Source organism: Nocardiopsis yanglingensis, assembly GCF_045809185.1.
Classification (GTDB): Bacteria; Pseudomonadota; Gammaproteobacteria; order Xanthomonadales; family Xanthomonadaceae; genus Stenotrophomonas; species Stenotrophomonas yanglingensis.
The window spans coordinates 150,423-206,558 of record NZ_JBJNRH010000006.1; the positions used below are offsets into that span (position 1 = coordinate 150,423).

A 56,136-nucleotide genomic window follows, 5' to 3' on the forward strand; every position below is an offset into this window, starting at 1 on the left:
TGGGCGGCGCGGGGGGCGCCCCCCCTGGGCCCCCGGTTGTCTGGGGGGGGGGCCCCCCCCCCCCCCGCCACTACCCATTTCCAAGGATCAGCCGTTGTCGCGCAGGAACCGCGCCATCGACGAGACGCCCGGCACGCGCGGTTCGAACTCGCCGGCAACGTCGATGAAGCCACGCATCACCGCGATCTCGCGCGGGCTGCGGTTGAGGCTGTCGCGTACTTCCGGATCGGCACCGGCGCGCAGCAGGCGCTGCACCAGCAGCGGCAGTCCATGCAGCGCGGCCAGATGCAGCGGGCCGAAGCCACGCGGATCGCGCACGTCCAGGCTGACGTCCTCATCCAGCAGGCGCTCCACCGCCGCCATCACCACCTGCTCGTCGCAGGCGGTACCCGGCTCGGCGCGGGCGCCCAGCAGCAGCAGCAGCGGCGTGACCGAACCGGCCGCGGCCTGGTCCGGTTCGGCACCGGCCAGCAGCAGGGTGTCGAGCAGGGCCAGCAGGCGCGAGCGGTCGCGGGCACTGAAACCGTACAGCGCGGCACAGTGCAGCGGGCCCAGCTGCTGCGCGTCACCGGCATGCACGTCGGCACCCGCAGTGAGCAGGCGCGCGACGATGTCCGGCAGGCCCAGCGCCGAGGCCAGCATCAGCACGGTCACCCCACCCGGCAGGCGATGTTCCAGCTTGGCGCCGGCGTCGAGCAGGGCCGAGACGATATCCACCTGGCGCATGCTGACCGCCGCCGACAGCGGCGTCGCGCCACTTGCCGCGGCGTGCTGCGGATCGGCGCCACGCGCCAGCAGCAGGTCGGTCACCGCCAGGTGACCACCGCCGGCTGCACGCAGCAGCGCGGTGCAGCCCTGTGCGTCGACCGCGTCGACGGCGAAGCCCAGGTCGATCAGGCGGCGCACCGCATCGACGTCACCGGCCATCGCGGCGGCCGGCAGATCGGCCTCGCGCAGCGTACGGCGCGGCAACGGCCATACCCGCCAGTCGAGCCAGTCGGCCAGATCACGGCGACCGATCGACAGCGCCACGCCCAGCGGCGTCTGGCCGTCGGCGGCACGTGCTTCCGGCGAGGCACCGTGCTGCACCAGCAGCTTCAGCGCGCCTTCGCGGGCCAATGCGGTGGCCAGGTGCAATGCGGTCATGCCATGGCTGTCGCGCGCTTCGCGATCGACACCGGCCTTGAGCAGGGCCTGCTGCAGGCGCAGCCAGCCCAGGCGCACCGCCAGCGACAACGGCGGATCACCGGCCGGCGATGCGGCGAACGGGTCGGCGCCACGTTCCAGCAGTTCCAGTGCCAGCTGTTCCAGGCCACGGGCGGCCTGGTCGTGCTGTGCGCAGGCCGCCAGGAAGCGCGCCAGGCCACCGCGGCCAGCCGGCGACAAGCCACGTTGCAGCATCACCTGCAATGCAGGCACCGCGTCGATGCCTCGCGACAACAGCGCGAACATCGGCGTGTCGGAACAGGCGTCACGCACGTAGGGATCGGCACCGTGGGCCAGCAGCCAATCGACCGCACGCGGCTCCAGCGCCAGTTCCGGATCGAGCAGCAGGCCACCCAGCTCTTCCGGCTGGCACAGCTTGGCCAGCGCGGCCATGCCTTCGGTGTTGCCGAAACCCAGCGCTTCGCGCAGCAGGGTCAACGGCGGACGGTCCGGCAGCAGGCTGCTGGCGCTGGCGGCTTCGCCGCGCTCGGCCAGGCCATCACTGACGGCGGCCGGCAACGGATAGGACGGGTCCAGCAGGGCCACGATCGCCCAGCGGCCGGCTTCGGCGGCGTAGTCCACCGCGCGGCGACCGACCGGATCAGCGGCATCGGCGGCGATGCCCAGTTCGACCAGGCGCTTGATCAGCAACGGCGAGACATCCTCGGCCATCGCTGCCAGCTGCACCGCGTTGCGGCCTTCGCCGTCCACTGCGACCAGGTCCGGCTTGTGCGGCAGCAGGTGTTCGATCACGGCGGCGCGACCGGCACGGGCTGCTTCCAGCCACGGCGTACGGCCCAGCGCATCGCGCGCTTCCAGATTGGCACCGGCGCCCAGCAGCACGCCGATGATCTCCACGTGGCCGGCAAGCGCCGCCTCATGCAGCGCACTGCGGCGCTGGCGATCGCGGGCGTCGGCGCGCGCCTTGTGCTTGAGCAGCAGCTGCACCCCGGCCGGATCGTCATCTTCGGTGGCAGCGGCGGCGAGCAGCACCGGCGTGCCCTCGGCCGGTTCGCTGCGCGCACCGCGTTCGAGCAGGAAGCGGGCCAGGCGCCAGTTACCGACCTGGCAGGCCACGGCCAGCGGCGACCAGCCTTCGCTGTTCAACGCATCGACTTCGGCGGCGGCATCGCGCAGCAGCGCGGCCACGCCCGGGTCGGAACTGCGCGCGGCATGGTGCAGCGGGGTGTTGCCATCGCTGTCGATGGCACGCGAGTCGGCGCCGTTGGCGAGCAGGGTCATCACCGCTTCGGGCCGGCCGTGCCAGCTGTCGCGGGTGGCGGCCAGCAGCGGGGTCATGCCCCGGTGCGGCGCATTCACATCAACGCCGCGGGCGATCAGTTCGCGCAGCAGGCGCAGGTCCGGCAGCACCGCAGCCAGCACCGCCAGGCTGCGCTGGTCGCGCCAGTTCGGGTCCGGCAGCGCATACGGATCGGCACCGGCCTGCAGCAGCTGCAGGCCCCGGTCGATGCGGCCATGGCGGGCGGCTTCATACAGTGCCGGGGTCAGTTCCTGCGGTGCCATCGCCTCCAGCGGCGCAGTTTCGGCCGCGGCGGCGAACATCGGTTCGTGCTCGTTGCTGGCCGTGGCCAACGGGCTGGAGCGCAACGACACCAGCGGCGCTGGCGCGACCCGCTGCAGCAGCAGATGCAGCAGCGGCGACAGCACCAGCACTGCCAGCGTGGCAGGCCAGCGTGCGCTCTCCGGCAGCAGGCCTGGCCAGGCCGGCAACACCACCAGTGCAGCCAGTGCGATCACCAGCGCGGCCACGCCGAGGCCACGCCAGGCGGTCAGGTCGCGCCCGGCCAGCGCCTGCCAATGCTGGGCCAGGCTGCCGTCAAGGCGTTCAACGTCGTTCCACAACGGCCAGGTACGCCAGGCCGCCAGCAGGCCGGCACTGACCAGCACGCTCAGGCCCAGCACAGCGGCCAGGCTGCCGCTGTCGCGCAGCGCCGCCAGCGGCCAGGCCAGCAGCAGCGCCAGCAGCAGCGGTGCGGCGGCCCATAGCGCCAGCAACGCGGGCAGGTCCTGGCGTGCGACCACCTTCAGCGGCAGCAGCGCGCGGCTGCGGCGCCACCACGACACACCCAGCGCGAACGCAGGCTGCGCCAGGGCGGCAAGGATCGCACCTGGAACGCCACCCACGGCAGCGCCCAGCGCCAGTACGGCACCCACGGCGAAGGCGATCGACAGCACGCGCGGACGGGAGACGTCAGTCATAGTGCCGCGGCATCAGGCTAGCCACCGACGGCGGCACCTGCAGGTAGAACCCGCGTTCGCTCATTTCGCTGCGGACCTTGTCCGGATCGGCCAGGGCCAGGCGGCGCTGGGCATCCAGGGCCACGTCCAGGACGAAGGTGAGCGTACCCAGCGAGGTGAGCAGCGGCGCGGGCAGCGCGCTGAAATCATCGCGTCGGGGAACGTAGACGTAGGTGTCTGGCTTGAGTTGGCTTTTATAGACGTAGGCGTGCATGTCCGCGGGACGATAACCCGGGAAGAGCCATGATTGTGTCGGAAAGCCGACACCGGGGAAAGCCGTCAGCCGACGATGGCGGCGCGATCGGCGGCGTTTCCCCTGCGGGGTTCAGCAATGTGGCGGCGGCGTTCAGCCACACGCACACCTGACGGCTGCGGGATCACTCGCCCCAGCGACGGAACACCAGGGACGTGTTGATGCCCCCGAATGCGAAGTTGTTGCTCATCACGTACTCGGCCTGGAGTTCGCGGCCCTGGCCGGTGATGAAGTCCAGCTGGCCGCAGCGCGGATCGACCTCCACCAGGTTCAGGGTCGGGGCAAACCAGCCGGCACGCATCATCTCGATGCTCACCCAGGCCTCGAACGCACCGCAGGCGCCCAGCATGTGGCCGACGTAGCTCTTCAGTGAGCTGATCGGCATCCGCGAGCCGAACACCTGCGCGGTAGCCTGGGTCTCGGCGATGTCGCCGTGATCGGTCGCGGTGCCGTGGGCGTTGACGTAGTCGATCTGCGCCGCGTCCAGTCCGGCATCCTCCAGCGCCAGGCGCATGGCCTGGGCCATGGTGTCGGCACTGGGCTGGGTGACGTGCTGGCCGTCGCTGTTGGTGCCGTACCCCACCACCTCGGCAAGGATGGTCGCGCCACGCGCCTGCGCGTGCTCCAGATCTTCCAGGATCAACGTGCACGCGCCCTCGCCCAGCACCAGGCCGTCGCGGCCGGCATCGAACGGGCGGGGCGTCGACTGCGGGGCGTCGTTCTGCACGCTGGTCGCGAACAGGGTATCGAACACGGCGGCCGCGGCCGCGTCCAGCTGCTCGGCACCGCCGGCCACCATCACCGTCTGCTTGCCGCTGCGGATCGCCTCATAGGCCGCGCCGACGCCCTGGCTGCCGGATGTACAGGCACTGGACGTGGTGTAGACGCGCCCGGACAGGCCGAAGAACACACCGATGTTGACCGGCGCGGTGTGGCTCATCATCTTCAGGTAGGTGGTGGCGCTGATGCCTTCGGTGGTGAACTCGTTGAGCATGCGGCCAAGTTCGCCGATGGCCTCATGGCTGCCGGAGGAGGAGCCATAGGCCACTCCGGTGCGGCCACTGCGGAGCACCGGATGGTCGTGCAGCCCCGCTTCGTGCAGCGCGATTTCGGTGGCACGCACCGACATGATCGCCACCTTGCCCATCGAGCGGGTGCTTTTGCGGTTGTAGGTTGGCGGCAGCTCGAACGGCTGCACCGGTGCGGCCAGTCTGGTGTTCAGCCCGGCATAGACATCCCACTCGGGCATCGCGCGCACGGCGTTGCGGCCGCTGCGCAACTGCGCGTGGATGGTCGGCCAGTCGTGGCCGAGCGGACTGATGGCGGCGGCACCGGTCACCACCACGCGATGGTCGATGCCCATCAGAGCATGCCTCCGTTGACCGAAATCACCTGCCGGGTGATGTAGCCGGCCGGCTCGGACAGCAGGAAGGCCACCGTCGCCGCCACTTCATCGGGACGGCCGACGCGGCCGGCCGGAATCAGTTTCAGGGCGTGCTCCACCACGTCCGCACTGAGCATCTCCGTCTCGATCAGGCCGGGAGCCACGCAGTTGACCGTGATCTGGCGGCTGGCCAGCTCCAGCGCGAGGGCCTTGGTGGCGCCGATGATGCCGGCCTTGGCCGCACTGTAGTTGACCTGGCCTCGATTGCCGGCAATGCCGGACACCGACGACAGGGTGACGATGCGGCCCGGCTTGCGCCGACGCACCATCGGCATGATCAACGGATGCAGCACGTTGTAGAAGCCATCCAGGTTGGTGTGGATGACCTGATCCCAATCCTCCGACGACAACGCCGGGAAAGCGCCATCGCGGGCGATGCCCGCATTGCAGACCACGCCGTAATACGCGCCATGCGCGTCCACGTCGGCCTCCAGCGCCGCGCGCGCGGCATCACGATCGGACACGTCGAAGGTGAGCACGCGCGCCTGCACGCCCAGCGCCTGGATCTCGGCCACCACGGCCTGAGCCTCCTCCACCCGGCTGCGGCAATGCACCGCCACGTCGAATCCATCATGGGCAATACGCAGCGCAATGGCGCGGCCGATTCCCCGGCTGGCGCCCGTCACCAGCACGCATCGATTCCCAGTCATGCCTGTCCACTCTCCAGATAGGCCTTCGCGTCGGCCGGTTCATACACCGACACGTTGGCAACCGCCCATTCTTCCTCGCCCGCCAGGATCCGGCAGGCGAACAACCCCAGCCCATTGTCGCCCAGCAGTTCACGACGCGCCTGCACGCGCAGCCGGGAGCCACTGGGGAAACCACTGCGCTGGCTGCTGTAGCGCCGGCTGCCAAGCAGGAACCCCAACTGCGGCACGCTGCCGGCCGCGCGCGCGCGGCAGCCTGCCCAGGCGGCAATTGCCTGTGCCATGTACTCAATGCCGATCCAGGCCGGCATTTCGCCTTCTTCGATGAACAAGCCCGTCGCGGGTACCACCAGTTCGGCCTCGATGCTGTCCTGGTCCCATCGCAGTATCCGCTGCAGCAGGCACATGTCCTGGCGATGCGGCACCACCTCCTCGATCGCGTAGAGAGGATTCATCGGCGTTCCAGTGCCAACACCGCATTGCTGCCGCCGAAGGCAAACGAGTTGCTCAGTATCCGTCGCAGCGGCCGTTCCAGGCGGGTGCCCGGCGCCACCAGTGACAGTGCCGGCAGCGCCTCATCCACGGCGCCATCCCACCAGTGCGGTGGCAGCCGCTGCAGCGGGTTCTCGGCCAGCATCATCCAGCACAATGCCGCCTCGATCGCGCCGGAGGCGCCGAGCGTATGCCCGGTGAGCGGCTTGGTCGAGCTGGCCGGTACGTCGGTACCGAGCACCTCCGAAACCGCCAGGCTTTCCATGGCATCGTTGTGGTCGGTGGCGGTGCCATGCAGGTTCACGTAATCGACATCAGCGGGCGACCAGCCAGCGCGCTTCAGTGCCTGCTGCAGCGCATCGATGGCGCCTTGGCCTTGCGGGTCGGGCGCGGACATGTGGTGGGCGTCGGACGATTCACCCCAGCCAGCAAGAACCACCGGACCGATCTCGCGGGTGAGCAGGAACAGCGCGGCTCCTTCCCCGATGTTGATGCCGGATCGATGTTGCGAGAACGGGTTGCAGCGCAGCGCGGACACCGACTCAAGCGCGCTGAAACCCGCCACGGTAAAGCGGCACAGGGAATCGGAGCCGCCGGCGATGACCGCATCGACAACCCCGGCGCGCAACAGGCGCGCAGCCGACGCCAGGGCCTTGGCACTGGATGAACATGCCGTGGACAGCGTCCATGCCGGGCCCTGCGCACCACTGCGAAGCCGTACGAACTGCGCGGCCGTTCCCATTTCCTGCTGCGCGTAATCGTAGTCCGCCGGCCAATGACCGCTGCTGGCGTGGGAGCACATGGCCCGCTCACCTTCGCCAATACCCGACGTGCTGGTCCCCATCACCACAGCCACGCGCTCAGCGCCATAGCGGGCGATGGCCGCGGCCACCGCAGGCGCGATCTGCGCCAGCGCAACCGCCAGCAGCGCGTTGTTGCGCCCACGCAGGGCCAGCGGGAGTTCGTCCAGCGATGGCAGCGGCGTGCACACCTCCCCCAGCGCCAGGGTCCGGCCCGGCAACAGGCTGTCGTTGTTGCTCAACCCACCCGGTACCTCGGCGAACATCGCCTCCGCCACCGCCGCGCGACCATCACCCAGCGCGCAGACAATGCCCAGATCGTTGAGGAAAACGGCGGTGTCCATCAATCCTGTCCAGCCATATCGATCGATTCGATGCGCAGCGCGTAGCCTTCTGCACGGTTGTCCAGCTGCAGGCTGCCGTCCTGCAGGCGCTGCAGCTGCAGCCACACCGTACCTTCGCGCGACAGCCTGCGCTGGTGGCCGTCATCACTGACCTGCCAGCCAGCCGGCAACACGGCGGCGATCGCGGCCGTCGGCCACAGCGCGAACTGCAGATCGTCCAGCACACGCTCCGCGCGAACCTGCGGCGGCAACCACGATGCACGTTGCTCGGTCAACTGCCGACCATCCCAGCGCAGACGAACGCCGGTCTGGCCCATGGCCTGCACCGCCAGCTGCACCTGCTGCGCATCGGCTTCCAGCAGGGCGTCGAGATCACGTTCGTGGCGCCCGAAGCGGAAATGCAGCTGCTGCTGCAGCGCCAGTGGCGTCGGCAGGCTGGACGGGGCCAACCGCAGCGGCGGCAGCTCGACCTGCGGCCTCGGCATGCGCCCGGCGCAGGCGGACAGCAGCGCGCACAGCAGCAGCGCTGCAATGCTGCGCACGATCAGCTGTGGCACGCGGCCTCCAGCACACGTGTGGGGCAGCCGCTGTCGATGGAATTGTTCATGTAACGCCCTTCCGGATACGGGTCGAGGGGGGTAGATGATGTTCCCGAAGTGGTCGCCGCGCCAGCGTCGGGCGGTGGCGCACGCACTCCGATTCAGGACGGCGGCAATGCATGCGGCGACGGCCGGAACAACGGCGAGATCAGCCAGACCAGGCCGATGCCGAACAGCAGCGTGAGGCCGAAGGCGCGCAGCGCCGGGGTCTGCGACAACCCCAGCAGGCCGAACGACAACCAGGTGCTGGCCGCGCCCACGCACACCGCCAGCCATGCGCTGGCATCGCCGCGGTGCTCGATCAGGAAGATGCCGTAGTCGATGCCCATGCCGAGCAGCAGCATCAGCGCCAGTACGTTGAACAGCTGCAGCGGCTGGCCGAACAGGCCCAGCAAACCCAGTGTCAGCGCACCGGCAATGAGCGTCGGCGCGAATACTCGCCAGGCCTGGCGGCGGTAGCGCAGCCACAGCGCGCCGAACACCAGCACGATACCGACCAGCAGCAGCCCACCCATCAGCTTGCGGTAGTGACCCAGCAGCTGCGAGAAATCGGCGGTGCGGTCGACCCAGCGAACGCCGGGCAGGCCTTCGGCCGCGCCCTGCAGGGTGGCCAACGCATCGGCACGCGACAGATCATCGACCATCACCACGCTGATCATCTGCCCGCCCACATCGCCCACCCACAGGTGGCGGAACGGCTGCGAGGCCGGCGAGGCCAGGAAGGCTTCGGCGGTGAGCGGCGCGTTCGCGAACTGCGGTCGCTGCAGCGGTTCACCGACCGCCTCCGACACGGCAGACAGCACACCCGGTTCCACCTTCGCGGTCAGTGCGGCATCGGCCTGCTGGCGCGACGGCGACGGCAGCCAATCGCTGATCGCACGGTAGCCACCAATGCGTTTGTCGTTGGCCAATACACGCAGGCGCTCGGTCAGTGCTTCCTCACGCTGCAGCAGCTGCGCGGCATCCGCACCCTGCACCAGGTAGAACTGCGCCGGGCTGGGCATGCCCAGCAGCTGGCTGAGGCGGATCTGCTGTGCCATCAATGCCGGCGGCGAGGACTGCAGGCTGCGCAGGTCGTCGTTGCTCTGCAGGCGGGCGATGCCGATCGCAGACAGCGCCAGCGTGATCACCACGAACAGCGTCACCGGACGGCGACCATGCAGACGCGGGAAGCGCTCCAGCGTGCTGCCCAGCCACTGCGAAAAACGGGTCTGGCGGATCTCACCACCATCCAGCCACGGGAACCAGAAGATCACCGTCAGGAACGCGGCCGCCAGGCCGACCACCGAGAACAGCGCCATCTGGCGCAGGCCCGGGAACGGCGTCAGGCCAAGCGCCAGGTAGGCCAGCGCACTGGTCAGCAGCGCCAGCCACAGGCCAGGCAGCAGGTGCCTCAGCAGCTTCCAGCGGCGATCAGCCGGTTCGGCCTGGCGCGATGCAAACCAGTGAATGCCATAGTCCTCGGCCACGCCCACCAGCGATGCGCCGAACACCAGGGTCAACACGTGCACGTTGCCGAACACCAGCACGGTCACCGCCAGCGCCACGCCACAGCCGATCAGCAGCGACGTGGCCACCAGCAGGATCGGCCGCAGCGAGCGGAACGCGAGCCACACCAGCAGCAGCACCGCCGCCAGCGAGCCCCAGCCGATGGTATTGATCTCCCGGTTGGCCTGCACCGCCGCAGCCTCGGCATGCAGCGGCACGCCCGCATGCAGGATCTCCAGATCCGGAGCGGCCGCCTTCGCCGCCTGCCCGGCACGTTCCAGCAATCCATCCAGATGGCGCTCGCCATCAAGCTTGAACGCCGAACCCGGCGTATCGAACTGCAATGCAGCCCAGTGCCTGCCTTCGGCGTCGAGCAGGCCATCATCGCCCAGCCGCAGGCCCGAGCCCTGCGCCTGCTGCTGCCACCATTGCGGCCACAGCGACAGCGGATCCTGCCGCCATTCGGTCAGACGTGGGGCGCCCATCGGGCCGTACAGCGCGGCCAGCGCCTGCTCGGCCAACGCGCCCGGTTCGCCGCCCTGCAGCTGCTCGCGCTGGGCCGGGGTCAGCAGGCGGTCGCGGTACGGCGCGTAGAACGCGCGCGCCTCATCGAACCAACCTTCGATCGAGCCGCTGGGCACCAGCAACGTGTGATCGGCGTCCTTGGCCATGGCCGCAGCAAACGCGGCCTGCGCACGCTTGGCGGCAGCGCCGTCCTTGCTGCCAAGCAGCACCACTACCTGCCGCGAGCTGCCATCGGCGATGCGCCGGGTGACGTCGCTCAACAGACGGTCGTGCGCGTCCTGCGGCAGCAGTGCAAGGATGTCGGTGTCGATCCGCGATTGCTGGCTCCACAGGTGCCACTGCTGCACGCCCAGCGCCAGCAGCAGCACCAGCCAGGCGATGCCCAGCCAATGCCACCAGCGGCGCAACCGGTCCGGTGCATTCAACGCCACGTCCTCACTCAAAGCGGCGCGCCTCGTCTGCGCTGAGCGCGGCCGGAGCCTCGCTGAGCGCGTTGAACTGGATCAGCGTGCGGTCCTTGCTGGCCTCGACAATCTCGACCTGGCGCACGTAACGATCGCCCTGCAGGGTCAGCGACTGGAACGCCTTGGCCAGCATCGCTGACTTCGGCGTCAGCTGCAGCCGCCAGCCCTGTCCTTCGCGGCTGACTGTCACGCTGAACGGGCCGGACAGCGCCTGCACGTCGCCACTCATCAGCGCGAACATGATCGCGTTCACCGAGCGCATCGCCGGCTGCTGCCGCGCATCGAGCTCGACGCGGGTGCTGCCGTCACGCTGGCGGCTCAGGATGCGGTCGGCAGTGACAACCACCTCGGAGGGAAACGGCTTCAGCGTGGTCCAGATCACGCCATGCTGGCGCGCGACCACGAACCGGCCCTGCGAGCGCAATGGGTTCTTGAAGCCGCTGACCTGCTTTTCCTGCGTGAACTGGCCACGCAGTACGTCCGGCCGCGCCACCGCCTGGGTGATCGCGTCGATGGCCGGATCGGCGGCCTGCACCAGCGGTGCGGCCAGCAACAACACCGCGCACAGCAGCGCACGCGCGAAACGGTTGGCTCGGTTCATGGTGCAGGTACTCCCAGGCGTTCCCACAGTACCGGCGGGCACTGGTACAGCATTTCCCTGCTGGCCGCGTCCACCGCCACCTGGATGGTCATTGCGCGGGTCAACACCTGGCCGCTCTGCGCATCGAGGATTTCATAGTCGATCTTCAGCCGGTTCTCCCATTCCACGAGGCGCGCGACCACGCGCAGCGGCTGGTTGAACAGCAGCGGGCGCACATACTTCACCCGTGCATCGACCACCGGCCAGAGGTAACCCGATTCGAGCATCTGCGGGTAGTCGTAGTTGTAACGACCCAGCAGTGCACAACGCGCGATCTCGAAGTACTTGAAGTAATGACCATGCCAGACCACGTTCATCGGGTCGCAGTCATGGAAGGCCGGGGCCAGCGCAACTTCGGCCACCCGTTCGATTGCTTCATTCACCGGCATACAGCTCCCAACGTTGCGCGCGGATCTCCACCAGCAGGTCCCGCAGTTCGCGATCCAGCGCGCGGTCTTCTTCGACCAGGGCGATGCGCTGCCCCAGGTCGGCGTACATATCGGCCAGACTGCCATGCAGCTGCGCGTTCAGGCCAACCCGTTCGCGCAGCGCCAGTCCCTGGCGGGCAGCAATCAGCATCGCGGCCACCACCTGCTCGGTCAGTTCGATCACGCGCAGGCAGTCGCGCGCGGCGATGGTGCCCATGCTGACCTTGTCCTGGTTATGGCATTCGGTGGACCGCGAGAACACGCTGGCCGGCATGGTCTGCTTAAGTGCCTCGGCAGTCCACGCCGAAACGCTGATCTGCAGTGCCTTCAGGCCATGGTTGATGGCCGCACGCGGGCCGGTGGCGGCCGACAGGTTGGCCGGCAGTCCATGGCTGTAGCGCGCATCGACCACCAGCGCCAGCTGGCGGTCGAGCAGGTCGGCAACGTTGGCTACCGTGTTCTTCAGGGTATCCATCGCCAGCGCGATGTGGCCTCCGTAGAAGTGGCCGCCGTGCAGGATGCGCTCGCCATCGGCATCGATCAGCGGATTGTCGTTGGCGCTGTTCAGTTCGGTTTCGATCAGCTGGCGCAGGAACGGCAGGCTGTCTTCCAGCACGCCGATCACATGCGGTGCACAGCGCAGCGAATAACGGTCCTGCAGGCGCTGTTCATTGCGCGGCGGGCGCTCGCTGTGCAGGTCGCTGCGCAGGCGCGCGGCAATGCGCATCTGGCCCGGGTGCGGTTTGGCCGCGAACAGGTCTTCGTCGAAGTGGTGCGCGTTGCCGTCGCTGGCCAGCACATTGAAGGCGGTCAAGCGCGTGGCCATGCGTGCCAGGTAGTCGGCGCGCTGCCAGGCCAGGCAGGCCAGGCCGGTCATCACCGCAGTGCCGTTCATGATTGCCAGGCCTTCCTTCGGCCGCAGCTTCAGTGGCGCCATGCCGATCTTCGCCAGCACTTCGGCCGCCGGCTGCACGCGGCCGTCGTGCAACACCTCGCGCTCGCCACACAGCACCGCCGCCACGTAGGACAACGGGGTCAAGTCACCGCTGGCACCGACGGAACCTTCGGCCGGAATCAGTGGCAGTACATCGTGCTGCAGCAGCGTAGCCAGACCTTCCAGCAGCGGTACGCTGACACCGGACATGCCACGCACCAGCGACGCCAGGCGCGCAGCCAGCACCGCACGGGTCTCGACCGGGTCGAGGTAACGGCCGAGGCCGCAGCCGTGGTAGGTGTACAGATGATGCGGCAGTTCCGCCACCAGCGCCGGCGGAATGTTCACCGTGCATGAGTCGCCGTAGCCGGTGGTCACACCGTAGATCACGCCGTCCTCGCGCAGCAGGCGGTCAAGGAAGTCGGCACCGCGCTGGATGTGCGCACGGAACGCCGGTGCCTCGCTCAGCGCAGCTTCGCAACGGCGCCGGGCCAGGGCAACCACGTCTTCGATGGTCAAGGGTGCATCGCCAAAGCGGCACACGGGTACGGCGTCAGTCGTCATGCGGAGCCTGATCCCAGAAGGGGAAGAAATTGAACCAGTCCAGCGGCGACTGGATGACCTGCTGTTCCAGCCAGCCCGCATAGCGCTGCACCTGATCGGACAATGCCGCATCACGCGACCCGCGTGGCAGCACGATGCGATCGGCGAACGGCTCGAACACGACCCGATAGCCCTCGCCCTCATGCAGGCAGGCCATGGTGTAGACCGGGCAGCCCAGTGCGGCGGCCAGTACATACCCGCCGATGGGGAACGGCGCACGCTGCCCGAGGAAATCGGCGCTGATGCTGCGCCCGCCGCCGACCGGCGTGCGATCGCCGACAATGGCCACGAATCCGCCGGCGGCGACCTTGTCAGCCAGCATCATCGCCGTGGCAGGCCCCATTTCGGTGACCTGCACAAGCTCCACCGCTGCCAACGGATCCAGCCGACGCAGCAGGCGGTTGAAACGCTGCGCGTGCGCGGTATGCACCAGCACCGTGATGCACAGGCCGGGAACCCGCTCGGCCAGGACCTGGCACAGTTCCAGGCAGCCGATGTGCGCGGTGAGGATCAGCCCGCCTTCGCGCTGCGCGATCCTCTCCAGCACCGGGGTGCGATGCAGGTGGATGCGTTCGGGCGGATAGCGCCCGCCGATGCCGAGGATCTTGTCCAGCATCGTGTCGGCAAACGCAAAGAAGTGGCGCAGGCTGTCGCGCCGGGTCGGCGCGCGACCCAACACGCCGCTGTGGGCCTGCAGGCGCTGCAGATACTGCATCGAGGCCTCACGGCCAACGCGGTTGCCCAGCCAGTGGCAGGCCACCACCGGCCACACGCACATGCGGAACGGCCAACGCCCGAACCAGCGGTGTACCCAGTACAGGACCAGCACGCCGGCCACCGAGGTGGATTCACCGATATCGGCCCAGTGCGGGGCACCCTGCGGGGTCGCCATTTCAGCGCTGCCCCCGCAGGCGGCGGCGCAGCAGGCGCGGTGCGCGCCAGAGCATGCCGAAGAAAAGGCGGGCGTGCATGCGGGTGATGCGCACGTTGTCGCGCCACATATCAAAGTGCGACACGCCATCGGAAGGATAGGTCACGCGCGTGGACAGGTGCTCGACCGGCACCTGCCGCCAGTACAGGCGCACGATCACCTCGGTATCGAAATCCATGCGCCGGCCGATGGTCTCTTCGCCGATCAGGCGCAGAACCGGTGGCAGCGGGTACACGCGGAAACCGCACATGGTGTCGCGCAGGTGCAGCGACAGCGTATTGATCCAGACCCAGATGTGGGTGGCGTAGCGGCCATACAGGCGTGCCTTCGGTACGCTGGCATCGTAGGCCGGGATACCACAGATCACCGCATCCGGATGGGCACGCGATGCCTCGATGAAACGTGGCAGGTCGCCGGTATCGTGCTGGCCGTCGGCATCGATCTGCAGCATGTGGCTGTAGCCACGCGCGTGGGCCTCGGCGAAGCCGGCCAGCATCGCCCCGCCCTTGCCCTGGTTGATGTCCAGGCGCAGCAGGTCGACGCCCGGGCGCTGTGCCAGCGAACGCAGCACGGCCGCACACGCGTCATGTGAGCCGTCGTCCACCAGCAGGCATGGAAGGCCGGAAGCCAGCACGCCGTCGACCACCGCCGCGATCGCATGTTCGTGGTCGTAGACAGGAATCACCACCAATGGCGCGAACGCGGCACTGGCACTGGAGGGATCAATCCGCATCGGCAAACACCACCTTTCCGCTGGAGTGCATCCCGTGGCTGGAGGTATAGCGGAAACCCAGCACGCCACGCGCGGCATCCCAGTCCAGCTGCAGGGTCAGCACGTCCCCCGGCCGCGCGACGTGCTGGAACTTCACCGCGTCCATGCGCAGGAAACCCGCCGGCATCGCGAACGCCTGGCGGCCGAAACGCACCGCCCAGTCCAGCTGGGCCACGCCGGGCAGGATCGCCGCCTGCGGGAAGTGGCCCTGGAACGGCCGCAGCGCCGGGTCGAGGGTCATGCGCAATGTCGCGCTGGACGTATCGCGGTGATCCCACAGCGGTACCGGCATCAGCGGCTGGAACAGTGCCGCCAGCGCCGACTGGGTGACCTTGCCCTGCGCATTGAATGGCAGCGACGGGACCAGTCGCCAGCGACGTGGACGGGTCACTGCGTCGTGGCTGTGGGCCAGCCGCGCGCCCAGGCGCTGGCCGAGTGCACGACGCGCCGCGTCACCACCGTCCAGCAACGCGGGATCTGCCGGCACCACCACCGCTGCAAGCTGCTCGCGTTGGCCCGGCAGCACCAGCACGCGTGCATCCTCCACTTCGGTGTCTTCGCGCAGCGCGCGTTCCAGTGCATCCAGCGAGACGCGCCGCTCTTCAATCTTGACGATGCGGTCGGTTCGGCCCAGCAGGCGGAAACACCCGTCGGCCAGCGCCTCGACGCGGTCCTGGGTGCGCCACCAGCCGGCGTTCTCCAGGTGTGGCGACGCCACGGCCAGGCATCCCTCCTCGATCCGCCACTGCACGCCCGGCAGCGGCTGCCACGGCGGCAGGTCGGTTTCCCAGCGACGCCAGGCGATGCCGCCGGTCTCGCTGCTGCCGTACACCTCGGTGGGAGCCACACCCAGCCACTTCCGCACCTGCCGCGCCGCTTCTTCAGGCAGCGGGCCACCGGAGGAGAACACTGCGCGCAGGCGGCCGTGCAGGCTGAACCAATCCAGCTGTTCGGGCAGGCGCTTGAGGTGGGCCGGGGTGGCCACCAGCACCGTATCGGTACCGGACAGCGCCGCCACCAGATCTTCATGGAAGAACCGGCGCGGATGAATCAGGCGACCGGCGGCCAGCGGCCACAGCACGCGGAACAGCAGCCCGTAGATGTGCTGGTGCGAAACCGTGCCATGCACCTCCACCCCTTCCAGCTGCGCTCCGAACGCAGCCTGCAGCGCGTCGACTTCGCGCGCCAGCTGGTCCAGGCGCTTGCTGATCGCGCTGGGTTGGCCAGTGCTGCCAGAGGTGAACACGCACAGCTCGCAGGCGCGCTCGTCCAGCATCCGCAACGCGCCGTCCGCCACTGCATCCACCGCCATCAGCGGGCGGTAGTCGGCGGAGACATCGCCAGCAAAACCACTCACCTGCGACTGCAGGGCCTGCAGCGTTGCCGGCAGGTTGTCGGCAGCCAGGAACACCCGCTTGCCGGCATGCCATGCACCGTACAACGCTGCGGCGAAGGCCACGGCATCGTCGAAGTACAGGGCCCAGTCGCGCCCCTCGGCAGCGGCAAAGGCCGAGCGCCACGCCAGCACGCGCCGGCGGAACCTGGCGTGATCGAGCAGCACACCGTCACAGACGCCGACCGGGCGTTGCGGCCGCGCATCCAGCAGCAGCCGATCCAGGGAAATCCACTCAGCCATGCGTGTGCACCGCCCTGACCCGTTGCCGCACCAGCCACTCACCCGCAAACAGGATTCCCATCAACACGTACGCCAGCAAACCGTTGTAGAGCATCCAGACCCGGTCCGACGCATACAGCGCCGTCAGCAGGGCCAGGCTGCCGTTGAAGACGAAGAAGCCGCACCACACCTGGGTGACGCGACGGGTATAAGGCACCGCCGATGCAGGCAGGTCCGGCTCCTGCAACCGAGCCAGGCGCTCGACCACGGGAGGACCGAATCGAAGGCTGCCGGCAAACACGACCAGCATTACGGCATTGACCAGCGCCGGGTACAGCTTCAATGGCAGCGCCTGGTTGAGTACCGTCGCCAGCACCGCGAGCAGGCCGGCGCCCGCTGCCGCGCCCCACCACACCGGTTGCCGCGTGCCCAGTGCCCGCAGCAGGGCCAGCGCGAACAGCAGCAACGACGACCAGCGCGGCTCGAAACGGCCCATCGCCAGATAGACCAGCAGCGGATAGGCCAACGAGATCGCAGCCACCGCCACCGTGCGTGCGCGTGCCATGGGAACGGCGCCCGCGCTGCGGTCAGGCGGCCGCCTGGTCCGGCAGCAGGCCATGCGTCACATCGACGATGTCCTGCACCGTACGCACGGCCTTGAATGCTTCCGGCTGCAGGTTGCGACCCAGCAGCGGCTTGAGTTGAACGATCAGATCGACCGCATCGATGCTGTCGATGTCCAGATCGTCGTACAGGCGGGCCTGGGGCGTGACCCGGGCCGGTTCGATCTCGAAGCTGTCGGTGAGGATGGAAACGATGCGATCGAACAGTTCATTCTTGGTCATGGCAGTTCCTGGCACCGGTTACGACCGATGGGCGGCGACGAACTCGCCAAGCGCGCGCACGCTGGAAAAATGGCGGCGGGTCTCTTCCGAGTCGGATGACAGGCTCACACCGTACTTCTTCTGCAGCGCCAGGCCCAGTTCCAGCGCATCGATCGAATCCAGGCCAAGGCCCTCGACGAACAGCGGCGCAACCGGATCGATATCTTCCGGCGTGATGTCCTCCAGTGAAAGCGAGGAAATGATCAATACCTTGATCTCGTGCTCAAGTGCTTGCACGGGTGGGGTCTCCAGACAGGTCGAAGTAACGGGAAAGGTGCTCGGTGACGCGACGTGCCGCCAGGGCATTCCCTCCTGGCGAGTCGTCTTCGACCAGAAATGGCGAGATCGGGATATCTTCGCCGATCTGCAGCCGAACGTGAAAGCAACGCGAGGGAATACGATACCATTTCTGCCCTTTGGCCAGGGCGGGCGGCGTACAGGTGATCCGCACCGGCGTGATGTCCAGACCGCCGCGGACGGCGATGTTGGCGGCGCCGCGCTGCAGCCGCAGTGGCTGCCCGGGCACGCTGCGGGTACCCTCCGGAAAGATGACCAGGCTGCCACCCGCACGGACCGCCTTCACGCAGTCATCGACCAGGCCAGGCCCATCGTCGTTGGCAATGTAGCCGGCGGCCCGCACCGCACCGCGCATGAACGGGTTGCTGGCCACCGCCCGCTTGACCACGCACTCCGCGTTGGGCAGCAGTGACACAAGGCAGACCACATCGATGAGCGTTGGATGGTTGGCCAGCACCAGCAGACCGTCGCGCTGCAGGCGTTCGCGCCCTTCGATCTCGCAGGTCATCACACCCAGGCTGCGCATCAGCCGCAGCTGGCCGGCGAAGGCGAGCTGGACCAGACGGCGGGCACGGCGGCGGCGCGCGAGTGGGTCGCGCATCAACAGCAGCAGCGGCATTACCACCGTCCCCAGCACCAGCCCGCCCAGGCCAAAAGCAAGAAAGCACAGCGCCGTGCCGAACACACGCCACGCGTGATCGAGGCGGCGCGGGCCCTCAGCCACGGCAGCCCCAGGACCAGCGTTGTCCCTGCGTTACGTGCTCAAGCGCCGGCATTCCCGACAACAGGAAGCGATGCAGGTCCAGTGCGTGCGGCAGATGGCCCGGCACGCCCTCGGCGGCACTCGCCGGCTCCCAGCGCAATGACAGGGTCGGGCAGCCTTCGCGAGGCCGGGTGAGACGCCAGCACCATGCGAAGAACACGTCGGGTTCGTCGGCGAACGGCGCGTATATGCCCGGCAGGGGCGATTCGTACACCACCACACGCACCTCACGGGCGCCGTCGGCCAGCAGGCCGACCGCTTCCAGGCAGGCGGCTTCCGCCGTGGCCTGGCTCGCGGCCAACGCCAGGTAGTTGCCCCGGTGACCGCGGGCAATCGAATACAACGCTGCAATGGCGTTGTGCACCGACAGCCCGAAGGTCGTGGGCGACAGGGGTTCTCCGCTTGCCAGCGATGCCAGCAGATCCATCGAGCGCGTCACGTCGCCATGGCGGCTGGCGAAAACCAGCGGCACCTGGCTGTCGGCACCCTTCGCGTCCTCGCACCAGCATGCGGCCTGGATCGCCATCCGGCCCAGCCGTTCGATACGCCGGCGTTGCATCGCCGGGACTTCGGTGAGCGCTGGCGCGCCCTCGCCCACGGGCAGGAACGGTGCATCGGCCCAGCGCAGCCATTGGCTGCGCTCGGTCAGGCCAGGCGCCCAGGCGGCCCAGTCGACGACGGAGAATTCAATCATCTAGCGGTGGTGTTTCACTGGGGGAACGATAGGCACGGGCCACTCAAGGCGACGCGCGGCTCCCCCTTCCTGCAGCCGTGCGTCCGTCCAGGACGTTGCCGGCTACCCCCTTGGCTGCCGGAAAGGAGCGCACGCTACCACGTCCAACGCAGGGAATGCAGTCTTCACAAACAACAACGCGGGAGCTGCCAGCCGCAGGTCCCGCGCAGGATTCTCAGTGGTAGCCCGCGTCAGCGTGCACTTTGCCGCGGAATACCCGGTAGGACCACGCTGTATAGCCGAGGATGACTGGCAGCAATATGACCAGCCCAACCAGCGTGAAGCCCAGCGAAGACGCCGGCGCGGCGGCCTGCCACAGCGTCATCGACGGTGGCAGCAGATAAGGCCACATGCCCAGCACCAGGCCGAGGAAGCCGAGCACGAACAGGGCCAGGCTGAGCAGGAACGGCGGCAGGTCACGGCGCGGGTGCGTGGCACTGCGCCACAACGCGGCAGCCACCGCCAGGGTCAGCAACGGCACCGGCGAGAGCCACCAGAAGTTGCCGTCGCTGAACCAGCGTTCCATCAGGCGCGAATCGAGGAACGGCAACCAGCTGCTGACCAGGCCCATCGCCGCGATCACCGCCACCACCAGTGGCCGGGTCATCTGCCGCGCCAGCGCCTGCACGCGCCCTTCGGTCTTCAGGATCAGCCAGGTGCTGCCGAGCAGCGCGTAACCAGCCACCAGCGCAGCACCGGTCAGCATCGCGAACGGGCTGAACCAGGCAAACGCGCCGCCCTGGTAGACACCGTCCACCAGCGGGATGCCCTGCACCAGGGTGCCGAGGATCACGCCCTGGGCGAAAGTGGCCAGCAGCGAACCGAGGCCGAACGCCACGCTCCACAGCCGGCGCGAACGATGCGCCTTGAAGCGGAATTCGAAGGCCACGCCGCGGAACACCAGCGCCACCACCAGCAGCAGCACCGGCAGGTACAGCGCCGACAGCAGCACCGCATACGCCTTGGGGAAGGCCGCCAGAAGGCCGGCGCCGCCCAGCACCAGCCAGGTCTCGTTGCCATCCCAGATCGGCGCGGCAGTGTTCATCATCAGGTCCAGCTGTTCCTCGTCCTCGGCGAACGGGGCAAGGATGCCGATGCCGAGCACGAAGCCGTCCAGCACCACGTACATCAGCACGCCGAAGCCGATCACCGCGAACCACGCCACCGGCAACCAGGTCATCAGGTCCATGTCAGCGCTCCTCCAGCGGTTCGTCGGCGGCCGACAGCGGGCGTGCCGGGGTGTGGCTGCCATGGTCCAGCGATGGTCCCTCGGCATACGGCTGCGGCCCATGGCGCAGGATCTTCACCAGGTACCAGATGCCCCAACCGAACACGAAGGCGTAGCCGACCACGTAGACACCCAGCGACAGCGCGGTCATCCACGCGCTCTGCGGCCCCACCGCATCAGCGGTGCGCAGCACGCCATACACCACCCACGGCTGGCGCCCCATCTCGGTGACGAACCAGCCCGACAGCAGCGCGATGAAGCCGCTCGGCAGCATCCAGTTCCAGCCGCGCAGCAGCCACGGCGAGTCCAGCAGCTTCTTCCGCCAGAGCTGGAAGGCCGAGACCCAGGCCAGCAACAGCATCAACGTCCCCAGCCCGACCATGATGCGGAAGGCGAAGAACACCGGCGTCACCGGCGGCCGCTCGCTGGCGGGTACCGAGGTGAGCGGATCGAAGGTGCCGTCCAGTGAATGGGTGAGGATCACGCTGCCCAGCTTCGGGATGGCAACTTCGAAGTCGTTGCGCTCTTCCTTCTCGTTCGGCAGCGCGAACACCACCAGCGGCACGCCCTCGCCTTCCCTGGTTTCATGCCAGTGCGCCTCCATCGCCGCGATCTTCATCGGCTGATGCTTGAGCGTGTTCAGGCCATGCATGTCGCCGACGAAGATCTGTACCGGCACGGTCAATGCGGCGAACGCCACCGCCGCGATCAGCATGCGCCGACCGGCTTCCACGTGCGTGCCCTTGCGCAGGTACCACGCGCCCACACCACCGATCACGAAACAGGTGGTGATGAACGAACCCAGCGCCATGTGGGCCAGGCGATAGGGGAACGACGGATTGAACACCACCTGCCACCAGTCCACCGGATGCACGATGCCATTGACCATCTCGTAGCCGGCCGGCGTATGCAGCCAGCTGTTGGACGACAGGATCCAGAACGTGGAGAACAGCGTGCCCAGCGCCACCATGCAGGTGGACAGGAAATGCAGGCGCGGCGAGACCCGGCCCCAGCCGAACATCATCACGCCAAGGAAGCTGGCTTCGAGGAAGAACGCGGTCAGCACCTCATAGGTCAGCAGCGGGCCGATCACCGTGCCGGCGACCTCGCTCAGCCGCGGCCAGTTGGTGCCGAACTGGAAGGCCATGACGATGCCGCTGACCACGCCCATGCCGAACGACACCGCGAAGATCTTCTGCCAGAAGAAATACAGCTCGCGCCAGACGGGCAACTTCGTGCGCAGCCACCGCCATTCGATGAAGGCCAGCCAGCTGGCCGTACCGATGGTGAAGGCGGGGAACAGCACGTGGAAACTGATGACGAATCCGAACTGGATCCGGGACAACAACAACGCGTCCAAGGGACGCCTCCTGCCGGCTACGGGTGGGATACCGGACCACTTTAGGAGGATTTCGTTAAGGTGGGATGCGACCGGGTGACGCGCTGCTTCACTTTGTCGCAGGTGGAGCTGGATGACAGGATGAATGGGCTACAGGGGCTTCAGCAAGGTCAAGGGCGGCTCCTTGGCGATTCGCAGGGCCCTGGGTACCAGTGCAGTCAAGCAGGCCGCCATCACCAGCACGACAGCGATCGATATCGAGAACCACAGTGAACCTGTGATGCCATCCTGTGGCGGCCCTATCCACTGCAACGACGACGCGCCGAGCAGGGCGCCCAGTGTGGTGAACAGTGAAACTTCGAACATGATTTCGGCAAAGATCACGGAGCCGCGAGCACCCAGTGTCCGTCGAATCCCAATGGAGTGCCGGCGCCGATCAAGCCAGGCGCCTACGACTCCGGAAACTCCGGCCATCAGCACACCGAGAACAACGGCCGTCATGACCGCGAGCACGGTCGTAGCGAAGCGATCAGCTTTGACGTAGGCGTCGCGATATCCCGCCAGCGTCTCGACACCGGTCGGATTCACGATCCGATAGGGCCGCTGCAGCGCATCGACAATGCGATCAAGCGATGAACGATCAACCTCCGACGTCCACTTCGCCAGATAATAGCGACTGGCGCCCATGGGAAGGCCCGGAAGCAGCGCCCACTGCGAGTCCCGCTCATTGCCTCCTGGTACCGGTCCTGCAACAGACGCAAATACGCCCACGATGACCCGGCTGCTGCCGGGGCCGAAATACAGGTGGCGACCAACAGCACTCTCCGTTCCGAACAGACGGGCAGCCAGCGCTTCACTGATCAGCACTACCGGAGCACCTTCAGCCATGTCGTCCTCTGTGGCATCCCGTCCCAGGACGATTCCCGCGCCCAGCATCGCCAGCAAGCCAGAGCTGGCAGTTGCCACGGGAATGCGATCACATCCAGCAACCTCTGTCGTGCCCGCGTTCATCGAATACGCCATGGCTGACTCACTGGTGCACACGCCGTATCGATGGGCTCTTCCCCCGAACGGAACAGAGTCGCTCACAACCGTATCCTGAACACCAGGCAGCTGGATCGCAGACAGGTCCGACCGCAGCACTGCAGCATCCGCGCCTTCATCAACATCCGTGACCCTGACCACACCAATCGATACTGCCTCCCGGATGCTCCCGGTGCTCAATCTGGCAAAGCTATCCAGCGCAGATTGCAGTGCGAACGCACATGCCAGGCTTGCAAGCGCTGCCTGCACTGCAAGCAGTGCGGCGCTTCCCAAGTGTCGTCGGGTCTCCCTCATCGATTCGAACATTTCAGGCAGCTCCCTTTGCGAAGGCACTCGACAGTGAGCTGACCCTGCAGATTTCAAACGATGGGACCAATGAGCAGAGCAACGTCGTGACGACTCCCAGGGCAGCCGCCATCAGCATTGCCCCAGCATGCATCGCTGTTATCGCGCTGGGCAGAACGTCTCCCCCAGCAACCACCCGGATTCCCAGCGCATAGGTGACGACAGCGAGTGCACTGCTTGCGACCCCCGCCGCGATGGATTCCCACATGAGCTGGACGAACACGTCTCGGCGTCGCGCTCCCAGCGCACGTCGTATCGCAAGCTCCCGCCTACGGCGCCCCAGACTGAAGCTCAGCAGTGCCGCCGCATTGACGACGCACACACCGAGAAGGATCAGTGACAGCCGAAGCTGCATCCTGGCCCGCTCCGGAACCAATCCCAGCCTGTCCAGCCAATCCATCAACGGCCAGAGTGCCACCTGCTGCGTATCTGGTTCGATCCGAAGGCCCTTTGCCTGCGCATAGGCGTTCAGACTCGCGCGGTAAGCGGCGACATCATCTGCGGTGGGCAGCCACGCCCACAGTTGAAGCCATGATACGTTGCCCCCTGCAAGATCCGTGTCCTGGTCACCCCCCCAGATCGCCGTCCCGTCCACAACAGTCAACTTGTCCGCGATTGCGGTTTCAACTGGCAGGTAGATCTCGTCAGGCTCCACAAACGGCCGGCGTGTGAGATCTCCCTGAAACATCGGCACCGGATGCCAATCCTCTGCGACACCCGCAACGGTATAGGTGCGTCTGCCCAGTTCCAACGGATGACCAATGCAATCCTGTGCACACTCACGCTGGGCGAGCGCACGCGACAGCACCACCATTCGACTCGCAGCATGTCCCTCCTCGGCAGTCCATGCCCGCCCTTGAACAACGGCAATGCCAAGGACACTGAAGACTTCGGACGTGGCGAACCTGGCGCGCAGTCTTGCGCTGGACTCTCCCGGCCGGGAGAGCGTCACCGCCCCCCCTGCCATTGCTGCCTGTTTCCACGTCCGGCCTTGATTCAGAAGCGCCTTCGCGTCTGGCCAGGTCAGTGCCTGACCAGGATCCGGAGAGCCACTGCGCAGTGCATCTGGACGCGCGTCAAGGTACGGGCGGAACAATGCCGAGCTCCGGCCTGGCGCGGGATCGGACGATGCCTGGAGAACAATGGAGAGCATCACAGTTGTGATCCCTACCCCTGCACCCAGCATGAGAGCGATTGCCAGATGAGTGCCGATTCTCTGCCTGAATCGAATCAACGCCATCTTGATGTAGTAACCGTGCACGTACCCTCCTTGGCCTTTGCAGCGCTCTCAACTTCAACTCGACGGAACTCCTCGTAGAAGAAGTTGCTCTCTTTCTCTCAGCTCACCTACTCCAGCCATGTATGGGCTGCAGGCGCAGAAGGTCAGGCTTTCGTCCTCCTGGTACACCAGAATCTCCCCCATCCTGCTGTCGAACAGTTCCCGGCATGCGTATACGAGAGCGGGAAAAACCCCAAAATCCGCCTTGGGTCGCCCCTTTGGGAAACTCAGGGTGAACGCGTCCCCGTGATAGCTACATATGATTGGGGTGCCTTGCGGTTGTTCGACGAAGAATGGATGCCACTGCTGCTCCCCTTCTACGACATCAGAATCACCATTCCACCGGAAGTAGGACCAGACTGACTTCTGTACGAACTTGTCCAGATGCGACATATCAGGCATTCGATGACCGAACCCAAAAGCGAACTGTGGCGTTCTGATGTCTGGGATACGCTCGGAAATAAGCTTCCACTGCACATTCAAGGGGAGAAGCGATCTACTCACTCCGCGAGGACCAATTCCGTGTGCCAGTGCGTGCGCTCGCGACAAAACCGAACCCAAAGCCGTGTATGCCCAGTTCTGATGCAGACGGAATGTACGAAGACGCTTGCCAATCTCGGTGCAGGAGAGATCGAATACTCTGTTGATGACGTAGGCAGAACACATGCTCGGAATCGATTTTTCCAGTACGGGTTCAATGATCTCAGCCTCCTGAACGCGCCAATTTCGAGTCAGCTCGTCCAGATGGATCACACTCACACCCCGAACATCCCCGAGCACGGCTGCGACGACGTCTTCCGGATCGGAGTGGATAACAATGGTTGGAATCTTCATGCCGCGCTCTCCAGCATTTCCCCTGGCACTCTTTGGCTGTACTCGGCCCTGATCTCCTCCTGAATTTCATCCACGAGCGCCATCAGCTGCAACGAGGCGGGTGACTCCAGTACGAATAGCGTCGATATCCTCCGTTCGATGAAGAATCCACCTGCTACGTGCATCAGTCGTCGCTTCATTCTCCTCCCGGCTTCCTCTCCAATCCCAGCACCGATACCAACCAACCTCCCGAGAAGCTGGTGGATGGCGTAGTAAACAAAAACCGCGTGAGCCAGTGAATGGTTCGGAATGAAGTTGCCTGACCATGGTGAAACCGGGCGAACTCTGATTGCACCTGACATGAACTTCCCATGCACCTCTTCATAGGCGGAGAGGTACGAGTGGACGGACTCATGCAGAATGGCCTCTGCGCAGATATCCACGGTCATTTCCGGCCTGTGAACATTGAGGATTCGGATACAACCTGCATGAATCGGTCGATACTCGGATCCAAGATTCAGAGGTGAAGCCTGATCACCCGACTCGATCGACTTCCTCACGAGCACACGCCTTGTGAATGTTCGAATCAGGAGACCCAGATGTGGAGTGGCTTCGTCTACAAGCCTTATGGCCGCTTCCAGCTTCTCTTGGATTACGACAAGCTCTTCCGATGAGATGCTCAGGAATGGATTGCAGAACGTTCCGCTCTCTGGCTCGTTTCGACGTGCCAGCCCACTATCCACGTCCAGAGCGATCACACCACCCACCTTTGCGCGCTCGACCTTCTCAAATCCGGATTCATGCCACCTGATCACCCACTCGCCAAGGGGGCTTTCGACTCCTCTCCCTTGGTGAAACTTGCCAATTTCGTCATGGATGGGAGCAACTAGACACTCCGCCATTGCGGCGAGATGAAGCGCTTCGATGGTCGTGACAGGCCTTCCATCTGTATCTTCATGGGAGACTCCATCTGGATCATCCATGAATCCGGAAACCCACGGGGAGCCAAGCAATCTTCTTCTCGCTGCGGGATCCAGCTGCTTGAATGTTCTTTCAAAATTCTCAACATGCTCTTGATTCTCAAGCCGCTCATCTCTGAATTTTGAAAGAGCCTCACCCAAACGGCGCGGAGTTATTTCAAACCATGCATCCAGCAACACCGAGCAAACGTCAACCGTTCTGCATGGATCTTCAATTGCTCTCCTGAGATCCTCTATGGAAGTTCTCATCAACCTCTCCTTGGTGGCGGACGACCACCCCCATGGGCGGCCGTCCGCGTTCTTAGACGTTGAACTTCTGGGCGTCAGGAACTACGTGCGCAAACTGGAGCTCTTTACCTGACGAGTAGTGACCGCAGTGGGTACCACCGCTTGAGTAGTTGGTACATTGAGCACCTGCGATCTCGCCATCGCCGGTTCCTTCTTGCAACTCCGCCCCACTGACGAGAGTGATGTCCAGCACAGAGGCGTTCTGGATCTGCATGAGATCATTGGACGCACTTTCCTGCGACGCAGATGCGATTCCGGATAGACCAAGCATTGCAATGAGTGCCGGAGGAAGAATCACGGACTTGCAGATCTTCGACATTTTTCAGCTCCTTTGAAGTTGATACTGCTGAATATGGCCGTGAGCTTGCGCGGCTCCTGGCCAGCGTCAGCGATTGCTGACGATTTAGACTTTTCCAGCAGAGTCATCGACATCAATAGCAGCAGATTCCTTTGCAACTATCCTCAGTACAGGGACTTTCACGTAGCGTCTGGAGATGACGCAATCCGCCGAGTGCGGGGGATTCTCCGAATCAGTGACATTGGAAATGGCGGAGGAAAATTCACGCCGGATGCGACTGACAATCGATTAATTCCAGAAGTACCATCCCGCTGCCGCCACCAACGCACCCAACAACAGCACCTGCACCACCACATAGCCCACACCACTGTCGCGCGACTCAGCGGCAATGCGCTTCTGCAGCGCCTCGCTCACATCCGGTGTTTCTTCCTGCTGCGCCTGCTTACGCAACGCCTGCGCCAGTGCTCGCTCTTCCGCATCACGAGGGTCGGTCGATTGGGTCACAGCAGTTCTCCGGCGGCGGCATGCCGCGTCAGTTCCTGCTTCAGGACGTGGCGCGCGCGGTGCAGGTGGCTCTTGATGGTACCGCGCGCCAGCCCCGTCACCTGCTCGATCTCAGCCAGATCGAAATCCTCCAGGTAGTGCAGACCGACGATCAGGCGCTGCGGTGCACTCAGTCGCTCCAGCGCCGCGCCAAGCTGGCGCCCGGCCTGCAGCGCCTCGCTCAACTCGGCGGGGCCGGGGCCCTCATCGCCGATTCCCAGTTCCTCCGGCACCTCCACCGCTACCATCCATTGCGCCTCCAGCCGCCGCCGGCGCAGGTGCTGCAGCGCCGTGGTGTAAGCGACCCGGGATACCCAGGTACGCAGCGAGGATTCAAAACGAAAGCGGTGCAGCTGGCGGAACACGGCAAGGAAGGTTTCCTGCAGCAGGTCGGCGACCTGGTCGCGGTCGCCCACCATGCGCCCGATCACATGTGCGCAGGTGCGCTGGTGGGTCTCGACCAGTTGCGAAAAGGCCGCCTGCGAGCCGTCGATGATGGCCCGCACCAGGACCTGGTCCGCATCCAGCGGTGCGGCGGGTGCCGCCGTCGCCGCTGCTTCGTGGCGACGACGGCCCCGCAATGCCGACAGTGCTTCGCCGAGCAGGCTCATGCGCGGGGCGCTCCCTGTGCCCGTGGCATATCCTGGCTCAGCCCTTGCGTGCGACGGGACGGGTGAAGTGCCAGGCCAGCAGCTGGCCCAGGCCGGCGCTGCCAACCAGCGCGGCGGCGGCACCGAAGGTCAGGTCACGCGCACCGATGGCTTCCAGCAGGGCCATGGCCAGCGCCAGGCAGACCAGGCTGATGCCCCAGCGCAGCGCACCCTGGCGGCGGCGCTCTTCTTCCAGCACGGCCAGCGAGCGGATCACTTCCTCCGGCACGTGCGGGGCCACCAGCTTGCTGCGAGCGCGGGCATCGGCAATGGCGTGGATCGCGTAGGCGATGCAGATGAAGAGGGTGATCGGGATCAGTTCCTGCATGGTCGGGCTCCTGTTCGGTGGATGATGCGGGTTCAGGAGAATGGATGCGCGAGGCCGGCCACCGGTTGCACCACTTTGCCAATCCCGCTGCCATGACCTGTGGCCCCTGCCCCGGGCCCTTGCGGCTGCTACGCTTGGCCGGTTTCCTCTACTGGTGCCGTCCGCCCATGTCCCGAGTGCTGCCCCTGTCCCTCCTGCTGTCGGCCGTGCTGGCCGCACCGGCTGCGCATGCCGCGCCGACGCCGATCACCATCGAACAGGCCATGGCCGACCCGGACTGGATCGGTCCGCCGGTCGAGAAGGCCTGGTGGTCGTGGAACAGCCAGCAGGTGGAGTACCAGCTCAAGCGCAACGGCAGCCCGGTGCGCGATACCTTCCGCCAGCCGGTGGCCGGTGGCATGGCTGCGCAGGTGGCCGATGACCAGCGTGGCACCCTGGACGTGGCCGAGCCGGTCTACGACCGCAGCCGCAGCCGCAGCGCCTTCGTGCGCAATGGCGATGTGTTCGTGCGTGACCTGCGCAGCGGCGCACTGACCCAGCTGACCCGCAGCAACGAGCGCGCGGGCAACGTGAACTTCGCCGCCGACAACGGCGTGATCTGGCGGGTCGGCCAGAACTGGTTCCACTGGACCGCCGCCAGCGGCGTGCAGCAGGTGGCCAGCCTGAAGGCCGAGAAGGACCCGCGTACGGCACCGAAGGCCGACGTGCTGCGCGACCAGCAGCTGCGCACGCTGGAAACCCTGCGCCGCGACCGTGACCAGCGCGAAGCACTGAAGGACCAGGACCAGCGCTGGCGCCAGGCCGACCCGACCCGCGCGCCGGGCCCGGTGTACCTGGGCGCCGACGTGGAGATCGCCGACAGCGTGCTGTCGCCGGACCTGACCCACCTGATCGTGGTGACCAAGCCGAAGGACTTCGACGACGGCCGTGGCGGCAAGATGCCGCTGTACGTGACCGAGTCGGGCTACGAGGAAACCGAAGACACCCGCACCCGCGTCGGCCGCAACGGCTTCGAGCCGCACACCCTGTGGTACGTGGATGTGCGCACGGGCAAGGCCGAGAAGGTTTCGCTGGCCGGCCTGCCGGGCATCAACACCGATCCGCTGGCCGAGCTGCGCCGCAAGGCCGGCAAGGACGCGCTGAAGGGCGAGCGCAGCCTGCAGGTGATGAGCGACTTCATGGGCGGTGGCATCCGCTGGAGCCCCGATGGCCAGCAGGCCGCGGTGATGCTGCGTGCCAACGACAACAAGGACCGCTGGATCATCAGCGTCAACGCCGCCGATGGCCGCGTGCAGAACCGTCATCGCCTGACCGACAACGGTTGGATCAACTGGGGCTTCAATGATTTCGGCTGGATGGCCGATGGCCGCACGCTGTGGCTGCTGTCGGAGGAATCGGGCTTCTCGCACCTGTACACCCAGGCCGGCACCGCCAAGCCGCAGGCACTGACCAGCGGCAAGTGGGAAACCTCGGCGCCGGTGCCGTCGGCCGATGGCAAGGGCTTCTACTTCCTGTGCAACCAGCAGGCCCCGCATGATTACGAAGTCTGCGCGGTCGACACCGGCAGCCGCCAGGTGCGCGAGCTGACCAGCCTCAACGGCGTGGAAGACTTCTCGCTGTCGCCGGACGGCCAGCAGCTGCTGGTGCGCTACTCTGGCGCCTACCTGCCGCCGCAGCTGGCCGTGCTGCCGAGCACCGGTGGCCAGGCCCGCGTGCTGACCGACACCCGCACCGCTGACTACAAGGCGCGCCAGTGGATCCAGCCGAAACTGGTGGCAGTGCCGTCCAAGCATGGCGCCGGCGTGGTCTGGGCCAAGTACTACGAACCGGAAAACAAGGAACCGGGGAAGAAGTACCCGATCGTGATGTTCGTGCACGGCGCCGGCTACCTGCAGAACGTGCACCAGCGCTACCCGGCCTACTTCCGCGAGCAGATGTTCCACAACCTGCTGGTGCAGAAGGGCTACATCGTGCTGGACATGGATTACCGCGGCAGCGAAGGCTACGGCCGCGACTGGCGTACGGCGATCTACCGCAACATGGGCCACCCGGAACTGGAAGACTACAAGGACGGCCTGGACTGGCTGGTCGATACCCAGCAGGGTGACCGCGATCATGCCGGCATCTACGGCGGTTCCTACGGCGGCTTCATGACCTTCATGGCGCTGTTCCGCTCGCCGGGTACGTTCAAGGCCGGCGCCGCGCTGCGCCCGGTGGTCGACTGGCACCAGTACAACCATGGCTACACCAGCAACATCCTCAACACCCCGGACATCGATCCGGAGGCGTACCGCGTGTCCTCGCCGATCGAGTACGCGCAGAACCTGCAGGACAACCTGCTGATCGCCCACGGCATGATGGATGACAACGTGTTCTTCCAGGACTCGGTGAACCTCACCCAGCGCCTGATCGAACTGCACAAGGACAACTGGTCGATCGCACCGTACCCGCTGGAGCGCCACGGCTACGTCCGCGCCGATTCCTGGCTGGACCAGTACAAGCGCATCCTCAAGCTGTTCGAGCAGAACCTGAAGTGAGCAATGCCGCGGCCACGATCCACATCGTGGCCGCGGTCATCCTGGATGACCGCGGCCGGGCGCTGGTGGTGCGCAAGCACGGCGCCACCCGCTTCATCCAGCCCGGCGGCAAGCCCGAACCCGGCGAAGCACCACTGCAGGCACTGGCGCGCGAGCTGGACGAGGAACTGGGCGTGCAGCTGCGCATCGCTTCGGCCATCGCGCTGGGTACATTCGAGGACTGGGCAGTGAACGAGCCCGACCACCGCGTGCAGGCGCAGGCCTGGTGGGTGCAGGTGGAGGGCACGCCGCAGGCACGCGCGGAGATCGCTGAACTGGCCTGGGTGCCGCTCCAGCCACCGCACGGCCTGCCCTTGGCACCGTTGAGCGAACACCATATCCTGCCGGCCGTCGCCACCCGGGTGACGGCCCGCTGATCGCGCGGGCACCGCTTGCAAGGACACCGGATGTCAGTGCCGCCCTCGTCGCAGCCTTCGCCCTACCACGCGTGGATTCGGCCACTGGTCCAGGCCTCCTTCTGGCTGTCCGCGCTGCTGACCGGCTATTTCGTGCTGCAGGGCCTGCTGGTGTGGCCGCTGCACGACGCTCCACTCTGGCAGCTGCTGGCGGGTGAAGCACAGCATCGGCAGATGCACAGCCTGACCTGGCTGCTGGCGCACCCGGTGGGTGCCTCGATGATCACCGCACTGCTCTGCCTGGTCTCGGCCGTGGCCAGCTGGGGGCTGCTGCGCGAGCGCCGCTGGGGCCTGTGGAGCTTCGTGGTGATGCTGCTATTGAGCGCACTGGCCAATTTTGCGATCACCTGGTGGCTGGACGTGTTCATGCGAGACATGATCGTGCTGCTCGCCGATCAGCCGGACATGCAGCAATCGCTGCAGCCGCGTCGCTGGATGATGACCTTCACCCTGCTGGGCACCTCGGTGCTGTTCCTGGGTCTGCAGGGCTGGCTGGCCTGGCGCCTGTTGCGGCCGGACATCCGCTCGCGCTTCCACTGAGCCCCGTCCCCTTCCCGCACGACAAGGACCGTCGCATGCGCCTGTTGAACCTTCTCCCCGCGCTGCTGTTGCTCGCCGCACTGCCTGCCAGCGCCGATGCCCTGCGCTGCGGCGAGTACCGCAGCGTCGATGACGGCATGGCACTGGTGTTCACCACCCCCAGCAGCGGCTACCGCCACAACGGCATCGGTGAGCCGGAGCCGCTGTGGGTCGATCGCAGTGCGGCGCAGACGCGCCTGGTCATGCTCGACGATGGCGTGGCGGAGCCAATCCGGATCAGTGCCGATGGGCAGCGCATCGAGGACAGCGTGACGGTGGTCTACACCCTGCGCCAGTCCCGGGCCTGCACCGCCGAACCCGGCGCGGTGGCCGGCAGCTGCCGCGCTGCTGGCAGCTACTGCATGGTGCAGCTGCCAACGGCCTCGCCCAGCCAGGCCCGGCGCGCCTGCGACGAGGGCGTGGGTGCGGGCTGCTCGGCGCTGCTGCGGCTGATGCGTGAGGGCAGTGCGGCGGATGCTGCCGATGACGCCGGCCCGGCCGTCTTCGAGCGCCCGCCGCCGTGCCGCGAACACACCGCCGGGCACGATCGGCAGGCCTGCGAAGCCATGACCGACGATGCACTGGCCACTGCCATGCGGCGGGTGGCCCAACGGCTGGCACAGGAAGACGAAGACACGCTGGATGCGCCGCTTCCGGCCGCTGCACGCGATCGCCTGCAGCAGTTGTGCCTGCAACACCGTGGTGGGCGCTTCTGCGTCGAAGTGGCCGCGCAGCAGCTGATTGCGCTGGAGCCCGCATTGGCGGTGCAGGCCCTGCAGGTCACCTGCGATGGCGGCCGCGTCAGTGCCTGCGAACGTACCGCACCATTGCGTGAACTCGGTGCCGACCTGCGCCTGGTGGCGCTCCAACATGTGCCGTGTGGTCGCTACCAGGCTGACGGTGGCGTGATCGACATGCTCGACTTCGGCGATGGCACGCAGGCCCGCCTGCACGAAGGCGCCGTCCAGCTGCAGCAGAACGGCGAAACCCTGGTGCTGCGCCAGCTCGGCAATGGCGACCTGCTCGGCATGGATACCCAGACCGGCTACCAGCGTTACCGGCCACTGCCCGACGCGGCACAATGCACGCCCCCGCGCGAGGGCCAGGGTTCGCCGTAGCGCCAGGAGCTATCCGTTCGATCGTCAAGGAGACGACATGCATTCACCCACACCGCGCCGCCGCTGGCTGGCCTGGGCCCTGCTGCTGGCCGCGCCGATGGCCGCCGCACAGTCACTGCAATGCGGCCTGTTCAAGGCCGATGAAGGCAGCAGCACGCTGCGCATCAGCTCACCCAACCGTGGCGAGCAGAAGCACTTCGGCAGTGCGCCGTCTCCGGTCGTGTTCCAGCAGATTGACGGAAAGCTGCAACTGGTGAATCTGGAGTACGGCCTGCCCAGTGCGCTGCAGGTGCGCGATCGTGGCCGCACGGTCGAGGTGGATGGCACGGTCTACCTCCTGCAGACCCCCGCACAGTGCGCCGCAGCCGCCACGCCGGTTGCAGGCAGCTGCCTGGCTGATGCGACGGCGTGCCTGGACAACCGTCGCGAAGCGACCCCGACCGCGCTGGAAGCAGGGTGCCGGGAAGGCGTGTCCGGCATGTGCCTGCAACTGGCTGATCGTTGGCATGAGGAGGCCAAACCCACGGTCGAGGCCGATCCCGCCTTGGCAAAGGCAGCGCTCGACGCCGCCCTGTCCGGCATCAAACTCCCCGCCGCCTGTGACGATGGTGGCTTCGAACAGGGAACCCCGGCGTGTGCCGCCGCGCTCGAGGCCGACCCCGCAGTGCAGGAGCAGCTGGTCAAGGCCGCGATGACGGCCGCCATGACCGAAGCCATGGTGACGATGACGGCGCCGACCGTGCCGGTGATCATTCCGACTGAGCGGCGGCAACAGTTGTTGCGGCTGTGCCGCGAGGTACCGCATGGCGGCTTCTGCACCCGCGTCGCTGAGCTGTCCTGGGAGGCGGGAGATCCCCTGCAGGCAGTGCAGGCTCTGGCTGCGGCCTGCACCCCTGGCAATGACACCGCCACCTGCGAGCGCCTGCCGGCGCTGCAGGCGGTGGGTACATCGTTGCAACCGCAGCCGGCAACGGTCCTGCCCTGCGGCAATTACCGGGCCGACGGCGGCCTGATGGACACGCTGGATTTCGGCGATGCCGGCCTGGTTGGCGTGGGCTGGAGCAGCCATCTTCGCGCACGCGTCGAAGAGGGCGACATCCGCATCCGCCACGACCGGGGCGGCGACTTCGTGCTGCGCCCGCTGCCTGGCGGCCAACTGCTGGGCCTGGACACCTGGACCCGCTTCCAGGTGTTCGTCCCCACTGGCGAGGGCTCGAGCCGCTGCAGTGCACCGAAGCAGTTCAAGGTGCTGCCACTGCCACAGGATTGCCCGCTGGCGTTGGCCAACGAGGACGGGGCCAAAGCCTGCTGCGCACAGGGCAAGCTGCAGGGCTGCAACATTCTCGGTAACCGCCTTGCGCTGTCCGGGAACTGGTTGCAGGCCGCCGAGCACTACACCACGGTCTGCCGCGCTGGCGTCCGCGAGGGCTGCGAGAACCTGGTCACCGCTCAGGGCAACGGTGCGGATGTGGACGCACGGGCAACCCTGGAGCAGCTGTGCAAGGCCGACCGCAGCGGCCTGCATGTGGCCTGCGACGTACTCGGCACCCAGAACTGGGAGCTGATCACGCTGGGTGGTGCCCTGCAGAAGGCGGTTGACGAGGCGGCCGTGGACGACGCTCCGGCGCCGCGCAATTCCAACCGCAAGCGCTGAGCCCGCCAGGGCCTGTCCGCAGCTTCGGGCGGGCCCTGCGGTAAAGTACGCGCCATGAACGAATTCGAGCGCGTGCGCGCCTACCTCACCGACCTGCAGGACCGCATCTGTGCGGCGATCGAGGCCGTCGATGGCCAGGCCCGCTTCCAGGAAGACCTGTGGCAGCGTGCCGAGGGCGGTGGCGGGCGTACCCGCGTGCTGCGCGATGGTGCGGTGTTCGAGCAGGCCGGCATCGGCTTCTCGGACGTGGCCGGCAGCCGCCTGCCGCCGTCGGCCTCGGCCAACCGTCCGGAACTGGCTGGCGCCTCCTGGCGTGCCACCGGCGTGTCGCTGGTGTTCCACCCGCTCAACCCCTACGTGCCGACCACCCATGCCAACGTGCGCTTCTTCCAAGCGCAGCGCGACGGCGAAGTGGTGGCCAGCTGGTTCGGCGGCGGCTTCGACCTGACCCCGTTCTATCCGTTCGACGAGGACGTGCAGCACTGGCACCGGGTCGCGCGCGACCTGTGCGCACCGTTCGGCGATGAGCGCTATGCCGCACACAAGCGCTGGTGCGACGAGTATTTCTTCCTGCGCCACCGCAATGAAACGCGCGGCGTCGGCGGCCTGTTCTTCGACGACCTGCACGGCGATTTCGAGCGCGATTTCGACTATCTGCGTGCGGTCGGCGATGGCTTCCTGGATGCCTACCTGCCGATCGTGCAGCAGCGCAAGGACACCACCTACGGCGAGCGCGAACGCGAGTTCCAGCTGTACCGTCGCGGCCGCTATGTGGAGTTCAACCTGGTCTATGACCGCGGCACCCTGTTCGGGCTGCAGAGCGGTGGCCGCAGCGAAAGCATCCTGATGAGCCTGCCGCCGCGGGTGCGTTGGGAGTACGGCTTCAGTCCGGAAGCGGGCAGCGCCGAGGCACGCCTGGCCGATTACCTGGTGCCGCGCGACTGGCTCTGATCTTCCAGCGCTACGCCTGAGGCGTGGTGCTTTCCCCTACCTGGTCCGTCCTGTATCGGACCGGTCGTGTTTTTCTTCTTCAAGGATGACGTCATGCCTGCTGCTGTTCCCCTCCGCCCCCGCACCTCGGGCTGGCGCTTCCTGCTGTTGCTCGCACTGACCTCGGCCAGCCTTCCGGCGGCCGCGCAGTCGATGGCCTGCGGCACCTACAAGGACAGCGGCGGCGCTATCACGCTGACCATCGAGAGCGAAGGCCACGCCTTCCTGTCCGGCCCCTACCAGGCCACCGAGGAACTGCGCATCGCCCGCCAGGAAGACGTGCTCGGCACCGGCAACCTGTCCACGGGACGCCTGGAAAACTGGTTCTTCTCGGACAACGACCGCACGATCAACACGCCCTACCGCGAGTTCACCCGTGAGCACGCCGCCGCCTGCAAGACGATGCCCGAGCCCATCGAAGATGGTTGCGTGATGAACACCTCCGAGTGCCTGGAGGCGCTGCCGGAGGCCGCACCGGTGAAGCTGCACGCGTGGTGTGCCGAGGGCGTGGGCGCGGCCTGCACGCAGCTGCTGGAGACCTACCAGCAGCAGGCCAAGGACGCAGCGCCGGCGCCTGCACGGACCGAGCCGCCGAAGCCGGAGATCTGCAAGGAGGATTCCGCGTCCTTCAACGCCGAGGGCTGCAGGGCGATCGCCGAAGTGATCGGGCTGGAGATGATCGGCAAGTCCCTGCTCGGACTGCAGCATTCAGTCGATCCCGTATTGCCGTCCGCGCAGCTCGATGAGCTGGCCGCACTCTGCCGACAGCAGCATGGCGAGACGTTCTGCGCCGACGTTGCCGAGGTGCTGTGGAGTGGCGGGCGCCTGTTGCAGGCCCACGAAGCACTGCAGCTGTCGTGCGCGCAGCGCGCGGACGGCGTGGCCTGCGGCCGCGCCCAGGCACTTGCCAGCCTGGCCGCTGCACCGGCCTCTGCACTGGCCCCGGTGCCAGCCACCGTACTGCCCTGTGGCAGCTTTGAAGCCGAGTACGGCGTGCTCTCGCAGCTGCGCTTCCTCGATGGCGGCCTGGTTGAGGCCGAGGGCCGCGACCAGCGCCTGCGCGCGAGCCTGCAGGACGGCCGCATCCTCATCCGTCGCGATGTCGGCAGCGACTTCGTGCTGCAACCGCTGAAGAACGGAAATCTCGCCAGCGTCGACGGCGGCAACCGCTTCGCCTACTACGAGCGCAAGCCCGCCGCAGGCAATGCCAGCTGCACGCCGCCGGTGGCGTTCGTGGAGATCCCGCTGCCACTGGATTGCCCGACCCTGGCACGCAAGGACGGCGCCAAGGCCTGCTGCACCGATGGCAAGCTGCTCGGCTGCAAGGTGGCCGGCGAAGCACTGTTCGAGACCGAGAAATGGGCCGCGTCGCTGCCCTACTTCCAGACACTGTGCAGCGCGGGCGTGCGCGAAGGTTGCCTGTCTCTGGCAGCGGTGTATGCGCGTACGGCAGACCCGAAGATTCCGCAGGCCATGGCGGCGATCTGCGCGAAGGATGGCAAGGGCACGCACGTGGCCTGCGATGTGGACGCCACCCGCAACTGGCCGGCACTGAAGGCCGAAGCCGCGCCCTGAGGCTCATGCACCTGTAGCCGAGCATGGGCTCGGCTCTACAAGGTCAGGTGCTCTTCCTGGGGACGATGGTGATGTGCCCGTTGATCTCCAGCAGGGCCAGCTCGACATCCTCCACGCCCAGGCAGCCCTGCTGGCGCATGGCGGCCTCGAAATCGGCGCGGGTGACCTGCTCGCGGCGCAGCACGGCGTCGAACAGACGGCCATCACGTGCGATCACCACGGGTTCTCCTTCAACCAGGCGCTCGATCCGCCGGCTGCGGGTACTCACCCAGCCTACGCCGTAGTTCAAAAGAATCAGGGTCGCCGCCAGCAGCAGGCCGCCACCCAGCGAGGTATCGGTGCCCAGCAGCGCGTTCTGCACCGCATTGCCCAGCAGCACCACCAGCAGCACGTCGAACGGGGTGATCTGCCCCAGCGGGCGCTTGCCGCTGAGCCGGACCATGCCCAGCACCACGACATAGACCACCACCGCGCGCAGGATGAACTCCCACCACGGCATTGCCAGTGCGAACAGGTCGGGCATTGCGGATTCCCCTGCGGATCGGTGGCCCAGCCTAGCACCCGGGGTCAGATCCCTTTGCCCATCGGGCAAAGGGATCTGACCCCATCTGAGGTTGTGGCGGCACAAATAAAAAGCCCCGCTGACCAGGGGGAGGTCAACGGGGCCGGGGAACGGGCACTTGGGGAGGAGTCCCCGTTCCGAGATCTGCTCCAGGGGATGGGAGAGATCCACAACAGGCATTGCGCCTGTCGAGAGTTATAGAAGCACTCCGAACACTAACGGTTCGTGAAGGGGCCCAATTTAATGAACCTCCATCAGGGCAACATTCATGATCGAGTCAGAAACCTCTGACGGATGAACGAATTCACGTCGTTTTCGGCCTGAAACACCCTCAGTGCGCTTCGTCCCAGTTGTTGCCAATGCCGGTATCGACCACCAGCGGCACCCGCAGTTTGGCCGCTTGCGACATGCGCTCGACTACCTGCAAACGCAACTCCTCGACGAAACTGCTTTCGGTTTCGAACACCAGTTCATCGTGCACCTGCAGGATCATCCGCGCCGGTGCGCCGCTGTCACGCAACCACTGATCCACGTCCACCATCGCGCGCTTGATGATGTCGGCGGCGGTGCCCTGCATCGGCGCGTTGATCGCGGCACGCTCGGCACCGGCGCGCAGGCCCTGGTTACGTGCATGAATGTCGTTCAGGTACAGGCGGCGGCCGAACAGCGTTTCCACATAGCCCTGGTCGCGGGCCTGCTGGCGCATCCGCTCCATGAAGTCGCGTACGCCCGGGTAGCGGCTGAAGTACAGCGCCACGTAGTCCTGCGCCTGGCCGCGGTCGATGCCCAGGTTGCGGGCCAGGCCGAAGGCGCTCATGCCGTACATCAGGCCGAAGTTGATGGCCTTGGCCGCGCGGCGCTCATTCGGGGTTACCTCTTCCAGCGTGCGCCCGAACACCTCGGCGGCGGTGGCACGGTGCACGTCGGCGCCCTGCTCGAAGGCACGCACCAGGCCCGGGTCCTCGGACAGGTGGGCCATGATCCGCAGCTCGATCTGCGAGTAGTCGGCCGCCAGCAGCTGGAAGCCCTCCGGGGCGATGAACGCGCGCCGGATGCGGCGGCCATCCTCGGTGCGGATCGGGATGTTCTGCAGGTTCGGGTCCGATGAGGACAGGCGGCCGGTGGCGGCACCGGACTGGTGGTAGCTGGTGTGCACGCGGCCGGTGTCCGGGTTGACCATCTCCGGCAGCTTGTCGGTGTAGGTGCTGCGCAGCTTGGCCAGGCCCCGGTAGTCCAGGATCACCCGCGGCAGCTCGTGCTGGTCGGCAATCGCCTCCAGTGCCTCTTCATTGGTGCTGGGCTGGCCCTTCGGGGTCTTCACCACCGCCGGCAGCTTCAGCTCGTCGAACAGCACCGCCTGCAGCTGCTTGGGCGAATCCAGGTTGAAGCTGCGTCCAGCCAGCTCGGTGGCCTTCTGCTGCGCCGCCAACATGCGCGAGGACAGGTCCTGGCTCTGCCGGCGCAGTTCGTCGGTGTCGACCCGCACACCGTTGGCTTCGATCGTGGTCAGCACCGGCACCAGCGGCATCTCGATGTCGCGGTACACGCTGTCCAGCGCCGGTTCTGCCAGCAGCTGCGGCTGCAGCGCGCGGTGCAGCCGCAGGGTGACGTCGGCGTCCTCGGCCGCATAGCGGCTGGCTTCGTCGATGCCCACCTGCGAGAACGGAATCTGCTTGGCGCCCTTGCCGGCCACGTCCTCGAACTTGATGGTGTTGTAGCCCAGGTAACGCAGGGCCAGCGAATCCATGTCGTGGCGGGTGGCGGTGGAATTGAGCACGAAGCTCTCGAGCATGGTGTCGTCGTGGTAGCCCTGCACCTCCACGCCGTGGCGGCGCAGCACATGCAGGTCGTACTTGCCATGCTGGCCCAGCTTTTTCTTCGCCGGGTCCTGCAGCACCGGGCGCAGTGCATCCAGCACCTGCTGCATCGGCAGCTGGGCCGGCGCACCCGGGTAATCGTGGCCGACCGGGATGTAGGCGGCCTTGCCCGGCTCGACCGCCAGGCTGATGCCCACCAGGCGTGCGCGCATCGCGTCCAGTGCATCGGTTTCGGTGTCGAAACTGATCAGGTCCGCCTGCTGCAGACGCTCGACCCAGGCCTGCAGCTGCTCGGCCGTCAGCACGGTCTCGTATTCACCCGGCACGGCCAGCGCCGGATCCAGCGTGCCCGCTGCCGGTGCCTCAGCGCTGCCACGGGCGAAGCCAGCAGCGGTGCCACGCAGGCTTGGGGTGGCTTCGCTGGCGGCGGTCGGCGCCGGCAGCGGCGCACCCAGCTCCTTCAATGCCTGGGTGAAGCCGTAGCGCGCATACAGCTCGGTCAGCTCCGGCACGTGCTGCTCGCGCAGGGCCAGCGTGGTCGGGCTGGCGTCCAGCTCCACGTCGGTGCGGATGGTCACCAGCTCGCGGTTCAGCGGCAGGCGCTCCAGCGCCGCGCGCAGGTTCTCGCCGATCTTGCCCTTCATGGTCGGCGCGGCCGCCATCACCCCGTCCAGGTGCTGGTACTCGGCCAGCCACTTGGCGGCGGTCTTCGGTCCGCACTTCTCCACGCCCGGCACGTTGTCGACGGTGTCGCCCATCAGTGCCAGCAGGTCGATGATCTGGTCGGCGCGAACGCCGAACTTCTCCATCACCGCCGCATCCGAATCCATGCGGCTGCCGGTCATGGTGTTGACCAGCTCGATGCCCGGGCGCACCAGCTGGGCAAAGTCCTTGTCGCCGGTGGAAATGGTCACCTTCAGGTCCTGCGCCACGCCCTGCAGGGCCAGCGTGCCGATCACATCGTCGGCCTCCACGCCAGGGATGCGCAGGATACTGATGCCCAGCGCTTCGACGATGCGGCACATCGGCTCAACCTGGCTGCGCAGCTCATCGGGCATCGGCGGGCGGTTGGCCTTGTACTGGTCGTACAGGTCATCACGGAAGGTCTTGCCGGGCGCATCGACCACGAACGCCACGTAGGCCGGGCGCTCCTTCAGTGTCGAGCGCAGCATGTTGACCACGCCGAACAGCGCGCCGGTGGGTTCGCCCTGTGCATTGGACAGGGGCGGCAGCGCGTGGAACGCGCGGTACAGGTAACTGGACCCGTCGATCAGGACTAATCTGCTCATGGGTCGATTCTACGCGCCCGTGCCTGCATCGCGGCGACACGGCAGGCGCCCGGCGATGGGGCATAATCAAGGCTCTTTCCAGGCAAAGGCCCCCGCCGATGAAGACCCTGATGCTGGCTTCCCTGCTCCTGCTCGCTGGCTGCGCCAGCATGGGTGGCGCGGGCGCTCCCCCGGTGGACGTCAAGGGCGCGGATGTGTCCAAGCGCACCATGGACAACGGCGATGTCATCGAGGAATACCGCGTATCCGGCCAGCTGCGCATGGTCAAGGTGACCCCGTCGCGCGGTGCCCCGTTCTACATGTACGACAAGAACGGCGATGGCCGTTTCGACAACGACAAGGACGGCGTGTCGCCGGTGTACTGGAAGCTGTACAGCTGGTGATGTGGCCGGGGTCGGATCCCTTTCCACAGGAAAGGGCTCTGACCCCATCAAGGCGATCGGCACGGCCATCCACGCATGGCGTGGATCTACCGGGACAACGAACGTGGATCCACGTCATGCGTGGGTGACCGCCTATCAGTAGATCCACGCCATGCGTGGATAGGCCCCTGCCGGCCCCCACAAAAAACAACGCCGGCGCGCATCCTGCGGCCGGCGTCGGGTCCCCTCCCCGGGAACGCTTGAATCAGCGGATGACCAGCACCGGCAGCGTGCTGCGTGCCAGCACTTCGGCGGTCTGGCTGCCCAGCAGCACGCGGGTCACGCCACGGCGGCCGTGCGAGGTCATCACGATCAGGTCGCTGTTGCGCTCGCCGGCGGTCTCGATGATGCCGTCAGCCGCGTAGCGGTCCAGCACGTGCACCGGATTGGCCGTGATGCCCTGTTCGGCCGCCTTGGCCAGCGCCGGCTGCAGCACCTTCTGCGCGCCTTCCTCGCGGTCGGCCTTGTACTCAGGGCTGTTCATGTAGCCCACGCTCCAGCCCATGGCGTCGTACATGCCGACAGCCCACGGCTCGGAAACGGTCACGATATCGACCTCTGCATTGAGGTCCTTGGCCAGCTCCAGGCCCTTCGCCAGGCCCTTGTCGGCCAGCTCGGATCCGTCGGTGGCAATCAGGATGCGCTTGTACATGATGGGGCTCCGTGGCGGTCTGCCAGATGGGAACAACACCATTGCACACCGGATGTGCAGGGCGCGCCTTGAGCAGGATCAATCCGGCGCCGCGCATTGGTCCGTGCGCATCGTCACGTGGTACCGGGGACAGGCTCCGCCCGCCCTCTTCTGTAGAGCCGAGCCCATGCTCGGCTTCGGATGCATGAGCCGAGCATGGGCTCGGCCCTACAACAATGTCGCTCAGGCGATCTGCACCACGCGCGCGTTCTGGCACAGCGGGTAGCTGGCCACGAATTCAGCGATCGCATCACGCATCGCCTCGAACGATTCGCCATACATGTACAGCGCGGTCTCGGTCGGGCCCTGCCACCAGCTGCAGATCTCGCCCAGGCCGTCGATGTTCTCCGACAGCTGTTCGAACACGTGGTTGGAATCGCACTGTTCGTAGACCTCGTCCGGCAGGTTCAGGCCATCCAGGTAGATGCCCAGCCCCTCGGTCACGCCGAAGCTGCGGTCGGCCTCGCCCGCACCCTGCAGCTGCGAACCCTTCGGCGCACCCAGCTGCTCCAGCAGGTCGATCAGCTTCGGCACGCCGGCTGCATCGACCAGCGCTACTTCGATATCGCCGTACTCGACCTCACCCAGGTCGGACATCGCGGTGCCACCACCAGCCAGCTCGCCCACCTGGGCCGCCTGCAGCAGCGCATCGAGCGGATCCTCGAACAGCTCGTGGCGGTGCTCGGGCTGCAGCCGGGCATTCAACTTCACGGTGACGTGCAGCGTGGGTTCGGTCATGGGGGTGTTCCTGGAAGATGTGGCTTCTATTGTAGAGCCGAAGGTAGCGGCAGGAGCCGCTGCCAACGTCGCTTGCGACGGCCCGAAGGGTGCCGGTCAGGACGACCGGCATAGCCATGCTCGGCTGTTCTTCCAGCCAGAAACAGCCGAGCATGGGCTTGGCTCTACAACAGCCCGTCAACGCAGGAACGGCGCCACCTTGCGCTTGAGCAGCTCCACCAGCACCGGGTCCATGTAGTCGTAGTCGTCCGGAATATCCAGGCAGATCACCCGCTTGCCCTTCAGCCATGCCTTGTAGCGGCTGGACAGACGGTTGCGGTGCGCCTTTTCCATCACGAAGACCAGATCCGCCCACTGCAGCAGCTCCGGGCTGAGCACTTCCTCGGCATCGGCCAGCAGGCCGGCCGAGGCGGTCTCAATGCCCGGCCAATCGGCGAACACCTGCTCAGCCGTGGGGCTGCGCAGGCGGTTCTGGCTGCAGAGGAAGAGCACATTGCGGGACATGCCCGCAGCCTAATCGGGGTCGGATCCCTTTTCCAACGGGAAAGGGCTCTGACCCCAACCACGTGCATTCCGCGATGGGGTCAGAGCCCTCCCTGTGGGAGGGATCCGACCCCTCGACGGTGATCAGATCACCGTCAGATTGGCATACGCCATCACCAGCCACTTGCTGCCGGCGTCGGCGAACTCGACCTGCACGCGGGCGTGGGCACCGTTGCCTTCGTAGTCGGTCACCATGCCTTCGCCGAACTTGGGATGGGTGACCAGTGCGCCGAGCTTGATCGGCGGTGCCTCGATCGAGGCATGGCCCATCACCCGGCTGGCGCCCATCGAGGCCGGCCGCGAGACCTGCACCTTCGGGCGGACTTCGTGCAGCAGCTCGCGCGGGATCTCGCGCAGGAAGCGCGACGGCAGGCTGTAGTTGTCCTGGCCGTGGATGCGGCGCGATTCGGCGTAGCTCAGCACCAGTTTCTGGCGCGCGCGGGTGATGCCCACGTAGGCCAGGCGGCGCTCTTCTTCCAGCCGCCCGCTTTCCTCCAGCGAGCGTGCGCTGGGGAACAGGCCTTCTTCCAGGCCGGCCAGGAACACCAGCGGGAACTCCAGGCCCTTGGCCGAGTGCAGGGTCATCAGCTGCACGCCCTCTTCGCCCGCCTGCGCCTGGCCCTCACCGGCCTCCAGCGCGGCATAGGCCAGGAACGCGACCAGCTCGTCCATGTCCTCGCCCACTTCCTCGATGTCGTCGGCGCGGCGCACGAAGCGCGAGGCCACCGAGACCAGTTCGTCGAGGTTGTCGGTGCGCGATTCGGAGTCCAGCGCGTTGCGGCTTTCCTTGCTCCAGTGCTCGCGCAGCTGCGAGCGGGCCAGCACGTGGTCCACGCGCTCGGCCAGGGTCATGTGCAGGGTCTGCGCCTGCAGCTCGTTGACCAGCACCAGGAAGCCGGCCAGCGCATTGCGCGCACGTGCGGCCAGCGCGCTGCCCTGGGTGACCAGCATGGTCGCTTCCCACAGCGAAATGCCCTGCGCGCGCGCCTCGCGGCGCACTTCGTCCAGCGTGCGGTCGCCGATGCCACGCGTCGGCGTGTTGACCGCGCGCTCGAAAGCCGCGTCGTCGTTGCGATTGGACAGCAGGCGCAGGTAGGCCAGCGCGTCCTTGATTTCGGCACGCTCGAAGAAGCGCATGCCACCGTACACGCGGTACGGCACCTGTTCGCTCAGCAGCGCTTCTTCCAACGCGCGCGACTGCGCATTGCTGCGGTAGAGCACGGCCACTTCGGTATAGCTGCCACCGTCGCGCACCCACTGGCGCGCGCGCTCGACGATGTAGCGTGCCTCGTCCATCTCGTTGTACGCGGCGTACAGATCGATCGGCTCACCGTCGCCGCTGTCGGTCCACAGCTGCTTGCCGATGCGGTCGGGGTTGTGCGCGATTACCGCATTGGCGGCGCCGAGGATGTTGGCGGTGGAACGGTAGTTCTGTTCCAGGCGGATGGTCTGCGCGCCCGGGAAGTCGCGCAGGAAGCCCTGCACGTTCTCGACCTTGGCACCGCGCCAGCCGTAGATGGCCTGGTCATCGTCGCCGACCACGAACACGTGGCCGGAATCGCCGGCCAGCACGCGCACGAAGGCGTACTGGATGGCATTGGTGTCCTGGAACTCGTCCACCAGGATTTCGCGGAAGCGGGCGCGGTAGTGCGCCAGCAGCGCCGGATTGTCGCGCAGCAGTTCGTGCGCGCGCAGCAGCAGCTCGGCGAAGTCGACCAGGCCGGCGCGGTCGCAGCGTGCCTGGTACTCGATGTAGGCCTGGCGCATGGTTTCCAGCCAGGCGTCGTGCGGCTCGGGCTGGATGTGCTGCGGGCGGCGGCCTTCATCCTTCTGCGCGTTGATCCACCACGCGATCTGCTTGGCCGGGTACTTGCCGTCGTCCAGTTCCAGCGCCTGCACCACGCGCTTGACCAGCCGCAGCTGGTCGTCCGAGTCCATCACCTGGAAGCCTTCCGGCAGCTTCGCGTCCTGCCAGTGCAGGCGCAGCAGGCGGTTGGCCAGGCCGTGGAAGGTGCCGATCCACATGCCGCGGCTGCCGTTGGGCAGCTGGGCATCGATGCGGTGGCGCATTTCGCCGGCCGCCTTGTTGGTGAAGGTCACCGCAAAAATGCCGTGGGTCGGCACGCCATCGACTTCATGCAGCCAGGCGATGCGGTGGGTGAGTACGCGGGTCTTGCCGGAACCGGCACCGGCCAGCACCAGGTGGTGGCCGGGGGGAGCGGAGACGGCTTCGCGCTGGGCCGGGTTCAGGCCATCAAGCAGGTGGGAGACATCCATGCCCCCATTTTACGGCATCGCCGTCGCGGCTCCTGCGACCACCTGGGTGGCCAGTGCGTGCGCCTGCTGACGCAGTTCAGGCACCGCCAGGCTTTCCCACAGGCTGCCGATGCGCAGGCTGCCGAGCACGCCCAGCCGTGCCTGCGGCTGGCCACCCACTGCGCGCAGGCGGTCGCCCGGCACCGCGCTGTCCAGGCCCAGCCCATGCGGACCGGGGCGGGCAAGCCCATCGGCCTGCAGCTGCTGCAGCAAGGGATTTCGCAGCACGCTGGCACGGGTTTCCACGCCGGTGGCGTTGATCACCCCGCCGATCGTCCACTGCTGTTCATTGCCCGAGGCATCGCGGCCGGACAGCTGCAGCGCATCGGCCTCGCGCCACACGCGTTGCAGGCGGCTGCGGTGGATGCGCAGCTGCCCGCTGTCCTGCAGGGACTGCAGCTGCGCGTCCACCTCTTCGGCGATGCGGTGGCGATGCACGTCCCAGTAGCGCACCACATGGCGCAGGAAACGACGCTGGTCGGCCTCATCGAGGCTGCACCACAGCGCCTGGCCGTGTGGGCGGATGCGGTCCATCACGCCCTGCCACGGCAGGCCGTCGGCCTGTGCCTGGCGTGCGAACCCACGCAACGCGCGCAGGCGCTGGCGCAGGTTCATCGGCAGCAGTAAAGCCGGATCGAACGTGGGCAGGCCGCCATGCGCATGCGGCAACGGCAGCAGGCCGTGGCGCGAGATCACGTGCAGCGGTCCGGTGTGGCCGGCGGCGACCAGCGCCAGCACGGTGTCGGCCATGCTCAGGCCGGACCCGACAATGGCCACGGCCTGTTCGCCGGCCAGGGTACGCACGCCGTCGTAGTCCCAGGCCTCGATCACGTCATCGGCAGGCAGCGCCTCGGCACCGGCCACCGGCAGCGGACGCATGCTGTTGCCAGTGGCGAGCACCGCCTGCGCGGCGTGCAGCGTGTGGCCATCGCCCAGCTGCAGCCGGTAACCGTGGTCATCCGGCTGCAGGCCCAGCACCGGCTGCGCGATCACCTGCAGCTGCGCCGGGCTGGCTGTGGCGGCGTCCTGCAGACGCTGCTGCAGGTAGGCCGCGAAGTAGTGGCGGCACACGTAACGCTCGCCCAGCACCTCGCGCGCCTCGCCTGGGTAGGCATCGGCGTCCATCAGGTAGTCGAGGAAATCGCCGGGCTGGTCGGCAAACGCACTCATCTTCGCCGCCGGCACGTTCAGCAGATGCTCCGGCCACGGCGTGGCATAGGCGATGCCCTGCGCCAGCTGCGAGGCCGGTTCGAAAATGGCCAGCGCCAGCGGCGCCTTGGCCTGGCGCAGTACCTGGATCGCCACCAGCACGCCGGCCGCACCACCACCGATGATTGCCAGGTCCAGTTCGCCATTACGCGGTGAATCAGTCATGTGCCGATTGTAGGCCATCGGCGATGACAGGCCGGATTGCCGAAATGGGCGGCCGGCCTTGCCTCACATCAATGCATCGGCCAAGCGTGCGATGCCTTCGCGGCTGCGCCGCCACGTGGGGCGGCTGCGCCACTGCTGCAGGTCCAGCTGCCGCGACTCGCGCAGGTAGCCGTCCTCGATCTCGCACAACTGCTTCACCAGCCCGTGGTCGTAGCAGATCAGGCCGATCTCGGCATTCAGCGCGAACGAGCGGATATCCATGTTGATCGAGCCGAGCACGGCGATGTCCTCATCCACGCTCATGTGCTTGGCGTGCAGGAACTGCGGTTCGTACAGAGCAATGCGCACGCCACAGCGCAGCAGCTCGTCGTAGTACGCCTCCTGCGCCCACGAGGTCAGCCGCTGGTTGTTGCTGGCCGACAGGATCAGCTGCACGTCCACGCCGGACAACGCCGCGATGCGCAGTGCGCTCAGCGTGGCTTCGTCGGGCACGAAGTACGGGGTGACCATCACCAGCCGCCGCCGCGCCAGGTGGATCAGTGCCGCCACCGCGTCGCGTGCGTTGCTGTACGGGTAGGCCGGGCCGCTGGGTAGCAGCTGGGTAGCGATGTCATCACTGCACTCGGGCACGTCGGCAATCACGTCCAGGCGCTGGCCGGTTTCCATGTACCAGTCGCTGGCGAACACCGCCTCCAGGTGCGCCACCGCCGGGCCACGCACGCGCGCCACCAGCTCGCGGTTCGGGTGGCCGGGCACGAACTGCGGGCCCGCCAGGTTCTGCGAGCCGACGTAGGCCACTTCGTTGTCGATCACCGCGATCTTGCGGTGGTTGCGCAGGTCCATGCGCCCGCTGCGGCGCCAGCGCAGGCCACCGGGCAGCATCGCGCGCACTTCGATTTCGCGCGCCTGCAGGCGCTTGCGATAGGCGCGCAGGCCGCGCTTGGCACCCACTGCGTCGAGCAGTACACGGCACTGCACGCCACGTGCGGCGGCACGCTGCAGTGCCTCGACCACCGCCTCGCCTACCGCATCGTCGAACATCAGGTAGTACAGCAGATGCACGCGGTCTTCGGCCTGGTCGATGTCGGCGATCAGCGTGTGCAGCGATTCGTCGTAGTCGGTCAGCAGGTCGACCGCGTTGCCGTGCACCGGCATGAAGTCGCCCTGGCGCTGCACCAGCGGCACGATTTCGGCGCTGGCGGTGTCCGGCTGCGGGGTCCAGCGCAGGCGATGCTGCAGCGCCTGTTCCTCGCGGATCACCTGCGACGCCTCGGCCTGGCGGCGGATGCGCTCGCGCGATAGCCACGGGTGGCCGAACAACAGGTACAGCGGCAGGCCCAGCAGCGGCACGAAGCCGACCAGCAGCAGCCAGCTGCGCGCCGCCCCTGGCGTGGTGCGGGTGGGGATCCAGCACAGCGCGACCAGCCGGATCAGCCAGTCGATCAGCAGCAGGTACGAACCCAGCAACCACTCGAACAGCATCGCGTCGCCCGTCGGGAGGTGATGGGCCATTCTGCCCAGCGGGGTGTGTAGAGTCGAGCCACGCTCGACTGCTTTGAAGCCGTGTGCCAACCAAGGTTGGCACCTACCGGGGGAGTGTGCCGACCAACGGTCGGCACCCACCCTCTGGATGCCAGGCATGAAAAAACCCGCCACGAGGGCGGGTTTCTTCGCGGGGATCAGCAATCCTTGCGGATTACTTGATCTTGCCTTCCTTGTACGGGACGTGCTTACGCACAACCGGATCGTACTTGGAGAATTCCATCTTCCCCGGGGTGTTCTTCTTGTTCTTGTCGGTCGTGTAGAAGTGACCGGTACCAGCGGTCGAAATCATACGGACCTTATCGCGCTTGCCTGCCATGATCGTCTACTCCTCAGACCTTTTCGCCGCGCGCACGCAGCTCAGCCAGAACGGAATCGATACCGTTCTTGTCGATGGTGCGCAGTGCATGCGCGGAAACACGAAGCTTCACCCAGCGGTTTTCGCTGGCAACCCAGAAGCGGCGCTCGTGCAGATTCGGCAGGAAACGACGACGGGTCTTGTTGTTGGCGTGCGAGACGTTGTTACCCGTCTGCACTCGCTTGCCGGAAACCTGGCATACGCGGGACATTGCGCACCTCGATAGTAAGTTGTGTCAGCCCGTAGCCCGGGAGACGGCGGCCTCGATGGTTGCCCACCACACGTCAAGAGAATCAAAGGGTTACGCTGGCGTTGGGCGGCCGGGGACGTGCTCCCGGGAGCGCCGCCCGGTAGAAAACCGGACACAGCGAGCCGCGCATTATGCACGGGTTCAAGCACTTGCGCAAGTTACCCACAGGCCAGGACTGAATGCGACGGCCGCCTTCCTGTAGAGCCGAGCCCATGCTCGGCTGCTTCGCCCCGTAAGACCGAGCCGAGCATGGGCTCGGCTCTCCAGCTCAGCGCAGGTAAGGAATCACCTGGGCCAGCAGATGGGCATCCTTCAACGCGCCGTGCAGGCCACGGTTGCCGGGAATGCGCAGGCGCTGCAGCACATCGTCCAGCTTGTTGCCCTGGCCCGGCCAGCGCCCCCGCGCCAGCTTCAGGCTGCAGGTGATGCGGCAATGCTGGGCCAGCGTGCCGGGGATGCCAGCCAGGCGCAGCTCGTTGTCCAGGAAGCCCACATCGAAGGTAGCGTTGTGCGCGACCATCTCGCTGCCGCGCAGGAAATCCAGCAGTTCGGCGGCCTTGCTGGAGAACAGCGGCTTGCCCACCAGCATCGCGTCGCTGATGCCATGCACGCGCTGTGCGCCCCAATCGACCCTGCGCTGCGGCTGCAGGTAGGTGTGGAACTGGCGGCCGGTCAGCTGGCCATCAATCAGTTCGACGGCACCGATTTCGATCACCCGGTGCCCCAGACGGTGGGAGATGCCGGTAGTTTCGGTATCCAGTGCGACGATGCGACTCATGAGTAGCGATGTTTCCTGTTGCGTGCCGTGATGATTTTCGCATGCCTGCAGCAGGAAGCCCCCTGTAGAGCCGAGCCCGCGCTCGGCTCACGCGCGAAGCGCGGGCCTTGAACGTTGCAGCCAGAAGCAGCCGAGCGTGGGCTCGGCTCTGCAGATAAGCGGATTTCACCCCATTACCTCCACCACCCAATCGATGAACACCCGCAGCCGCTGGCTCATGTGCCGGTTCGGCGGGAACATCACATGCATCGGCATCGGCGGCAGCTGCCAGTCCTGCAGCACCGGCAGCAGCTCGCCACGCGCCACGTGCGGTTCGGCCATGTAGCTGGGCAGCGCGACCACGCCCAGCCCCGCCAACGCAGCGGCCAGATAGGCATTGCCGTCGTCGAACCCGACTGTATAGCGGCCCTGCACCTCGACGCGCTCATCGCCGCGCTGTGCGCTGAATACCCGGGCACGGCCACTGCGAGGGCTGAGGAAGCCGACCATGTGGTGATCGGGCCCTTCCAGCGCGCGCGGATCGGTCGGTAGGCCAAAGCGCTGCACATAGCCCGGGCTGGCGTGGAAACCGATCGGCAGCGCGCCGAGTGGTCGCGCCACCAGTGCCGGATCGGCCGGCGTGCCGCCGCGAATCACGCAGTCGACGTTGTCGGCGATGACATCGACCTCGCGGTCGCTGACGCCGATGTCCAGCTGGATCTCCGGGTAGCGCGCCTGGAAATCCGGCAACGCCGGCACCAGCCGCAACCGCGCGTACGGCCCGGGCACATCCACGCGCAGTCGCCCGCGCGGCTGGGTGGCCGCGTCACCCAGCCCGCCCTCCACTTCTTCCAGCTCGGCCAGCAGGCGGGCGATGCGCGGGTAATAGGCCGCGCCATCGGCAGTGACGCTGACACGGCGCGTGGTGCGGTTGAGCAGGCGCAGCCGCAGGTGCGCCTCCAGCTGCTGCACCAGCTGGGTGACCGTGGTGCGGCTGATCTGCAGGGTCTTCGCGGCGCGGGTGAAACTGCCGGTTTCCACCACGCGGGCAAAGGCCCGCATCGCCTCGAAACGGTCCATGACGGGCCATGATTGTTTGGAATTAACAATCAATCTAGGCCGATCATCGCGGTTTATCCAGATAGCGCTGGCGCGGAGGATGGGCGTTCTCTCCCACGGGATCTTCCCCATGTCACAGCGTGATGTCGTTTTCCCCGCCGGTCGCCAGACCCTGTACGAGCGCAACCGTTACTCGCCGGCGATCCGATCCAACGGTTTCCTGTTCGTCTCCGGCCAGGTCGGCAGCCGCGAGGACGGCTCGCCCGAGCCGGACTTCGAAACCCAGGTGCACCGCGCCTTCGAGAATCTCAATGCGGTATTGGCTGCCGCGGGCTGCAGCTTCGATGACGTGGTCGACGTGACCGTGTTCCTGGTCGACCCGGAAACCAACTTCGAGAAGGCCTGGGCGATCGTCCCCGAGTACTGGGGCGAGGCGCCGCACCCGACCCTGACCGGTATCGGCGTGACCTGGCTGTACGGCTTCCAGTTCGAGATCAAGGTGATCGCGAAGCTGCCGTGATACGGGTAGTGCCGGCCGCTGGCCGGCAATGTGTCGGAGGTCGAAAAGCGTGTCGACCAAGGTCGACACCCACCAGGGCAGGAGGTCGGCACCTGCCAGAGCTGGCGTGCCCGGCCCACCTGAACGGGAGGTTCCGACGAATTCCCGAGGTCACCATTGATATTGTATCCGGCGAAAACCGCTTGCTAGCCTCCCCTCCATGCGCCGGATCACCCGCCACCTTCGCTCGTACCTGCTGATGCTGCTGATGGCGGCATTCGTGGTCGTGCCGGTGGCCGACGCGCTGGCCTGCACGGTGGAACCGCACGCCAGCACGGTGCACGTGGAGTCCGCACCGGATGCCGATGGCGATACCGACGGCAAGCACGTCGGTGCCTGTGGCCACAACCACTGCCACCACTCCAACCTGAGCCTTCCGGCCAGCACCCTCGCCGCCTTCGGTGCGCCACTGCCGGCGCGCTGGATGAATGCCGGCGACGTGGCGACCTATGCGGTCGCCCAGGATGAATTGACGCGTCCCCCCCGGGCGTGAGTTGAGCGCGTCCCGCGATTGCGGGCTCCCGTTTCACTCACAACCGGAATCCCCCTATGTCGATCCTGACACCTCGGTCGCCGCGTGCGGCCGGGCTGGTCGTCGCTGTGCTGCTGGGCCTGGCCCCGGCAATGCAGGCGTCGGCACAAGCCGCCCCTTCCTACGACACCCTGCTTGAACGCCTGGACCAGCTGCCCGGCACCCGTGTGGGTACGGCACTGGCCGAGGCCGCAGACGCGCGCGCCGACCAGGCCCGTGCGCTGCCCAATCCTTCCCTCTCCTACTCCGCCGAAAACGCCTGGGGCACCGGCTCCTATGGCGGCATGGGCAAGGCCGATACCGTGCTCACCCTGTCCCAGCCGCTGGAGGTCTGGGGCCAGCGTGGCGCGCGTGTCCGTGCCGCCCGTGCCGAGGCACAGGCCGCCAACCTGCGTGGTGCCCAAAGCCGCAGCGACGTGGCCAGCCAGCTGGCGGTGGTCTACGCACAGGCGGAAAGTGCACTGCGCCGCTACGCCCTGGCCGAAGAGGCGCTGACCCTCACCCGCGATGACGCCAACGCAGTCAACGCGATGGTCAAGCAGGGCCGCGAACCGCAGCTGCGCGCGGTGCAGGCGCAGAGCGAAGTGGCCAATGCCAGCGCTGCGCTGGATGAGGCGCAGGCGTTCCGCGACGCCGCACTGGCCCGCCTGGCCGGTGCCGCGCTGCTGGATGCGCCAGTGCAGTCGATCGACAACAGCCTGCTCGACCGTGCCCCGCCGCTGCCGCGTGGCGCCACGGACGTGGCGCTGGCGGTGCGCATCGCCGAAGCCGAAGCCGATGCGGCCGGCAAGCTGGTCGACGTGGAGCGCAAGCGCGCCCTGCCCGACCTCAGCGTCACCGCCGCGCAGACCCGCTTCCGCGAAGGCGGCGAGCGTGCCTACAACCTCGGGGTCAGCCTCAGCATCCCGCTGTTCGACCGCAACCGCGGGGGCATCCGCGCCGCCAATGCCGACCAGCGCGCGGCCGAGGCCCGCCTGGACCAGCAGCGCCGCGACAGCGAGGCCGAACGCCTTTCCGCCGTGGCCGGGCTGAAGGCGGCCGGCAGCCGTACCCGTGCCGCCGATGAAAGCGTGGTCGCCGCCGAAGAGGCGTATCGCCTCGCACGCGTCGGCTTCGACGCCGGACGCATCTCGCAGCTGGAACTGCGCAGCACGCGCAGCGCCCTCATCGCCGCCCGCGGCACCGCCGTGGATGCGCGCCTGTCGCGCGTCGGCGCCGAAATCGATCTTGCCCGCCTTGAAGGGCGCGCACCTTTTGTGGAGGCCAAATGACTCTCTCCCGTACTTTCCCGCTGATCGGCGGCGTGCTGCTGACCGTTCTGCTGGCCGGCTGCGCCGGCAATGCGCAGACGCCTGCCAATGAAGACCCGGCTGCGGCCAAGGCCGGCACCGACGATGGCCACGGCCATGCCGCCGACAGCAAGGAGGCCAAGGCGGAAACCGCCAAGGCCCCCGCCGACGCCGATGAAGGCGTGGTGCAGCTGACCCCGGAACAGATCAAGGCGTCCGGTATCGAGGTGGTCGCCATCGGCCGCGGTGGCGGTGGCTCCACGCGCCTGTCCGGCCGGGTCGAGCCGTCGGTGGGCGCACGCGCGTCGGTGGCGTCCACGGTGACCGGTCGCGTCGAGCGCGTACTGGTGGCGCCGGGCACGGCGGTGAAGCAGAACCAGGCGCTGGCCATCGTGGTCAGCGGTGAGGCCGCGGTGTTTCGCGCCAATGCGCTGGCGGCCTCGGCCGAAGCCGAAGCTGCGCGCCTGGCCTATGGCCGCGACAAGGCGCTGGTCGACCAGGGCGTGGTCGCGCGCCAGGAACTGGAGGCCTCGCGCGCCCGCTCGCTGGCGGCACAGGCCCAGGCCGCTGCCGCGCAGGCCCAGGCCGCCGCCAACGGTGCGCCCGATGCCAGTGGCCGCGTGCGCATCACCAGTCCGGTGGCCGGCATCGTCGGCAACGTGCAGGTCACCCCGGGCGGCGTGGTCGCCGCCGGCAGCGCGGTGGCCGATGTCGCCGACCCGGCGATGAACGAACTGGTGTTCACCGCGCCGCCCGCGCTGGCCGCACAGGTCACGCCCGGCATGAAGCTGGAAGTGAGCGTGCCGGGTGGCAGCTTCACCGCCACCGTCACCGGTTCGGCTGCCGATGTGCGCCAGCAGGGCGGCGTCGCGGTGATCCGTGCCACGCCGGTGGATGCTTCGCTGCCGCCGGCCGGTTCGCCGGTATCGGCCGTGGTCGTCACTGAAGGCCAGGACGGCTCGCTCAGCGTGCCGGCCGATGCGGTGCAGAACGTCGATGGCAGCAGTGCGGTGTTCGTTGCCGTCGACGGCGGCTTCAAGGTGCAGCCGGTGCTGGCCGGGCGCCGTGCCGGCGACCGCATCGAAATCCTAGGTGGACTGACCGGCAACGAGCGCATCGTCGGTGCCAACGCCTTCCTGCTCAAGGCCGAACTGGCCAAGGGCGAAGCCGAGCACGGCCACTGAGGAGGCGACCATGTTCAAGCTGATCATTGAAACAGCGGTGCGCCACCGCTGGCTGGTGGTGTTCATGGCGGCGCTGATCGCTGCCGTGGGCCTGTTCCAGCTGGGCAAGCTGCCGATCGACGCGGTGCCGGACATCACCAACCGCCAGGTGCAGATCAACACGGTGGCACCGGCGCTGACCCCGGAACAGATCGAACGGCAGGTGACCTACCCGCTGGAAACCGCGCTGGCCGGCATTCCCGGCCTGACCACCACGCGTTCACTGTCGCGCAATGGCTTCTCGCAGGTCACCGCGATCTTCACCGATGCGACCGACATCTACTTCGCGCGCCAGCAGGTGGCCGAACGCATGCGCGAGGCATCCGAAGACCTGCCCGACGGCGCATCGCCGATGCTGTCGCCGGTCACCACCGGCCTCGGTGAAGTGCTGATGTGGACCGTGGACTTCACCACGTTCGATCCGGCCAAACTGGCCAAGCCCGGTGAAGCCGGCTGGCAGGCCGGGGAGGTCTACCGCACGCCGGAAGGCAACCTGCTGCGTACACCGGAAGAGCGCGCGACCTACCTGCGTACCGTGCAGGACTGGATCATCGCGCCGCAGATGCGTTCCAGCCCGGGGCTGGCCGGCGTCGATACAGTCGGCGGCTATGTAAAGGAATACGGCGTGCATCCGGACAGCGCCAAGCTGGCCGCGCACGGCCTCGGCCTGGCCGATCTGGTCACTGCCCTGCAGCGTTCCAACGTGCAGGCCGGTGCCGGTTTCGTGCAGCGTGCCGGCGAAGGCCTGGTGGTGCGTGCCGATGGCCTGGCACTGACCACCGAGGATCTGGCACAGGCCCCGGTGGCCACCCGCAATGGCGTGGTGGTGCGCGTGGCCGATGTGGCCGAGGTCGAGCTGAGCCGCGCGCCGCGCCTAGGTGCGGCCAGCCGCAACGGCCATGAAGCCGTGCTGGGCACCGCACTGATGATTGCCGGCGGCAACAGCCGCACCGTGGCCCAGGCCGCAGCCGCGCGCCTGGAACAGGTGAACAAGTCGCTGCCGGCCGACATCGTGGCGGCACCGGTGCTGGACCGCAGCGTGCTGGTCAATTCCACCATCAAGACCGTGGCCAAGAACCTCACCGAGGGCGCGCTGCTGGTGGTGGTGGTGCTGTTCCTGCTGCTGGGCAACCTGCGTGCGGCAACGATCACCGCGCTGGTGATTCCGCTGTCGTTCCTGTTCGCAGTGATCGGCATGAACCGCTTCGGCATCAGCGGCAACCTGATGAGCCTGGGTGCGCTGGACTTCGGCATCCTGGTGGACGGTGCGGTGATCGTGGTCGAGTCGACGCTGCTGATGCTGGGCCAGCGCCGCGCCGAACTGGGCCGTGCGTTGACCGCGATGGAGCGCCTGCGCGTGGCCGCCGATTCGGCGATGAAGATGGCGCGCCCTGCGGCCTTCGGGCAGTTGATCATCCTGCTGGTGTTCGCGCCGATCCTCACCCTGGAAGGCGTGGAGGGCAAAACCTTCCACCCGATGGCAGCCACCTTCATGCTGGCCCTGGTCGGTGCTTTCATCTTCTCCTTCACCTTCGTGCCGGCGATGGCCGCGCTGCTGGTGCGCGAGCCCAAGGTGAAGGACGGCGATACACATACTGACGATGGCGAGCACGAAACCAAGCTGATCCGCGTGCTGCGTGCGCGCATCGAG

54 protein-coding genes (1 of these 54 cut by a window edge) are annotated in these 56,136 nt (G+C 66.9%); 13 read left to right on the forward strand and 41 right to left on the reverse strand.

The features are described 5' to 3' along the window. Positions 1–87 precede the first annotated feature (87 nt). From ACJ7C5_RS10880 to ACJ7C5_RS11020, 29 genes are all read right to left on the reverse strand, one after another. The gene (locus tag ACJ7C5_RS10880) at positions 88–3,426 is read right to left on the reverse strand and encodes an ankyrin repeat domain-containing protein (RefSeq protein WP_412703892.1); all 3,339 of its coding nucleotides are present in this window, start codon (positions 3,424–3,426) and stop codon (positions 88–90) included. Further along, positions 3,419–3,679, reverse strand: a complete 261-nt coding sequence (locus ACJ7C5_RS10885) for a YcgL domain-containing protein (protein WP_412703893.1) — start codon at positions 3,677–3,679, stop codon at positions 3,419–3,421. The genes ACJ7C5_RS10880 and ACJ7C5_RS10885 overlap by 8 nt, the downstream gene beginning before the upstream one ends. 163 nt (positions 3,680–3,842) lie before the next feature. Next, positions 3,843–5,081 carry a beta-ketoacyl-ACP synthase gene (locus tag ACJ7C5_RS10890; RefSeq protein ID WP_088027961.1) on the reverse strand — a complete coding sequence of 413 codons (1,239 nt, stop codon included), beginning with the start codon at positions 5,079–5,081 and terminating at the stop codon, positions 3,843–3,845. Continuing rightward, on the reverse strand, positions 5,081–5,812 hold the full coding sequence (locus tag ACJ7C5_RS10895; protein ID WP_088027962.1) for a 3-ketoacyl-ACP reductase FabG2: 732 nt from the start codon (positions 5,810–5,812) through the stop codon (positions 5,081–5,083). The genes ACJ7C5_RS10890 and ACJ7C5_RS10895 overlap by 1 nt, the downstream gene beginning before the upstream one ends. Then, a complete protein-coding gene (locus ACJ7C5_RS10900; RefSeq protein WP_412703894.1) occupies positions 5,809–6,264 on the reverse strand; it encodes a hotdog family protein in 456 nt (151 codons plus the stop codon). The genes ACJ7C5_RS10895 and ACJ7C5_RS10900 overlap by 4 nt, the downstream gene beginning before the upstream one ends. Further along, positions 6,261–7,445, reverse strand: a complete 1,185-nt coding sequence (locus ACJ7C5_RS10905) for a beta-ketoacyl-ACP synthase (protein WP_412703895.1) — start codon at positions 7,443–7,445, stop codon at positions 6,261–6,263. Before ACJ7C5_RS10905 ends, ACJ7C5_RS10900 begins: the two co-directional genes overlap by 4 nt. Then, a complete protein-coding gene (locus ACJ7C5_RS10910; protein WP_412703896.1) occupies positions 7,445–8,002 on the reverse strand; it encodes a DUF3261 domain-containing protein in 558 nt (185 codons plus the stop codon). Before ACJ7C5_RS10910 ends, ACJ7C5_RS10905 begins: the two co-directional genes overlap by 1 nt. A 143-nt stretch (positions 8,003–8,145) precedes the next feature. Then, positions 8,146–10,500 (reverse strand): MMPL family transporter, encoded by a 2,355-nt coding sequence (locus ACJ7C5_RS10915; protein ID WP_412703897.1) that lies wholly within the window; start codon positions 10,498–10,500, stop codon positions 8,146–8,148. Further along, a complete protein-coding gene (locus ACJ7C5_RS10920) occupies positions 10,493–11,122 on the reverse strand; it encodes an outer membrane lipoprotein carrier protein LolA (RefSeq protein WP_412703898.1) in 630 nt (209 codons plus the stop codon). The genes ACJ7C5_RS10915 and ACJ7C5_RS10920 overlap by 8 nt, the downstream gene beginning before the upstream one ends. Further along, positions 11,119–11,544: an acyl-CoA thioesterase gene (locus ACJ7C5_RS10925; protein WP_412703899.1), complete on the reverse strand. Its 426-nt coding sequence runs from the start codon at positions 11,542–11,544 to the stop codon at positions 11,119–11,121. The genes ACJ7C5_RS10920 and ACJ7C5_RS10925 overlap by 4 nt, the downstream gene beginning before the upstream one ends. Continuing rightward, positions 11,537–13,087 (reverse strand): HAL/PAL/TAL family ammonia-lyase, encoded by a 1,551-nt coding sequence (locus tag ACJ7C5_RS10930; RefSeq protein WP_094002282.1) that lies wholly within the window; start codon positions 13,085–13,087, stop codon positions 11,537–11,539. Before ACJ7C5_RS10930 ends, ACJ7C5_RS10925 begins: the two co-directional genes overlap by 8 nt. Continuing rightward, complete coding sequence (locus ACJ7C5_RS10935) at positions 13,077–14,018, reverse strand: lysophospholipid acyltransferase family protein (RefSeq protein ID WP_097049865.1); 942 nt, start codon at positions 14,016–14,018, stop codon at positions 13,077–13,079. Before ACJ7C5_RS10935 ends, ACJ7C5_RS10930 begins: the two co-directional genes overlap by 11 nt. 1 nt (position 14,019) lies before the next feature. Continuing rightward, a complete protein-coding gene (locus tag ACJ7C5_RS10940) occupies positions 14,020–14,790 on the reverse strand; it encodes a glycosyltransferase family 2 protein (RefSeq protein ID WP_412703900.1) in 771 nt (256 codons plus the stop codon). Beyond that, complete coding sequence (locus ACJ7C5_RS10945) at positions 14,780–16,465, reverse strand: ApeI family dehydratase (protein WP_412703901.1); 1,686 nt, start codon at positions 16,463–16,465, stop codon at positions 14,780–14,782. Before ACJ7C5_RS10945 ends, ACJ7C5_RS10940 begins: the two co-directional genes overlap by 11 nt. Then, on the reverse strand, positions 16,458–17,009 hold the full coding sequence (locus tag ACJ7C5_RS10950; RefSeq protein ID WP_046983477.1) for a COG4648 family protein: 552 nt from the start codon (positions 17,007–17,009) through the stop codon (positions 16,458–16,460). Before ACJ7C5_RS10950 ends, ACJ7C5_RS10945 begins: the two co-directional genes overlap by 8 nt. Positions 17,010–17,031: 22 nt before the next feature. Beyond that, positions 17,032–17,289 (reverse strand): acyl carrier protein, encoded by a 258-nt coding sequence (locus ACJ7C5_RS10955; protein WP_046983476.1) that lies wholly within the window; start codon positions 17,287–17,289, stop codon positions 17,032–17,034. Between the two features lie 18 nt (positions 17,290–17,307). Further along, positions 17,308–17,565, reverse strand: coding sequence for a phosphopantetheine-binding protein (locus ACJ7C5_RS10960; RefSeq protein WP_046983475.1), 258 nt, complete (start codon positions 17,563–17,565; stop codon positions 17,308–17,310). After that, the gene (locus ACJ7C5_RS10965; protein WP_412703902.1) at positions 17,552–18,349 is read right to left on the reverse strand and encodes a lysophospholipid acyltransferase family protein; all 798 of its coding nucleotides are present in this window, start codon (positions 18,347–18,349) and stop codon (positions 17,552–17,554) included. The genes ACJ7C5_RS10960 and ACJ7C5_RS10965 overlap by 14 nt, the downstream gene beginning before the upstream one ends. Further along, on the reverse strand, positions 18,342–19,082 hold the full coding sequence (locus tag ACJ7C5_RS10970) for a beta-ketoacyl synthase chain length factor (protein WP_412703903.1): 741 nt from the start codon (positions 19,080–19,082) through the stop codon (positions 18,342–18,344). The genes ACJ7C5_RS10965 and ACJ7C5_RS10970 overlap by 8 nt, the downstream gene beginning before the upstream one ends. Positions 19,083–19,296: 214 nt before the next feature. Then, on the reverse strand, positions 19,297–20,310 hold the full coding sequence (gene cydB / locus ACJ7C5_RS10975; RefSeq protein WP_046983472.1) for a cytochrome d ubiquinol oxidase subunit II: 1,014 nt from the start codon (positions 20,308–20,310) through the stop codon (positions 19,297–19,299). 1 nt (position 20,311) lies between these two features. Continuing rightward, positions 20,312–21,709 (reverse strand): cytochrome ubiquinol oxidase subunit I, encoded by a 1,398-nt coding sequence (locus ACJ7C5_RS10980; RefSeq protein ID WP_057500884.1) that lies wholly within the window; start codon positions 21,707–21,709, stop codon positions 20,312–20,314. 129 nt (positions 21,710–21,838) lie between these two features. Continuing rightward, positions 21,839–23,038 carry an ABC transporter permease gene (locus ACJ7C5_RS10985; protein ID WP_412703904.1) on the reverse strand — a complete coding sequence of 400 codons (1,200 nt, stop codon included), beginning with the start codon at positions 23,036–23,038 and terminating at the stop codon, positions 21,839–21,841. A gap of 1 nt (position 23,039) precedes the next feature. Continuing rightward, complete coding sequence (locus ACJ7C5_RS10990) at positions 23,040–24,338, reverse strand: ABC transporter permease (protein ID WP_412703905.1); 1,299 nt, start codon at positions 24,336–24,338, stop codon at positions 23,040–23,042. Between the two features lie 33 nt (positions 24,339–24,371). Further along, entirely contained in the window at positions 24,372–25,190 is an 819-nt protein-coding gene (locus ACJ7C5_RS10995) for a hypothetical protein (RefSeq protein WP_412703906.1), read from the reverse strand. Next, positions 25,187–26,398 (reverse strand): hypothetical protein, encoded by a 1,212-nt coding sequence (locus ACJ7C5_RS11000; RefSeq protein ID WP_412703907.1) that lies wholly within the window; start codon positions 26,396–26,398, stop codon positions 25,187–25,189. The genes ACJ7C5_RS10995 and ACJ7C5_RS11000 overlap by 4 nt, the downstream gene beginning before the upstream one ends. A 52-nt stretch (positions 26,399–26,450) precedes the next feature. Next, complete coding sequence (locus ACJ7C5_RS11005) at positions 26,451–26,756, reverse strand: hypothetical protein (protein WP_412703908.1); 306 nt, start codon at positions 26,754–26,756, stop codon at positions 26,451–26,453. A 267-nt stretch (positions 26,757–27,023) separates the two neighbouring features. Next, positions 27,024–27,239, reverse strand: coding sequence for a hypothetical protein (locus ACJ7C5_RS11010; protein ID WP_094002274.1), 216 nt, complete (start codon positions 27,237–27,239; stop codon positions 27,024–27,026). Next, positions 27,236–27,889, reverse strand: coding sequence for an RNA polymerase sigma factor (locus ACJ7C5_RS11015; protein ID WP_412703909.1), 654 nt, complete (start codon positions 27,887–27,889; stop codon positions 27,236–27,238). Before ACJ7C5_RS11015 ends, ACJ7C5_RS11010 begins: the two co-directional genes overlap by 4 nt. Positions 27,890–27,926: 37 nt before the next feature. Continuing rightward, positions 27,927–28,256: a hypothetical protein gene (locus ACJ7C5_RS11020; RefSeq protein ID WP_088028001.1), complete on the reverse strand. Its 330-nt coding sequence runs from the start codon at positions 28,254–28,256 to the stop codon at positions 27,927–27,929. Between the two features lie 167 nt (positions 28,257–28,423). Here ACJ7C5_RS11020 and ACJ7C5_RS11025 point away from each other — a divergent pair, with 167 nt between their 5' ends. The 7 genes from ACJ7C5_RS11025 (at position 28,424) to ACJ7C5_RS11055 (ending at position 37,164) form a co-directional block, all read left to right on the forward strand. Further along, the gene (locus ACJ7C5_RS11025) at positions 28,424–30,793 is read left to right on the forward strand and encodes a S9 family peptidase (protein ID WP_412703910.1); all 2,370 of its coding nucleotides are present in this window, start codon (positions 28,424–28,426) and stop codon (positions 30,791–30,793) included. Further along, positions 30,790–31,209 carry an NUDIX hydrolase gene (locus tag ACJ7C5_RS11030; RefSeq protein WP_097049874.1) on the forward strand — a complete coding sequence of 140 codons (420 nt, stop codon included), beginning with the start codon at positions 30,790–30,792 and terminating at the stop codon, positions 31,207–31,209. Before ACJ7C5_RS11025 ends, ACJ7C5_RS11030 begins: the two co-directional genes overlap by 4 nt. 30 nt (positions 31,210–31,239) lie before the next feature. Continuing rightward, entirely contained in the window at positions 31,240–31,788 is a 549-nt protein-coding gene (locus tag ACJ7C5_RS11035) for a hypothetical protein (protein ID WP_097049875.1), read from the forward strand. A gap of 35 nt (positions 31,789–31,823) precedes the next feature. Beyond that, complete coding sequence (locus ACJ7C5_RS11040; protein ID WP_412703911.1) at positions 31,824–32,945, forward strand: hypothetical protein; 1,122 nt, start codon at positions 31,824–31,826, stop codon at positions 32,943–32,945. Between the two features lie 37 nt (positions 32,946–32,982). Beyond that, the gene (locus tag ACJ7C5_RS11045) at positions 32,983–34,599 is read left to right on the forward strand and encodes a hypothetical protein (RefSeq protein ID WP_412703912.1); all 1,617 of its coding nucleotides are present in this window, start codon (positions 32,983–32,985) and stop codon (positions 34,597–34,599) included. 54 nt (positions 34,600–34,653) lie between these two features. Continuing rightward, the gene (gene hemF, locus ACJ7C5_RS11050; RefSeq protein WP_164162190.1) at positions 34,654–35,550 is read left to right on the forward strand and encodes an oxygen-dependent coproporphyrinogen oxidase; all 897 of its coding nucleotides are present in this window, start codon (positions 34,654–34,656) and stop codon (positions 35,548–35,550) included. 93 nt (positions 35,551–35,643) lie between these two features. After that, positions 35,644–37,164 carry a hypothetical protein gene (locus tag ACJ7C5_RS11055; RefSeq protein ID WP_412703913.1) on the forward strand — a complete coding sequence of 507 codons (1,521 nt, stop codon included), beginning with the start codon at positions 35,644–35,646 and terminating at the stop codon, positions 37,162–37,164. Positions 37,165–37,207: 43 nt separating this feature from the next. Here ACJ7C5_RS11055 and ACJ7C5_RS11060 read toward each other — a convergent pair whose 3' ends face one another. Both ACJ7C5_RS11060 and polA read right to left on the reverse strand, forming a co-directional pair. Further along, a complete protein-coding gene (locus ACJ7C5_RS11060; protein WP_094002265.1) occupies positions 37,208–37,687 on the reverse strand; it encodes a DUF421 domain-containing protein in 480 nt (159 codons plus the stop codon). A gap of 370 nt (positions 37,688–38,057) precedes the next feature. Further along, on the reverse strand, positions 38,058–40,832 hold the full coding sequence (gene polA, locus ACJ7C5_RS11065) for a DNA polymerase I (RefSeq protein ID WP_412703914.1): 2,775 nt from the start codon (positions 40,830–40,832) through the stop codon (positions 38,058–38,060). 98 nt (positions 40,833–40,930) lie between these two features. Here polA and ACJ7C5_RS11070 point away from each other — a divergent pair, with 98 nt between their 5' ends. Next, positions 40,931–41,215: a DUF2782 domain-containing protein gene (locus tag ACJ7C5_RS11070; protein ID WP_005411628.1), complete on the forward strand. Its 285-nt coding sequence runs from the start codon at positions 40,931–40,933 to the stop codon at positions 41,213–41,215. Positions 41,216–41,459: 244 nt separating this feature from the next. Here the strand turns inward: ACJ7C5_RS11070 and ACJ7C5_RS11075 are convergent, their stop codons facing one another. The 10 genes from ACJ7C5_RS11075 to ACJ7C5_RS11120 all read right to left on the reverse strand — a co-directional run bounded on the left by ACJ7C5_RS11075 (position 41,460) and on the right by ACJ7C5_RS11120 (position 50,903). After that, positions 41,460–41,906, reverse strand: a complete 447-nt coding sequence (locus tag ACJ7C5_RS11075) for a universal stress protein (protein WP_005411629.1) — start codon at positions 41,904–41,906, stop codon at positions 41,460–41,462. Positions 41,907–42,128: 222 nt separating this feature from the next. Next, positions 42,129–42,683, reverse strand: a complete 555-nt coding sequence (locus ACJ7C5_RS11080; RefSeq protein ID WP_412703915.1) for a hypothetical protein — start codon at positions 42,681–42,683, stop codon at positions 42,129–42,131. A gap of 177 nt (positions 42,684–42,860) precedes the next feature. Then, a complete protein-coding gene (locus ACJ7C5_RS11085) occupies positions 42,861–43,187 on the reverse strand; it encodes a low molecular weight protein tyrosine phosphatase family protein (protein ID WP_412703916.1) in 327 nt (108 codons plus the stop codon). A gap of 123 nt (positions 43,188–43,310) precedes the next feature. Continuing rightward, positions 43,311–45,503, reverse strand: coding sequence for a DNA helicase II (uvrD, locus tag ACJ7C5_RS11090; protein WP_049446958.1), 2,193 nt, complete (start codon positions 45,501–45,503; stop codon positions 43,311–43,313). 9 nt (positions 45,504–45,512) lie between these two features. Beyond that, positions 45,513–46,916 (reverse strand): FAD/NAD(P)-binding protein, encoded by a 1,404-nt coding sequence (locus ACJ7C5_RS11095; protein WP_412703917.1) that lies wholly within the window; start codon positions 46,914–46,916, stop codon positions 45,513–45,515. Between the two features lie 63 nt (positions 46,917–46,979). Then, entirely contained in the window at positions 46,980–48,428 is a 1,449-nt protein-coding gene (gene cls / locus ACJ7C5_RS11100) for a cardiolipin synthase (protein WP_412703918.1), read from the reverse strand. Between the two features lie 184 nt (positions 48,429–48,612). After that, the gene (rpmG, locus tag ACJ7C5_RS11105; protein ID WP_006402522.1) at positions 48,613–48,777 is read right to left on the reverse strand and encodes a 50S ribosomal protein L33; all 165 of its coding nucleotides are present in this window, start codon (positions 48,775–48,777) and stop codon (positions 48,613–48,615) included. Between the two features lie 13 nt (positions 48,778–48,790). Beyond that, positions 48,791–49,027: a 50S ribosomal protein L28 gene (gene rpmB, locus ACJ7C5_RS11110; protein WP_005411638.1), complete on the reverse strand. Its 237-nt coding sequence runs from the start codon at positions 49,025–49,027 to the stop codon at positions 48,791–48,793. Between the two features lie 307 nt (positions 49,028–49,334). Then, positions 49,335–49,844, reverse strand: a complete 510-nt coding sequence (dnaQ, locus tag ACJ7C5_RS11115) for a DNA polymerase III subunit epsilon (RefSeq protein WP_094002259.1) — start codon at positions 49,842–49,844, stop codon at positions 49,335–49,337. Between the two features lie 165 nt (positions 49,845–50,009). Next, positions 50,010–50,903 (reverse strand): LysR family transcriptional regulator, encoded by an 894-nt coding sequence (locus ACJ7C5_RS11120; protein WP_412703919.1) that lies wholly within the window; start codon positions 50,901–50,903, stop codon positions 50,010–50,012. Between the two features lie 109 nt (positions 50,904–51,012). Here ACJ7C5_RS11120 and ACJ7C5_RS11125 point away from each other — a divergent pair, with 109 nt between their 5' ends. From ACJ7C5_RS11125 to ACJ7C5_RS11145, 5 genes are all read left to right on the forward strand, one after another. Further along, positions 51,013–51,402, forward strand: coding sequence for a RidA family protein (locus tag ACJ7C5_RS11125; RefSeq protein WP_412703920.1), 390 nt, complete (start codon positions 51,013–51,015; stop codon positions 51,400–51,402). Positions 51,403–51,601: 199 nt separating this feature from the next. Continuing rightward, the gene (locus ACJ7C5_RS11130) at positions 51,602–51,934 is read left to right on the forward strand and encodes a hypothetical protein (protein ID WP_412703921.1); all 333 of its coding nucleotides are present in this window, start codon (positions 51,602–51,604) and stop codon (positions 51,932–51,934) included. A 56-nt stretch (positions 51,935–51,990) separates the two neighbouring features. After that, positions 51,991–53,244: a TolC family protein gene (locus ACJ7C5_RS11135; protein WP_094002255.1), complete on the forward strand. Its 1,254-nt coding sequence runs from the start codon at positions 51,991–51,993 to the stop codon at positions 53,242–53,244. Then, positions 53,241–54,446: an efflux RND transporter periplasmic adaptor subunit gene (locus ACJ7C5_RS11140; protein ID WP_094002254.1), complete on the forward strand. Its 1,206-nt coding sequence runs from the start codon at positions 53,241–53,243 to the stop codon at positions 54,444–54,446. Before ACJ7C5_RS11135 ends, ACJ7C5_RS11140 begins: the two co-directional genes overlap by 4 nt. 10 nt (positions 54,447–54,456) lie before the next feature. Continuing rightward, a protein-coding gene (locus tag ACJ7C5_RS11145; RefSeq protein WP_412703922.1) for an efflux RND transporter permease subunit crosses the window boundary here: on the forward strand, positions 54,457–56,136 show its 5' portion. The gene runs 1,530 nt beyond the window's last position; only the first 1,680 of its 3,210 coding nucleotides appear in the window; it begins with the start codon at positions 54,457–54,459; the stop codon falls past the right edge of the window.

Excerpts from the sequence above, each read along its gene's own strand:
- dnaQ (WP_094002259.1), bottom strand. The coding sequence starts at position 49,844 with ATGAGTCGCATCGTCGCACTGGATACCGAAACTACCGGCATCTCCCAC.
- ACJ7C5_RS10885 (WP_412703893.1), bottom strand. The coding sequence starts at position 3,679 with ATGCACGCCTACGTCTATAAAAGCCAACTCAAGCCAGACACCTACGTC.
- ACJ7C5_RS11080 (WP_412703915.1), bottom strand. The coding sequence starts at position 42,683 with ATGACCGAACCCACGCTGCACGTCACCGTGAAGTTGAATGCCCGGCTG.
- ACJ7C5_RS11000 (WP_412703907.1), bottom strand. The coding sequence starts at position 26,398 with ATGAGAACTTCCATAGAGGATCTCAGGAGAGCAATTGAAGATCCATGC.
- ACJ7C5_RS10970 (WP_412703903.1), bottom strand. The coding sequence starts at position 19,082 with ATGATTGAATTCTCCGTCGTCGACTGGGCCGCCTGGGCGCCTGGCCTG.
- polA (WP_412703914.1), bottom strand. The coding sequence starts at position 40,832 with ATGAGCAGATTAGTCCTGATCGACGGGTCCAGTTACCTGTACCGCGCG.
- rpmG (WP_006402522.1), bottom strand. The coding sequence starts at position 48,777 with ATGGCAGGCAAGCGCGATAAGGTCCGTATGATTTCGACCGCTGGTACC.
- ACJ7C5_RS11015 (WP_412703909.1), bottom strand. The coding sequence starts at position 27,889 with ATGAGCCTGCTCGGCGAAGCACTGTCGGCATTGCGGGGCCGTCGTCGC.
- cls (WP_412703918.1), bottom strand. The coding sequence starts at position 48,428 with ATGGCCCATCACCTCCCGACGGGCGACGCGATGCTGTTCGAGTGGTTG.
- ACJ7C5_RS10935 (WP_097049865.1), bottom strand. The coding sequence starts at position 14,018 with ATGGCGACCCCGCAGGGTGCCCCGCACTGGGCCGATATCGGTGAATCC.
- ACJ7C5_RS11060 (WP_094002265.1), bottom strand. The coding sequence starts at position 37,687 with ATGCCCGACCTGTTCGCACTGGCAATGCCGTGGTGGGAGTTCATCCTG.
- hemF (WP_164162190.1), top strand. The coding sequence starts at position 34,654 with ATGAACGAATTCGAGCGCGTGCGCGCCTACCTCACCGACCTGCAGGAC.
- ACJ7C5_RS11005 (WP_412703908.1), bottom strand. The coding sequence starts at position 26,756 with ATGTCGAAGATCTGCAAGTCCGTGATTCTTCCTCCGGCACTCATTGCA.
- ACJ7C5_RS11085 (WP_412703916.1), bottom strand. The coding sequence starts at position 43,187 with ATGTCCCGCAATGTGCTCTTCCTCTGCAGCCAGAACCGCCTGCGCAGC.
- ACJ7C5_RS10900 (WP_412703894.1), bottom strand. The coding sequence starts at position 6,264 with ATGAATCCTCTCTACGCGATCGAGGAGGTGGTGCCGCATCGCCAGGAC.
- ACJ7C5_RS10905 (WP_412703895.1), bottom strand. The coding sequence starts at position 7,445 with ATGGACACCGCCGTTTTCCTCAACGATCTGGGCATTGTCTGCGCGCTG.
- ACJ7C5_RS11130 (WP_412703921.1), top strand. The coding sequence starts at position 51,602 with ATGCGCCGGATCACCCGCCACCTTCGCTCGTACCTGCTGATGCTGCTG.
- ACJ7C5_RS11140 (WP_094002254.1), top strand. The coding sequence starts at position 53,241 with ATGACTCTCTCCCGTACTTTCCCGCTGATCGGCGGCGTGCTGCTGACC.
- ACJ7C5_RS10995 (WP_412703906.1), bottom strand. The coding sequence starts at position 25,190 with ATGAAGATTCCAACCATTGTTATCCACTCCGATCCGGAAGACGTCGTC.
- ACJ7C5_RS11045 (WP_412703912.1), top strand. The coding sequence starts at position 32,983 with ATGCATTCACCCACACCGCGCCGCCGCTGGCTGGCCTGGGCCCTGCTG.
- ACJ7C5_RS11055 (WP_412703913.1), top strand. The coding sequence starts at position 35,644 with ATGCCTGCTGCTGTTCCCCTCCGCCCCCGCACCTCGGGCTGGCGCTTC.
- ACJ7C5_RS11075 (WP_005411629.1), bottom strand. The coding sequence starts at position 41,906 with ATGTACAAGCGCATCCTGATTGCCACCGACGGATCCGAGCTGGCCGAC.
- uvrD (WP_049446958.1), bottom strand. The coding sequence starts at position 45,503 with ATGGATGTCTCCCACCTGCTTGATGGCCTGAACCCGGCCCAGCGCGAA.
- ACJ7C5_RS11095 (WP_412703917.1), bottom strand. The coding sequence starts at position 46,916 with ATGACTGATTCACCGCGTAATGGCGAACTGGACCTGGCAATCATCGGT.
- ACJ7C5_RS10890 (WP_088027961.1), bottom strand. The coding sequence starts at position 5,081 with ATGGGCATCGACCATCGCGTGGTGGTGACCGGTGCCGCCGCCATCAGT.
- ACJ7C5_RS10920 (WP_412703898.1), bottom strand. The coding sequence starts at position 11,122 with ATGAACCGAGCCAACCGTTTCGCGCGTGCGCTGCTGTGCGCGGTGTTG.
- ACJ7C5_RS10940 (WP_412703900.1), bottom strand. The coding sequence starts at position 14,790 with ATGCGGATTGATCCCTCCAGTGCCAGTGCCGCGTTCGCGCCATTGGTG.
- ACJ7C5_RS11070 (WP_005411628.1), top strand. The coding sequence starts at position 40,931 with ATGAAGACCCTGATGCTGGCTTCCCTGCTCCTGCTCGCTGGCTGCGCC.
- ACJ7C5_RS11025 (WP_412703910.1), top strand. The coding sequence starts at position 28,424 with ATGTCCCGAGTGCTGCCCCTGTCCCTCCTGCTGTCGGCCGTGCTGGCC.
- ACJ7C5_RS10950 (WP_046983477.1), bottom strand. The coding sequence starts at position 17,009 with ATGGCACGCGCACGCACGGTGGCGGTGGCTGCGATCTCGTTGGCCTAT.
- ACJ7C5_RS10955 (WP_046983476.1), bottom strand. The coding sequence starts at position 17,289 with ATGACCAAGAATGAACTGTTCGATCGCATCGTTTCCATCCTCACCGAC.
- cydB (WP_046983472.1), bottom strand. The coding sequence starts at position 20,310 with ATGGACCTGATGACCTGGTTGCCGGTGGCGTGGTTCGCGGTGATCGGC.
- ACJ7C5_RS11040 (WP_412703911.1), top strand. The coding sequence starts at position 31,824 with ATGCGCCTGTTGAACCTTCTCCCCGCGCTGCTGTTGCTCGCCGCACTG.
- ACJ7C5_RS10880 (WP_412703892.1), bottom strand. The coding sequence starts at position 3,426 with ATGACTGACGTCTCCCGTCCGCGCGTGCTGTCGATCGCCTTCGCCGTG.
- ACJ7C5_RS11035 (WP_097049875.1), top strand. The coding sequence starts at position 31,240 with ATGTCAGTGCCGCCCTCGTCGCAGCCTTCGCCCTACCACGCGTGGATT.
- ACJ7C5_RS11020 (WP_088028001.1), bottom strand. The coding sequence starts at position 28,256 with ATGCAGGAACTGATCCCGATCACCCTCTTCATCTGCATCGCCTACGCG.
- ACJ7C5_RS10985 (WP_412703904.1), bottom strand. The coding sequence starts at position 23,038 with ATGTTCGAATCGATGAGGGAGACCCGACGACACTTGGGAAGCGCCGCA.
- ACJ7C5_RS10930 (WP_094002282.1), bottom strand. The coding sequence starts at position 13,087 with ATGACGACTGACGCCGTACCCGTGTGCCGCTTTGGCGATGCACCCTTG.
- ACJ7C5_RS10945 (WP_412703901.1), bottom strand. The coding sequence starts at position 16,465 with ATGGCTGAGTGGATTTCCCTGGATCGGCTGCTGCTGGATGCGCGGCCG.
- ACJ7C5_RS11120 (WP_412703919.1), bottom strand. The coding sequence starts at position 50,903 with ATGGACCGTTTCGAGGCGATGCGGGCCTTTGCCCGCGTGGTGGAAACC.
- ACJ7C5_RS10895 (WP_088027962.1), bottom strand. The coding sequence starts at position 5,812 with ATGACTGGGAATCGATGCGTGCTGGTGACGGGCGCCAGCCGGGGAATC.
- ACJ7C5_RS11125 (WP_412703920.1), top strand. The coding sequence starts at position 51,013 with ATGTCACAGCGTGATGTCGTTTTCCCCGCCGGTCGCCAGACCCTGTAC.
- rpmB (WP_005411638.1), bottom strand. The coding sequence starts at position 49,027 with ATGTCCCGCGTATGCCAGGTTTCCGGCAAGCGAGTGCAGACGGGTAAC.
- ACJ7C5_RS11135 (WP_094002255.1), top strand. The coding sequence starts at position 51,991 with ATGTCGATCCTGACACCTCGGTCGCCGCGTGCGGCCGGGCTGGTCGTC.